The 41,705-nt window shown below is 40.7% G+C and carries 35 protein-coding genes, 1 rRNA gene and 4 pseudogenes; 23 read left to right on the top strand and 17 right to left on the bottom strand.

Going from position 1 to position 41,705, the window contains the following annotated elements:
- Positions 1-92 (bottom strand): 16S ribosomal RNA (locus tag F8R90_RS21235); the annotation flags it as partial.
- A 590-nt stretch (positions 93-682) separates the two neighbouring features.
- Here F8R90_RS21235 and F8R90_RS21230 point away from each other — a divergent pair.
- The 3 genes and pseudogenes from F8R90_RS21230 to F8R90_RS21225 all read left to right on the top strand — a co-directional run.
- Positions 683-973, top strand: a pseudogene (locus tag F8R90_RS21230) (transposase); the annotation flags it as partial.
- Between the two features lie 171 nt (positions 974-1,144).
- Positions 1,145-1,387, top strand: a complete 243-nt coding sequence (locus tag F8R90_RS33020) for a hypothetical protein (protein ID WP_230966584.1) — start codon at positions 1,145-1,147, stop codon at positions 1,385-1,387.
- A gap of 10 nt (positions 1,388-1,397) precedes the next feature.
- Positions 1,398-2,930, top strand: a complete 1,533-nt coding sequence (locus tag F8R90_RS21225; RefSeq protein ID WP_196512327.1) for a glycosyltransferase — start codon at positions 1,398-1,400, stop codon at positions 2,928-2,930.
- A gap of 24 nt (positions 2,931-2,954) precedes the next feature.
- On the opposite strand, the gene F8R90_RS21220 is transcribed toward F8R90_RS21225, so the two are convergent.
- Complete coding sequence (locus F8R90_RS21220) at positions 2,955-4,055, bottom strand: alpha/beta fold hydrolase (RefSeq protein WP_230966582.1); 1,101 nt, start codon at positions 4,053-4,055, stop codon at positions 2,955-2,957.
- A 164-nt stretch (positions 4,056-4,219) separates the two neighbouring features.
- On the opposite strand from F8R90_RS21220, the pseudogene F8R90_RS21215 reads away from it, so the two are divergent.
- The 3 genes and pseudogenes from F8R90_RS21215 to F8R90_RS21205 all read left to right on the top strand — a co-directional run.
- A pseudogene (locus tag F8R90_RS21215) lies at positions 4,220-4,526 on the top strand (ArsR/SmtB family transcription factor); the annotation flags it as partial.
- 421 nt (positions 4,527-4,947) lie between these two features.
- Entirely contained in the window at positions 4,948-6,501 is a 1,554-nt protein-coding gene (locus tag F8R90_RS21210; RefSeq protein ID WP_196512330.1) for a DUF1565 domain-containing protein, read from the top strand.
- A gap of 129 nt (positions 6,502-6,630) precedes the next feature.
- On the top strand, positions 6,631-7,395 hold the full coding sequence (locus F8R90_RS21205; RefSeq protein ID WP_196512325.1) for a hypothetical protein: 765 nt from the start codon (positions 6,631-6,633) through the stop codon (positions 7,393-7,395).
- 17 nt (positions 7,396-7,412) lie between these two features.
- On the opposite strand, the gene F8R90_RS21200 is transcribed toward F8R90_RS21205, so the two are convergent.
- Positions 7,413-9,521: a tetratricopeptide repeat protein gene (locus F8R90_RS21200; protein WP_196512324.1), complete on the bottom strand. Its 2,109-nt coding sequence runs from the start codon at positions 9,519-9,521 to the stop codon at positions 7,413-7,415.
- A gap of 483 nt (positions 9,522-10,004) precedes the next feature.
- On the opposite strand from F8R90_RS21200, the gene F8R90_RS21195 reads away from it, so the two are divergent.
- The 3 genes from F8R90_RS21195 to F8R90_RS21185 all read left to right on the top strand — a co-directional run bounded on the left by F8R90_RS21195 (position 10,005) and on the right by F8R90_RS21185 (position 11,659).
- Positions 10,005-10,265, top strand: coding sequence for a hypothetical protein (locus tag F8R90_RS21195; protein ID WP_190730476.1), 261 nt, complete (start codon positions 10,005-10,007; stop codon positions 10,263-10,265).
- A 131-nt stretch (positions 10,266-10,396) separates the two neighbouring features.
- A complete protein-coding gene (locus F8R90_RS21190; RefSeq protein WP_196512323.1) occupies positions 10,397-10,789 on the top strand; it encodes a VanZ family protein in 393 nt (130 codons plus the stop codon).
- Between the two features lie 210 nt (positions 10,790-10,999).
- Positions 11,000-11,659, top strand: a complete 660-nt coding sequence (locus F8R90_RS21185; protein ID WP_196512322.1) for a class I SAM-dependent methyltransferase — start codon at positions 11,000-11,002, stop codon at positions 11,657-11,659.
- A gap of 111 nt (positions 11,660-11,770) precedes the next feature.
- On the opposite strand, the gene F8R90_RS21180 is transcribed toward F8R90_RS21185, so the two are convergent.
- Entirely contained in the window at positions 11,771-13,561 is a 1,791-nt protein-coding gene (locus F8R90_RS21180) for a GmrSD restriction endonuclease domain-containing protein (protein WP_196512321.1), read from the bottom strand.
- A gap of 108 nt (positions 13,562-13,669) precedes the next feature.
- Positions 13,670-14,629: a 1-aminocyclopropane-1-carboxylate deaminase/D-cysteine desulfhydrase gene (locus tag F8R90_RS21175; protein ID WP_196512320.1), complete on the bottom strand. Its 960-nt coding sequence runs from the start codon at positions 14,627-14,629 to the stop codon at positions 13,670-13,672.
- A gap of 220 nt (positions 14,630-14,849) precedes the next feature.
- On the opposite strand from F8R90_RS21175, the gene F8R90_RS21170 reads away from it, so the two are divergent.
- From F8R90_RS21170 to F8R90_RS21160, 3 genes are all read left to right on the top strand, one after another.
- Complete coding sequence (locus F8R90_RS21170; protein ID WP_196512319.1) at positions 14,850-16,580, top strand: diflavin flavoprotein; 1,731 nt, start codon at positions 14,850-14,852, stop codon at positions 16,578-16,580.
- A gap of 71 nt (positions 16,581-16,651) precedes the next feature.
- Complete coding sequence (locus F8R90_RS21165) at positions 16,652-17,173, top strand: phosphate-starvation-inducible PsiE family protein (protein WP_196512318.1); 522 nt, start codon at positions 16,652-16,654, stop codon at positions 17,171-17,173.
- Positions 17,174-17,319: 146 nt separating this feature from the next.
- A complete protein-coding gene (locus F8R90_RS21160; RefSeq protein ID WP_196512317.1) occupies positions 17,320-19,053 on the top strand; it encodes a diflavin flavoprotein in 1,734 nt (577 codons plus the stop codon).
- 314 nt (positions 19,054-19,367) lie between these two features.
- On the opposite strand, the gene F8R90_RS21155 is transcribed toward F8R90_RS21160, so the two are convergent.
- The gene (locus tag F8R90_RS21155; protein ID WP_196512329.1) at positions 19,368-19,898 is read right to left on the bottom strand and encodes a pentapeptide repeat-containing protein; all 531 of its coding nucleotides are present in this window, start codon (positions 19,896-19,898) and stop codon (positions 19,368-19,370) included.
- Between the two features lie 110 nt (positions 19,899-20,008).
- Between F8R90_RS21155 and F8R90_RS21150 the strand changes: the two genes are divergently transcribed.
- The 9 genes and pseudogenes from F8R90_RS21150 (at position 20,009) to F8R90_RS21120 (ending at position 28,194) form a co-directional block, all read left to right on the top strand.
- Complete coding sequence (locus F8R90_RS21150; RefSeq protein WP_196512316.1) at positions 20,009-21,019, top strand: ABC transporter ATP-binding protein; 1,011 nt, start codon at positions 20,009-20,011, stop codon at positions 21,017-21,019.
- A complete protein-coding gene (locus F8R90_RS21145; protein ID WP_190896376.1) occupies positions 21,020-21,832 on the top strand; it encodes an ABC transporter permease in 813 nt (270 codons plus the stop codon).
- 86 nt (positions 21,833-21,918) lie between these two features.
- A complete protein-coding gene (locus F8R90_RS21140) occupies positions 21,919-23,583 on the top strand; it encodes a GldG family protein (RefSeq protein ID WP_196512315.1) in 1,665 nt (554 codons plus the stop codon).
- A gap of 50 nt (positions 23,584-23,633) precedes the next feature.
- A complete protein-coding gene (locus F8R90_RS21135; RefSeq protein ID WP_196512314.1) occupies positions 23,634-24,257 on the top strand; it encodes a DUF4340 domain-containing protein in 624 nt (207 codons plus the stop codon).
- Between the two features lie 23 nt (positions 24,258-24,280).
- Positions 24,281-25,135 (top strand): formyltetrahydrofolate deformylase, encoded by an 855-nt coding sequence (gene purU / locus F8R90_RS21130; RefSeq protein WP_196512313.1) that lies wholly within the window; start codon positions 24,281-24,283, stop codon positions 25,133-25,135.
- A gap of 625 nt (positions 25,136-25,760) precedes the next feature.
- Positions 25,761-25,892: a hypothetical protein gene (locus F8R90_RS33505; protein WP_269141781.1), complete on the top strand. Its 132-nt coding sequence runs from the start codon at positions 25,761-25,763 to the stop codon at positions 25,890-25,892.
- A 590-nt stretch (positions 25,893-26,482) separates the two neighbouring features.
- Positions 26,483-27,199 (top strand): acyltransferase, encoded by a 717-nt coding sequence (locus F8R90_RS21125; protein ID WP_196512312.1) that lies wholly within the window; start codon positions 26,483-26,485, stop codon positions 27,197-27,199.
- A 57-nt stretch (positions 27,200-27,256) separates the two neighbouring features.
- Positions 27,257-27,391 (top strand): annotated as a pseudogene (locus F8R90_RS33015) (acyltransferase family protein); the annotation flags it as partial.
- A 122-nt stretch (positions 27,392-27,513) separates the two neighbouring features.
- Entirely contained in the window at positions 27,514-28,194 is a 681-nt protein-coding gene (locus F8R90_RS21120) for an ATP-dependent Zn protease (protein ID WP_196512311.1), read from the top strand.
- Between the two features lie 33 nt (positions 28,195-28,227).
- Here the strand turns inward: F8R90_RS21120 and F8R90_RS21115 are convergent, their stop codons facing one another.
- The gene (locus F8R90_RS21115; RefSeq protein WP_196512310.1) at positions 28,228-29,250 is read right to left on the bottom strand and encodes a GGDEF domain-containing protein; all 1,023 of its coding nucleotides are present in this window, start codon (positions 29,248-29,250) and stop codon (positions 28,228-28,230) included.
- Positions 29,251-30,194: 944 nt separating this feature from the next.
- Positions 30,195-30,396, bottom strand: a pseudogene (locus F8R90_RS21110) (heavy-metal-associated domain-containing protein).
- A 320-nt stretch (positions 30,397-30,716) separates the two neighbouring features.
- Between F8R90_RS21110 and alaS the strand changes: the two are divergent.
- A complete protein-coding gene (gene alaS / locus F8R90_RS21105; RefSeq protein WP_196512309.1) occupies positions 30,717-33,359 on the top strand; it encodes an alanine--tRNA ligase in 2,643 nt (880 codons plus the stop codon).
- 195 nt (positions 33,360-33,554) lie between these two features.
- Here alaS and F8R90_RS21100 read toward each other — a convergent pair whose 3' ends face one another.
- The 5 genes from F8R90_RS21100 to F8R90_RS21075 all read right to left on the bottom strand — a co-directional run bounded on the left by F8R90_RS21100 (position 33,555) and on the right by F8R90_RS21075 (position 38,007).
- Positions 33,555-34,049 carry an ureidoglycolate lyase gene (locus tag F8R90_RS21100; protein ID WP_196512308.1) on the bottom strand — a complete coding sequence of 165 codons (495 nt, stop codon included), beginning with the start codon at positions 34,047-34,049 and terminating at the stop codon, positions 33,555-33,557.
- Between the two features lie 117 nt (positions 34,050-34,166).
- Positions 34,167-35,186: an RpoD/SigA family RNA polymerase sigma factor gene (locus F8R90_RS21095; protein ID WP_230966560.1), complete on the bottom strand. Its 1,020-nt coding sequence runs from the start codon at positions 35,184-35,186 to the stop codon at positions 34,167-34,169.
- Between the two features lie 759 nt (positions 35,187-35,945).
- The gene (locus F8R90_RS33895; protein WP_442946753.1) at positions 35,946-36,134 is read right to left on the bottom strand and encodes a DUF3172 domain-containing protein; all 189 of its coding nucleotides are present in this window, start codon (positions 36,132-36,134) and stop codon (positions 35,946-35,948) included.
- A gap of 803 nt (positions 36,135-36,937) precedes the next feature.
- A complete protein-coding gene (locus tag F8R90_RS21080) occupies positions 36,938-37,321 on the bottom strand; it encodes a hypothetical protein (protein ID WP_190896398.1) in 384 nt (127 codons plus the stop codon).
- Between the two features lie 467 nt (positions 37,322-37,788).
- Positions 37,789-38,007, bottom strand: a complete 219-nt coding sequence (locus tag F8R90_RS21075; protein ID WP_196512306.1) for an Hfq-related RNA-binding protein — start codon at positions 38,005-38,007, stop codon at positions 37,789-37,791.
- A 69-nt stretch (positions 38,008-38,076) separates the two neighbouring features.
- Here F8R90_RS21075 and dapF point away from each other — a divergent pair, with 69 nt between their 5' ends.
- Entirely contained in the window at positions 38,077-38,916 is an 840-nt protein-coding gene (gene dapF, locus F8R90_RS21070; RefSeq protein ID WP_196512305.1) for a diaminopimelate epimerase, read from the top strand.
- Positions 38,917-39,023: 107 nt separating this feature from the next.
- On the opposite strand, the gene F8R90_RS21065 is transcribed toward dapF, so the two are convergent.
- From F8R90_RS21065 to F8R90_RS33010, 4 genes are all read right to left on the bottom strand, one after another.
- The gene (locus F8R90_RS21065; RefSeq protein ID WP_196512304.1) at positions 39,024-39,365 is read right to left on the bottom strand and encodes a hypothetical protein; all 342 of its coding nucleotides are present in this window, start codon (positions 39,363-39,365) and stop codon (positions 39,024-39,026) included.
- Positions 39,366-39,445: 80 nt separating this feature from the next.
- Positions 39,446-40,444: a DMT family transporter gene (locus tag F8R90_RS21060; RefSeq protein WP_196512303.1), complete on the bottom strand. Its 999-nt coding sequence runs from the start codon at positions 40,442-40,444 to the stop codon at positions 39,446-39,448.
- A 58-nt stretch (positions 40,445-40,502) separates the two neighbouring features.
- The gene (locus tag F8R90_RS21055) at positions 40,503-41,147 is read right to left on the bottom strand and encodes a DNA-3-methyladenine glycosylase family protein (RefSeq protein ID WP_196512302.1); all 645 of its coding nucleotides are present in this window, start codon (positions 41,145-41,147) and stop codon (positions 40,503-40,505) included.
- Entirely contained in the window at positions 41,131-41,502 is a 372-nt protein-coding gene (locus F8R90_RS33010) for a methylated-DNA--[protein]-cysteine S-methyltransferase (RefSeq protein WP_331000689.1), read from the bottom strand. The genes F8R90_RS21055 and F8R90_RS33010 overlap by 17 nt, the downstream gene beginning before the upstream one ends.
- Positions 41,503-41,705 lie beyond the last annotated feature (203 nt).

Raw genomic sequence — 41,705 nt, 5'->3', positions numbered from 1 at the left:
GTCCGCCACTGTGTCCGAAGACACCGTTCGACTTGCATGTGTTAAGCATACCGCCAGCGTTCATCCTGAGCCAGGATCAAACTCTCCGTTTTGAAGTGTTTGCTTTATTAGCTCAATTAGCTGCTCTTTTTTAACTTCAGCTTAGTTATCTTTATTTTCTTGACGCAGACCACTTGCTGTATAGTGGCTTTCAAACTATAATATTTTCAAGGTTCGGTTCCCTGAATGCGTCGCGTTTTCGCTCTCCGCTTCAGGCACTTATTCAATATAGCGAACCCAACTCTTTGTGTCAACTATTTTTTCCAATATTATTTTGGACGGCTTTTCTGTCCCCTGAAACTCCCCATAGTGCCGGATTGTTGCCAATGTAGCATCTCCTGTGGCTTGTTGCTTTTAGGCTGGATAGTAAAGCTTCATTCTGAAGAAGCGGTCTAAGTTTGGGCAGAGGAGGAGTATCTTTGGCAAGCGCGACGCCAGCATAAAACGCATTTTTTAAAGCCCAACTGAAGTTTTCTAGGGACTTCCAGAGAATAAGATATACAGCCAATAATAATGATATGCAAGATAAATCTCTACACTCAAGAACAACGAATGAGGGGAGACGTAATATTACTATATATATATATATATATTTTCGCAGCTTTTGATCCCCTTTTTTCAGATTTTGTGAGAAATCCGCGATGAGGCGGTTGAAGAATTGTCCAAATTGGAAGTTGTTTGGGTAGATCAAGGCTATTCAGGAGAAAACTTTGCTCAAGCAGTCAAGCAAGTTTGTGGAGAACAGGTTCGAGTTGAGGTGATTCAAGTTGAGGTGATTCAAAGAAACTCAAAAACATTTGAGCGATTACCGAAACGATGGATCGTAGAACGCACATTCGGATGGCTCTATCGATTTCGGCGTTTGAGTAAGGATTCTGAGTTGTACACAGAGTTAAGTGAAGTCATGATTTATGGCTCATTGATTCGTCTGTGACACAATCATTCTTTTTTCTCGCTATCTTTGTACCAGTTCCTGATGATTTAGCCTAGCTTATTCCCTTAAGCCCTCGTTATTAAGTCGATTTAGGGTTTGCGATCGCACTTGGGTCATAATCGCTAAAACCATTTTACAGTAAGCATTTCACATTTGCTGATAAGTCTATTTATGTCATCCGGTATATATGCACGAGCCGCAGTAGCGATTAACTTAAACATTAGGAAAATACGCGAATTGGCTGGGTTTAAGTTAAAGGGAATCAATAAAAGCCCTTTGACTCACTTTTTGATGGTATTTATCTACAGCCTCACTGCCTGCGTTTTTCAGCCTTGGGAGTTTTTAACAACCTCACTAAGCTGTTATGCCGCCGTCTTTAGGCAAAAATCTTTAGTAGAAATCAACCTGTATTAGGAAGTGGGCGATGCACATTGGATTTCTCAACCCTCAAGGCAATTTTGATTCAGGCAATAGCCACATCACGAAACACCCAGATTTTGGGGGTCAGCTGATCTACGTTAAGCAAGTCGCCATAGCCATAGCTCAAATGGGTCATAAAGTTGATATTCTGACCCGTCAAATTATTGACCCTGAGTGGCCAGAGTTTGCTGAAACATTTGAGGCATATCCAGGAGTCGATAACGTCCGCATTATCCGCTTACCAGCTGGGCCAAAAGAATTTCTCCCTAAAGAGTTATTGTGGCCTCATCTGGTTGCTGATTGGGTACCCAACATCTTGAAATTTTATCAACAGCAAGGTGGCTTACCCGATGCTATGACTGCTCACTATGGCGATGGAGGACTGTGTGGCGCTCTAATTGAAGAGCAGACAGGCATACCTTTTACCTTTACTGCTCATTCTCTTGGTGCCCAAAAGATGGACAAACTGGAAGCCACCCCAGAAAATCTCACAGAAATAGACGAGCAATTTAATTTTAGATATCGTATCTTAGCCGAACGCCTGAGCATGAATCGCTCGGCCATTAATATCACTAGTACACGACAAGAACGCTTTGAACAGTATTCTCATCGAGTCTATCGTGGTGTAGTGGATGTAGACGACGACAATCGCTTTGCAGTAATTCCACCGGGAGCAGATTTCTCGATTTTCGGTGCAAAGGCACGTTCCGAAAATGAGGAAGCTACCAAAGAGTTGATTCAGGAGCGATTGGCACGGGACATTGCAGAAGCCCGTCGAGATTTGCCCATTATTGTAGCATCCAGTCGATTAGAGCTTAAAAAAAATATATCAGGGCTAGTACAAGCCTTCGCAATGAGTCCAACACTCCAGGAACGAGCTAACTTGATGCTAATTACAGGAGGGTTGGACGATCCTTTACGAGGGGAGGCTAGTGACGGCATAGCTGAAGAGGTATTAGCCCCCATTCGGGAGGTGGTCAAAGAAAAAGACTTGTGGGGCAAGATCAGTGCCTTTGGCTTGTCAGATCAGTCTCAAGAGTCACTGGCAGCAGCCTATCGGTTTATAGTTAAACGCCGCTCAGTATTTGCACTGACCGCACTCTACGAACCCTTTGGGCTTGCTCCCTTAGAAGCAGCAGTTGCAGGTTTGCCAGTCGTAGCAACCAAGAACGGTGGTCCTAGCGAGAGCTTCCGACAGGGAAATAAGGAATATGGCGTACTCGTTGACCCAGAAGATCCTGCTGATATTGCACGGGGTTTGGAACGGTTGCTATGTGATGCTCAGGAGTGGGAGTATTTTGCCCAAGCTGGTCAACAACGAGTTTTGAAGACGTACACTTGGGAATCTACTGCTGAAAACTATCTGACTTTGCTTGAGCAGGTTTTGTCTTCACCGGAAACCCGCCCTCGTGCTGAACTCCTTCCCATCCATCCCTACTTCCGTAATCCAGAATCGCAGACCGATGTTTTTTTGGAAGAATTGAGCGAACTCTACTTTGGAAGTAATCAAAAGGTGCTAAGTACATCTAGCCTTTAAATAAGCTTCAGGTAGTGATCCCAGCTATGAGCAGCCAGCGCAAAACGTGCTGACTGCTTCGGCAAATTGTTCGTTTTGTTCCATCAATACCATGTGTCCACCTGGTTTTAGGGTGACTCGTTCAGAATAAGGCAATTCTGCTTTCATGCGATCGCTCGCCACAGGTTTTGTTGCTATATCTGAAGCCCCACACATTACCAATACAGGAACGTTAATAGTTGCTAGTGTGTCTGTTTCGTCGAATTTCAACATTCCCAGTGTGCCACGAGCCAGAACACTAGGTGAACCCAATGCTGATAATAGACCTGCAAAACTTAGTTGACCGCGTGTTTCAGTACCCGTAAATCCAGATAGTTCGACGGTGATATACAGCGAACCATTGAAATACGAGAGCCAAGTCATCAACCAAAAAACCGGCCACAGCACGATAGTCAGGTACAACACAGGTTCGAGTAGCGGTTTCTGCAATTTTCGTACCAGATTGCTAAAGATGCAAGTTTTAACCGGATTGGTGTAAGTAGTATCCACAAGAATTAAGCCAGACACCCGACTCACTAATAGCTCTGGAAACAGGCGACAGAATGTCAGGTTAATCATCCCACCCATACTGTGTCCCAACAAGATAACAGGTTTATCCCCTGCTATGGCAATTACAGCTTCCAAGTCACGGGCATACTTTTCTATAGAGTGATCATTGTTTTTCGGTTTAGAGGATTTTCCTAACCCTGGTAGATCCCAAACAATTACTCGGAAGCGATCGCTTAGTTGTCGCTTGGCATAATACCATAGAGTACTGTTTGGTCCCCAACCGTGTGACAAGATAATTGGTTGACCATCTTCAGGTCCAAAAAACTCTACTTGCAACACGCTCCCATCCGGTCGTGGTAAGCGCTGCACAGTTTTGCTACGCATAAACTTGGGTTCTTGGTTTCCAGGACGGCGCAGCAGTGGCAAACTGATAAAACGGCCGCCAAAAGTCCACAGAATCATTACTAGTCCAGCTACTAAGTAGGACGTTCCTACAAGTTCTCCTTCGTACCACTCATAGAGAATGTAGATTCCCCCGCCAAGTACCCCAACAGTCAGCAGTTGAACCAGCCAAACAAGTAGAAAATTATGAGGCATGAATATCATGAGCCTAAACCTTGTGATACCTTGTTAACTGCTTTTAGCTTCATACCATAGTTAGAATCATCCAACTTTCACTCCCAAGAATGATTTATACAGTGTTGTAAGTGTGATAAAAATGCTGGGTTAGTTGATAAATACTGTAGAGTTGCAAAAATCACTATTTCAAGGTTTTATTCAGAGGCAAGTAGGTTACAGATTTTGACCTGTCTGAAGTCAGTCCCAATGAATGTGATGGAAATTGCCTAGGCTACTGGTTTAGGTCAGGCAAATCTATCTAAGCATTTGAAAGTGTTAACTGAGGCAGGGGTTTTATCTCGTCAGCCCAAAGGCACTAATGCTTATTACGAGATTGCCGATCCAATGATTTTTGAACTTTGTGAGTTAGCTTGCGATCGCATTAGTGAGCGCGTGCAACAGCAGACTGAAAGCCTGAAAGCCCTTCGGAGTAAAACAGCAGTTTTTTGAACAAAAATATTTACTACCCTCAATAGCGATCGCACTTTTGACAGGGTGTAATGAATTTGGAGGCTGATCGCATTCCAAATCTAACGCACGGTTTCTCGCAAAGCCTTTGAGAACTTGGATTTAGATAATTTATTAAGTATTAAAACTTCTCTTACTTGAAATTACTTGATAACTGTAAATTTTTTAACTCATCAAAACGTGAGATTAGAACTCGAAACTTGAGCTTTAGAACTTGGAACGCCAAGATGAGAACTCGGAATGTTGCATGAGAGTCTATAACTTGTGTGTACAGATTATCCGCTTTCAAGAAAAAGTAACGTGGATGTATTTTTTACACACAAGGATACTACTTTGAAAAAGTTTGCTACAAGTAGTGTTATTTATGATTGTCATAATTAAAACAACCGACTCTCAACTATCAATGGTGAACTCTACCCTCGTTGTCACACTCTATATCAACCCTATGACAGGGAATGATACCAATACTGGTTCACGGTTGAGTCCGTTTAAAAGTCTCACCCGTGCCTTAAAAGTAACCAAAATCCCCACAATAATTCATCTGGAGTCGGGGATTTACAGCGCTGCTAGTGGTGAGGTGTTCCCACTGGTTATCCCTGAAGGAGCGACAGTGGTGGGTAACGAAGGGAACAAAGGTTCAGGGATTGTAATTTCCGGCAGTGGTGAGTATCAAAGTCCCAGCTTTGGTATACAAAATATTACGCTTCTCTTACTAGATAATGCCAGTCTTTTAGGTGTAACTGTCACCAATCCCTCAACCAAAGGTACTGGTATCTGGATTGAAGCAGCTGCACCTACTTTAGCTAACAATACTTTGAGGGACTGTGGGCGGGAAGGCGTGTTTACCACCGGTACTGCCAAACCCGCAATTTTAGATAATATATTTGTGCAAAATTCTGCTAGTGGGTTACTGATAGCAGGTCATAGCCAGGGAGAAGTACTGAGGAATGTATTTGAAAGAAACCCTTTAGGTATAGTAATTAGTGACTTTGCCGCTCCTGCGATCGCAAATAACAAATTATCAGAAAATCGTACCGCGATCGCACTTTCTCGCAACGCCCAACCTGTGCTGCGCCAAAATCTCATTGTTAAAAATACCCAAGGTGGTTTATTAGTCAATGGTAATGCCATCCCTGACTTAGGTAATACCGAAGATCCCGGTGATAATATTTTTCGTGATAATAGTGAATTTGATTTACACAATGCTACTGCGCAAAAGCTGATTTCCGTAAGTAATCAATTAAATCCTACTCTAGTTAAGGGCTTGGTTGAATTGATCCCAGCCAATGGAGTAGCCGTTAGCACTACTTCCTCAGATACCCCGACAGAATCCCTATCTCAAAAACTCCCCTTGCCCTCCCCTCCCCGCCCCGCGTCTCTTCAGCTAGATGGACATTGGGCAAAACCATTTATTCAGGCATTAGTGAGCATGGATTTAACTCATGCTTTTGCCGATGGTAGCTACCAGCCAGATCAACCCATGACTCGCGCCCAGTATGCATCTTTGGTGGCGATCGCTTTTAACCCATTTCCCAAAATCTCAGCACCTGATTTTACTGATGTACCCAAGGATTTTTGGGCTTATAGCGCTATCCAAATCGCGGCTAGCGGTGGCTTTGTTGGCGGATTTAGCGATCGCACTTTTCGCCCCGATCAAAATGTCCAACGGCTACAGGTGATTGTCTCCCTAGTAAACGGACTGGGACTACCAGCTGTTGATAGCGATATTTTAGGAATATATGGCGATCGTCATACCATTCCCGACTATGCCCGAAAAGCTGTTGCCACTGCTACACAACAACAAATCATCGTCAATTACCCAGATCCTAAACTGCTTTCACCTTCACGTCCGGCAACACGCGCCGAAGTTGCAGCAATGGTTTATCAGGCATTAGTTGCCATTGGGCGAACATCTGCGATTAAATCAGTCTATGTAGGGTTGCATTCCAGAAGTTGACAAGTAGAATAGGAAACACTGCCTATTGGCTTGGTAACTCTTGGAAAAAAAACCATGTAGTTAAAAGCACGTTAGGCTAATATGCGATGGGTGACAATCTTAGACCTATTGCCTAAAGCTAATAGCCCCATGTTAACAACACTTTCAGATACTTCTGCCAACTTAGCGATCGCGTTATTAATTAACTATAGTTTTGATCTCAGTGGGTATAGTGCCAATGAGCTAGTTGAGCGTTGGCAAACGCAATACCCACTCAATTGGCTACACCTGGCAGTGATTGAGGCATTATATCAAGGTCGTTATAAAGCTGTTTCCGTACAGCAAATTTTAGTATTTTGGCAGCGCCGGGATCAGGCTACATATCATTTCAACATGGAATTTGAACGGATGATTTGTAGCAAATTTCCCCAAAGTTTAACCTCAGCGCCTGCTCCAACCCTACCGCTAATCAAGAAAAACCCTACTGTAGAGAAAGTCACCAGTCCTCAATTACCACCTGCTAAGATTCGCAACGGCTATCAAAAAAGCAATACTGCAACTCTACAACTGAAAAGTTACGAACATAAAACATCTTTAGGTGAAGAAGAAGGCAAAGAGGAAGCTAGGGAGAATAAAACTGTCCTGAGGTCTCCCCTTTCTGGAAAATTTGCTGCTTCGGCAACGCTTCAGTTATCGTCTGCTGTCAGCCAAAGGCAAACTTCACAAGAAAGTCCACCGCCCTCTCCACCACCAAATCATCATCAACGACAGCCAAAACTGCTCCCGCCTGCTGCTATTCATGCACCAATCGGGCAATTTACTCCAGAAACAAGCGATCGCTCTGAGTCTTTCACATCTAAACTCAAAGCGATGTCTGGCGAACAGAATCCGCCAATTGGGGGGAGTGGGGAGTAATTAATGTTTTTAGGTTTTTACTCTGCAACTAACTGCTTAAAGCGCTCATCATCGGCAATATCATCAAAATCTAGGTCAGTTGCTGCGTCTTCTTTATACCTGGGATTAAGTTCAATTGCTTGTTGTAGAGTTAGCAGAGATAGTTCAACTTGTCTTTGCAGTGCGTAACAGGCTGCTTTGTTGTAATAGGCACTGGCATAATCTGGCTTAATTTCTAAGGCTTTGTTAAAACTAGCGATCGCTTCATCATCGCGTCCCAATATTACCAAGGTATAACCGCGTTTATCCCAAATTTTGGGAGAATCGGGTTGGAATTCCAGCGCTTTATCAAAAGACGCTATTGCCTCTTCATATTGTTCTAATGTTACTAGAGAAAGACCGCGATTCAACCAAGCAACGGCATCATCAGGCTTGATTTGTGTAGCTTTATCAAATGATGCAAAAGCTTGCTGATGCTGTTGTAAGTTACCAAAAGCAACGCCGCGATCGCACCAAGCTTGATGATAATCTGGCTGAATCTGAATAGCTCTATCATAGGATGCGATCGCATCTTTGTAGCGTTTCAACCTTCCTAGAGTTAGACCACGTTTTAACCAAGCTACAGGTTCATCAGATTGAATTTTAACCGCTTGGTTGTAAGCTGCGATCGCATCCTCATAACGCCTTTGAGAAAACAGCCCATCTCCCTGTTGTACATAGTCATCAGCAGTTAATTCTGGTTGTTGTAGCTGTTCCTGTATTTCTTCCTCAACTTTAGAATCCACAACCTCTGGGATGGATGCAGGTGTCATTTCAACCTCAACTTTAGAATTTACTGCCTCTGGCATGGATGCAGATGTCATCTCAACCAGTTCTTGAAGGATGAGATCCTTTCTTTGTTGGGCATCCAATTGCAACTCAGAGAGTTGAGAGACAAACTCAGTTTCTAATTTTTCTAACTTCTCCAAAATGAGAATCTTTTGTTGTTGAGCATTCCATTGTAATTCTGAAAATTGTGAACTAAACTCAGAACCAGATTTCTCTAAATTTCCAATTATTAGCTCTTTGCACTTTTGAGCATCTACTTGTAATTCAGATAGTTTAGCAGCAAATTCTGACTGCAATGCTGCTAAACTCTCAACAATTTTATGTTTTTGTTCTTGGGCATCTACCTGTAATTCAGATAATTGAAATTTCAATTCTTTATCTAGTATTCCTAAATTTTCAAATATGATATCCTTTTGGTTTTGAGCATCTACCTGTAATTTCGATAATTGTTCGGCAAATTCTGAATGCAATTTTGTTAAGCTTTGAATAGCTATATATTTTTCATTTTGAGCATCAGACTGCCATACAGAAAGTTGAGATGTGAACTCAGACCTTGAAACTTCTAAATCAGCAACGGCTAGTTCTTGCTGTTCTTGCACACCTAACTTTAAATTAGACAGTTCGTCTGCCATGACAGATGCTAATTTTCCTAGATTTTCCAGTGCTATATCTCTTTGTTGTTGAGCATCAAACTCTAACTTAGATAGCCCAGAAGCAAATTTTGACTCTAAAGTTTGTATATTTTCTTGAGATTTTTTCAGTTCAGTTTCTAATCTACTTAAAACCTGTGCTTTAGCTAAATCTAGTTCAGATGTAAGATTAGATAAATTTTCTTGACCGTTGTAAATTTTTTGTTGTAAAGCAGCCGTTTCCTGCTCTAATTCAGAATTTATTCTTTTAGCCTCTTGAAGAGTATTTTCAGCCTCTTGCTTAACAGTGGTTAGCTGATTTTGTAATTTTTCTATTCCCTGTAGTTGTTGCATTGCTCTCTCAACAATTTCACGGATTATTACCCGTCGTAATAGCCAAAGTAAAGCAATGACTGCCACTGGAAATAGACTTAATATAACTAGCCAGATATTGATTAGAATAGTTGTACGGCTAAAAGCCCTCTTTAAATCAGATTGAACTTGCTTTTCGGCTCGTAGTCGCGCTAATTCTTCCCGTTCCTGATTCAATAAGACTGGAGCAGGAGTTAGTACTGGGGAAGTTAATGGTGCAGATTGTCCACTGGCAATACCAGTGCATAGCATTAAGGGTAAAAATACAATAGTGCTTTTTACAATTAAAGCGAAAACAGCTTGATTTTTGCTCTTCATAACAACCATCTCAGTCTGTTGGTCAGTATTTGAAGCGGCGTGCTTCTCTCCAATCTATAACAGAATTAAGTAGTTAAATGTTGTAGAGACAGTGGGAAATGGTGAACAATCCTTAACTCATCCGTTCCCTCATCCGCTACTGTACGTAAAAGTTCCGGGTGGAGTGCGGTCAAGTTTTTAACAATTTTTTGTGAAGTACTATTATAACATTACTAAGTTGTAGCTACTGCCAAAGACGGCAAAAACCAAGCAGCACAAATAAGATTTATCAACTTGTGGAATACAAATTGCAAGAGCATCGATGCTTTCTTAGACTATCCACCGAACTAGGTTCGGACTTTGTTCCTACAGATGCTATGACGCTGAAACTGGAATTTACACCTGTACGCGAAGTGCCAAGTGTAGGTACTTCGCACTAACATTAGATTATCTATGGTAAGCAGATTACTTGTCGTAAAACTAATTTAACAAAGGCGGTAGAAAATGGGTCGCATAAATCCTTATACACTGCAATTGCAGATTACCCGAATGTTTGAGCAAGGGCAATCATTTTTTGCCACAACCAAGGTACAGGAATGGTTGAAAGAACGCAAACACAATCCAGAAGATTATGAGATTATTTTCCATAAAAAACCCGCGCCTCCTGGTTCAAAAGAAGTGATGGTAGTGGAAATTGAATTACGCCGCAAAGATGGACAACCTGTAGACCCTTGGTTGCAAGAACAAGCAAATCTCCATGCCTGATTTTTAGAACTAGCAATTTTCAATTTAAATTCATATTGTCTTAAGAGAATTTACCAAAATATAGCGTTCCCAATTGCGGAACGCTCTTTGTTATCTTTGTATTGCTCATAAATACTTTTAAATGTATCAAAATGAAATCTAATCAGCGCTGGGTTTTTGCATTTTGGGTTTACTTTGGTATTTTGATATCCATCTCTATGTCAGCCTACCTAAGAATTATCCCCACTGAAATATCACAAATCCCGTATTCCGATACAATTTTGCATTTCTTATTGTTAGGAATTGCTGCTTACTTGGGCCATCTGGCATTAAACAAACGTAAGATTCAAATATTGAATATTTATCTGCCTCTAGCACCATTAATTGTGATATTTTTTTGTATAGTTGATGAGATAATTCAACTATTTACACCCTATCGTAGCTTCGATTTAGTTGACTTAGGTGCTGACCTGTGCGGTATTGTCTTATTTACCTGGTTGGCAGAAAGACAAAACTTGAACAAATCTGAAAAAACTCAACCTTGAAAAGACTATACTGATAAATTCTATTTCTGTGTCTGTCCTTTTGCTCTTACTGTGGTAGCTTGCGGTAAGTTGCTATGTGTGTATGTTAATCAATATCACCCAATCAGGTGAGTCAAATGGGTGAGGTACAAGAAACGCAAATTATCGTACCTTAAGGCTATAAATGGTTGCTTGACACACCAATTTATAGCCTCAAAATTTAGGAAGTGGATGATGACCGTAAACCAAATTATTGGAGATTCACAAAATCAAATTTTTGCCAACTTTGGGAAACGTTTTTTCGCCTGGATGATGGCTCAAAGTAGCAGCACGTACGATAAATTTGTACGTGAGCGCAAACTTTCTCTTTTTGCTAATCTCCAAGGGAAGGTCTTAGAAATCGGCCCAGGAACAGGCCCTAACTTACCCTACTACCCTAAAGATATCTACTGGATAGGAATTGAGCCAAACCCACACATGCATTCCTATCTCCGAAAACAAGCTGAAAAACTGGGCTTAAGTATCGACCTTAGAATTGGTAATGCTGAATGGTTAGATGCTGAAGATAACAGCATAGATACTGTTGTTAGTACCTTAGTTTTGTGTTCAGTGCCAAATATAGATTATACTTTACAAGCAATTTTAAGAGTACTTAAACCAGGTGGACGCTTCTTATTTATTGAACACGTTGCTGCACCCCAAGGAAGTTTATTACGACAGATGCAAAGCAAAATGAGTCCGATTTGGAAAGTGATAGGTGATGGTTGTCATCCAGATAGAGAAACTTGGAAATCTTTAGAGAATGCTGGTTTTGCTAGTGTGAATTATGAGCGATTTGATGCACAATTGCCGATTATTAGTCCTCATATTATCGGCGTAGCAACAAAGTAAAATAAGTTTTTGGAGTTGCTGAATAAAAGTATGAATATCTCACATATAAGAGCGAGTCCGTGGGGTGAATACATGTTTTTATTTAGCAATGCTTTTTTCTTAGACAATCGCTTATTTAGTAATAATATTATCTGTGCGATCGCCCATATCAAAAACATTAAATTCAATCCCGTCTAACTTCAGCCTCAAAGCCTCTAATAAGAGGTTTATCCTTTCTTCAATAAAAATTGTCAGGGCGTTTTCAGGAAGTGCATCGGCTCTTGACCATTCAAGAATAATTATAGGGATAAGATGAGAGTGTAGCACTTCTTCTAAATCAGGATCGTCATATTCTTTGAGATAATCTAATGGATTTTTATCGCTAATTTTCAAATTAGTTATTTGAGACAGGTAGGCAATATTCATCAAGCTGTCACATTCTATTTGACTAGCAATGCCACTCTGCTTAATAAAGTTAACTGGAAATATATGGTGTAAGTTAGGCTTATCTGTTAGTAAATAATAAACATTAGACAAAACATCTCTATGAGGTTTTGCCCAATCTTGCGGCTTGTGGTTTGCATAAAGTGATAGTATTGCTCTGGATAAGCGACCTCTATAACTGTAGAAAGATTTTCTTATCGAATTTTTATCAATATCAAATTTATTGAATGAGTAAGTATTATTAGCTTTTTGTTGATTAACAAAGTATATATGTTCCCAGAGGTGAGTAGTGTTTGTTAGTAAATCTGCATGATGAAAACTATAATACCAAAAATATTTATTTAAAAAACTATAATCTGGTTTATCATTCCGATAAAAGTATGCTGTAATAGTTAGGTATAAATATCGGTAAGGGATTAATCTTCCACCTTTAATATGCAAAATATTATCAAAGAAATCAAAAGTTTTAGCAACGGCTATTTTAAAATTAGACCATACAGCTTCAATATGTTCTGTTTTTAGCTTATTAAGATACATATCAGTAATATTTTGTATCCCAGCTTCGGGAAATTCAAGTTTTACTACTACAGCTAGCATCTGGAGCAATGTCCAATTATCAATATTGGCGTATTGACTACTAAAAATACTTTTTTTAAATTGATCAAATAATTCACGAAGATAGAACCCAGAGATATTATTTGTCTGATTTTCAGAACGGAAGGTCTTAGCAACCACAATATCAAAGATATCCAAAGGTTTGCCAGCTTGATTAATACGCTCAAAAATTTGGCATACTTCCGCAACTTCAATACCTCTCAACTCAATGAAAGAAATTTTATAACTATATAAGACTTCTCTAATCCTTCTCAATTGTTGCATATAGGGATTTTCAAAGTCACCGTATCCATTTTTATGAAGATTTCTTTCTATTTCCCCAGGATTTTTAATAATATCTATTAAACTGACAATTAGTTTATCTTGATAACGGTTTTTTCTCCCAGTATTTGCTGTAAGCTTGCCATCTCTATCATCGATTTCGTCCCAAAACAAAAACCTTTTTGCATAGCTTGTGTCATCAGTCGCATCAGTAAGTTTAATAGTCAAGTCTATATATAGTGTTGGATCAAAGTTTTCGTTATTAGCAATTTTACCCTTACTCCCATGTATTGATGTTAGTAGAGAAGTTGTTCTTTGTTGTCCATCTAAAATGTATTGGTATTCATTCGAGTGAAAATTATCAGCAAACTTTATACCACCTATTTCTCTATGACTTTCTAGCTTGGTATTAGTTTTCCAAATTAAAATACTTCCTAAAGGGTAAAACTTATAGATACTATCCCAAAGCTTTTTAACATTCTCTTTCTCCCAGACAACATCTCTTTGAAAGGTTGGAATTTGATATTTATTTGATAGAAGATTTTCCAAATAGAGAGCAATACTCTGATCATCCGCCTTAATGCGTTCAGTAGATGTAAACATTGAATTAACCTTATCTAAGTTTTAGTAAATATCAAGATTGACGTTTGAATTTCACTGATTCTAGTAAAATTCCATACAAAGCTAACTGATATTTAATTAAGTGGCAACTCAGATTTTAGAAACTCTCTGCAATCTTTCTTCCATGCCAACATTGCCCTGCAAGCCTCCTGTGTGTACCAGCAGCAACGAATCGCCTCTACGAAAAAATCCCTGCTTTAGTAAATCCATCACTCCGTAAAACATTTTGGCGGTATATACGTAATCGAGGGGTACGCTATGTTCCTGTGTGAACTGTTGGCTGAAAATTAGTAACTCATCGTTCACCTTTGCATAGCCACCAAAGTGGTAATCACATAGCAATTCCCAGGAAGCAGGAGAACTATATAGTGTGGGTAAATCAGAGGCGAGGTAATTTGTCAATAAATTTTCGATTTCTTGGGCGAGAAATGCGCCATTTTTTAGAACGGGAAAAGCGATCGCTCTTTGTCCTTGATGCAACGAAAGCGCAATACCTGCCAGTGTGGTGACTGTACCACAGGCTACGCATATATGATCAAATGCGTAGGCGTAGCCAGCCGTAGGCATCGCATCAGCAATTATCTCTGTGCAGCCGCGCACACCATTTAAATTACTCCCACCTTCGGGAATGATAAAAACCTCACCAAAACGTTGTCGCAGATATTCTTCTAACGCTGGTGTGTTGCGCTGTCGATACATCTCGCGGTTCAGATACACAAGCTGCATACCCTGTTGTACAGCAAAACTCAGCGTAGGGTTTAATGGTAGCCTCTCCTCGCTACGAATTACACCAATGGTGCGAAAACCGAAAAGATTACCAGCCGCCGCAGTTGCATAGATGTGATTGGAATAAGCGCCGCCAAAGGTTAGGAGCGTTGTGAAATTTTTCTCTTTAGCCTCCAAAAGATTGTATTTCAGCTTGAACCACTTGTTGCCGTTAACCCACGGGTGCATGAGATCGAGACGCAACACATACAAATCAACACCAGCGTGGCGGGCAATTTCGCTGTTGATTTGTTGTAGAGGAGGAGCAATAAAGGTTAACGACATCTGTCAAGATTATAACTTAGAATTTGCATTTTCTCACGTTCATTATTGAACATAAAAGTAATGATAAACATTGAGTAATTCAATGGTAAATCAAGCTAAATGATAAATAAATCTTTCTAATGATTAGCTTTAGAAATTAGCATTTTACTAATTGAGTGTTTCAGGTAAATATAAAAAACATAACACTCGCTCCAGATAATATTCTTTTTGGAGAAAAGAAATGGTTGCACTCACACAGCTTACTCAAGTTATTTCCAATCCAGGACGTTTGACGATTGAAACTGTTGAAATTGCTCTTCAAACGACAGCTATCCGTTGTCTCGACTGGGATAGAGAACGTTTTGATATCGAGTTTGGTTTACGGAATGGTACAACCTATAATTCTTTCTTAATTCAAGGAGAAAAAGTTGCCTTAGTTGACACATCCCACCGCAAGTTTGAGGACTTATATCTTGAGGTAGTGGCGGGATTAATTGATCCAGCTAAAATAGATTACTTAATTATCAGCCACACGGAACCAGACCACAGTGGATTAGTAAAAAATATTTTGCAATTAGCTCCCTCAATTACTGTTGTGGGTGCAAAGGTGGCTATTCAATTTTTAGAAAATATGGTTCACCAGCCTTTTAAATCAATGCAGGTGAAAAGTGGAGAGCGATTAGATTTAGGCAACGGACACGAATTAGAATTTATCTCTGCACCTAATTTACACTGGCCTGACACAATATTGACTTATGATCACAAAACTTACACTCTTTACACTTGCGATGTGTTTGGGATGCACTACTGCGATGACCACACCTATGATGAAAATATTACTTTAATAGAGGAAGATTTTCACTATTACTATGATTGTCTCATGGGCCCAAATGCCCGATCTGTCTTGGCAGCTTTAAAGCGGATTGAAAAGTTAGATATAAAAACAGTTGCTACGGGACATGGCCCTTTATTACAACACTATATCTCCGAATGGCTCGGACGCTATCAAAACTGGAGTTTAGAAGAAGCAAAAACAGAGACATTAGTGGCTCTATTTTATGTTGAAGATTACGGGTATAGCGAGCATTTAGTCCGTTCCATAGCACATGGATGCGCGAAAACAGGCGTGGCAGTAGAATTAGTAGACCTCAATAGTGCGGAGCCTCAAGAAGTTCGAGAATTAGTTGCACAAGCTTCTGGTTTAGTAATTGCAATGCCACCGCAATCTTCGGTGATGATTCAAGCTGCTTTAAGTACAATTTTAGCTGCTGTTCATAAGAAGCAGGCGATTGGTTTATTAGAGTCGGGAGGTGGAGAAGATGAACCTGTTTATCCTTTACGTAATAAGTTTCAAGAACTAGGATTAACTGAAGCTTTTCCTCCTATCTTAGTTAAAGAAATTCCTACCCAAGCAACGGAACAGCTTTGTGATGAAGCGGGGACAGATATGGGTCAATGGTTGACCCGCGATCGCACCATAAAACAAATCAAATCTATCAATACCGAGCTAGAAAAAGCTTTAGGGCGGATTAGCACAGGATTGTATATTATCACCGCCAAAAAAGGAGAAGTTCAGAGCGCAATGTTTGCTTCTTGGGTGACACAAGCGAGTCTTGAACCTTTAGGAGTAGCGATCGCAGTATCCAAAGATCGGGCAATTGAATCCTTGATGCACGTTGGCGATCGCTTTGTTTTAAATGTTTTAGAAGAAGGCAAATATCAAGGATTAATGAAACATTTCCTCAAGCGTTTTGCTCCTGGTGCGGATAGATTTGCGGGAGTGAAAACATATCCAGCTAAAAATGAATCGCCCGTTTTAGCTGAAGCTTTAGCTTACATGGAATGTGAAATTACTAGCCGCATGGATTGTGGAGATCATTGGGTAATTTATAGCACAGTCCAAACTGGAAGAGTTGGCAATCTACATGCACTTACTGCCGCTCATCACCGCAAAATTGGCAATCATTACTAATTGGCCATTAGTCATTCTCGTTGTCTCCTCACAGACGCGATGAATCGCGTCTCTACAACTCCCAAAAAACTATGTATAAATCTGTTGAAAACACCCCGATTACGATGTACGAAATCAATCGTGGGCGCGTTGTGCGAACCTTGGAATTTATCCAAGATGTGATTGTAATTTCTTTGTGTATCGGTTTATTTAGCTTCATGGTGCTTCAGGTGAGAGATATGTTTCTCTCTTTACTTCCACCTCTAGATTTTCATGCTGTTACTGCCGATATTCTCTTTTTACTTATCTTAGTTGAGCTATTCCGACTGCTGATTATTTACCTACAGGAACATCGAGTATCTATTGGGGTAGCTGTTGAAGTTTCCATCGTTTCCGCCTTGCGAGAAGTCATTGTTAAAGGTGTTTTAGAAACAAGTTGGAGTCAAGTTTTAGCAACTTGTGCCTTTTTATTAGTGCTGGGGGTACTATTGTTCCTCCGAGTTTGGCTACCCCCTACCTTTGAAGGTATCGATCCCGAACAAGAAGTATCTAAACGCTATAGAAGCCGAGCCAAGTCTGAATTAATACAAAACAATGGCCAACATAATTCCTAATTTATAATTCGTAATGCGTAATTGAAGGATACAAACACACAATATTCCTCAATGAAGATATAAAGGTGCGTAGCATTATTATTTCAAATTACGAATTACGAATTACGAATTATTTAGTCAATGCCCTATCCTTAACAGAGGTTATTATGTCTGCTGCCACATTAACGCCCAACCATAGCAGAGATGTACAAGTTGTTGAAATTGGTAAAAATACTCTGATTCTACGATCGCGGACTTGGGACAGATTAAAATTTGAGGTGGAGTATTCTCGCCAACGGGGAACTACAGCGAATTCTTATCTGATTCAAGCTGATAAAAAAGCTTTAATTGACCCTCCTGGCGAATCTTTTACCGAAATTTACCTTCAGCAACTTGCACAACATTTAGACTTCACCACTCTAGATTACATTGTTCTCGGTCATGTCAACCCCAACCGCAGCGCAACTCTGCAAGTATTGCTCTCTCAAGTTCCTCAAGCCACTATAATTTGTTCTCGCCCCGCCGCTAATGCTCTTAAAACTGCCTTTCCCGAATGGGAATCACGCATCCAAGCGGTGCGGGGGGATACTTTAGATTTAGGACAAGGACATCATCTATCATTTATCACCGTACCAACTCCCCGGTGGGCAGATGGACTTTGTACTTATGATTCCGCCACAAAAATTCTCTACACAGATAAACTTTTCGGCGCTCATATTTGCGAAGATACCTTGTTTGATGAAGATTGGAAGGGATTAGATGCGGAACGTCGTTACTATTTTGAATGTCTCCATGCTCCCCAAGCCAAACAAGTTGAAGTAGCCTTAGATAAATTGTCAGCTTTGGGAGCCAGATGTTATGCCCCAGCACACGGCCCGGTTGTCCGTTACAGCCTCAGCCGTTTTACTTATGATTACCGTCAATGGTGCCAAGGACAAAAATCTCAAGAGTTGAGCGTTGCCTTGCTTTATGCTTCTGCTTATGGAAATACAGCAATTATGGCGAATGCGATCGCTCAAGGTTTGATCCAAAATGGAATTAATGTAGAATCGATTAACTGCGAACTTGCCGATTCTGCGGAGATTAACCGCATTGTAGAAACTTGCGATGGTTTGATTATCGGTTCACCCACTTTAGGCGGCCATGCACCTACTCAAATTCAAACTGCTTTAGGAATAGTTCTCTCAGTCGCGGCTAAAACTAAGTTAGCAGGGGTGTTTGGTTCCTACGGTTGGAGTGGCGAAGCAATAGATTTAATCGAAAGCAAGCTCAAAGATGCAAATTATCAACTAGGGTTTGAAACACTTCGGGTGCGTTTCAGTCCTACTCCTGAGATTCTTCAGCAGTGTCAAGAAGCAGGTGCTTTCTTTGCCCAAAACTTGAAGAAAACTAAAAAACTCCGTACTTCCCGCCAGATTGTGACAGAAACCCATGTAGATCGTACTGAACAAGCGGTGGGGCGGATCATTGGTTCTCTGTGTGTTGTGACAACTCGTGATGAAGAAACTCACAAAGGGGTTTTAACTTCTTGGGTATCGCAGGCAACTTTTAACCCGCCAGGAATTATGATTGCGATCGCTAACGAGCAAAATGCAGAGTTAATGCATCATCCTGGTGATAAATTTGTGTTGAATATCCTTAAAGAAGGAAGAAATGTGCGACGGTATTTTTCTCGTCACAGCACTTTAGGCGATAATCCTTTTGCAAATCTTGACACAAAAACTGCTCTTAATGGTTGTTTGATTTTGAATGAGGCATTAGCCTATTTAGAATGTACGGTGCAAAATCAGCTTGAATGTGGTGATCGATGGTTAATTTATGCTGTCATCGATCACGGTGAAGTGTTGGAAAATGATGGTGTCACTGCTTTGGAGCATCGTAAATCTGGCAGCTATTATTAATCTGACTTTTTACGGTATCTGGAAAACCTCTCTTTAAATCTCTCTCCTAAGAGGCTACGGTGTACACACAAGTGCTTTTGTTCAGAACACAAGTGCTTTCGTTCAGAACACAAGTGCTTTCGTTCAGAACACAAGTGCTTTCGTTCAGAACACAAGTGCTTTCGTTCAGAACACAAGTGCTTTTGTTCAGAACGCGAGGGCTTTCGTTCAGAACGCGAGGGCTTTCGTTCAGAACACAAGTACTTTCGTTTAGAACACAAGTCTTTTTTGAGCTTTTGAGGGAATGAAACAGCCCTGCCCTTTTTAAGGGGGATTTAGGGGGATCTAAAACTTTTGATACCGACAATAGGACTTTTCAAACATCCTTTCTTAATTTTACTAAAAATAAAAGGTCTCTCAAAATATTCTCCTAACCTAGCCTTGCAAGCAGGTAGTCCTAATTTTGTGCGAAATTCTTCGTCATATACTGCTTCTTGCCAATTTTCTGCCGATTTAATCTGCTCGATCGTTAGATTTTTAGCATGACGAAAATCTGCTCTATCTACATTACTTTGAGTCAAGTCAACATCACGGAGGTTAGAACCTCTTAAATCTACTCCATTTAATTTTGCGACATTTAATCTAACACCACTTAAATTTATATCTCTTAAGTCTGAGGAAGTTAATTCACTATAGGTTAAATCAGCATTTTGCAAGTTTGCTGATTGAAGATTGACATCATGAAAGCTGACATAAGATAAATTAGCATTATTTAGATTTGCTCCCGCTAAATCTACATCTGCAAGGTAGATACTTTTTAAGTTAGCACTACTTAAATTTGCAGCACGGAGATTACTATCAGAAATAAATCAGGAACTTTACCCATTATCTGCGAATCTTAGTGCCAGTCCCCCATACTCAATATCGTGATCTAAGATTATTGGGTATTCTATAAATTGCGATCGCCACTATACCGATGATCGAAGTTGAACATCTGAGTAAAATATACGGTTCCACCCCAGCGATTACTGATGTCACTTTTAGCGTCGAACCTGGGGAGATTTTAGGGTTGTTGGGCCCCAATGGCGCTGGTAAAACCACAACCATGCGGATTCTGGCCGGTTATTTACCGGCAACTAATGGAAATGCCCGAATTGCTGGTTATGATGTCCATGAAAATTCCCTAGCTGTACGCCAACGCATTGGTTATTTACCAGAAACACCGCCGTTATATCCAGACATGACAGTGGAGGGATTTTTGCATTTTGTCGCCCGAATTAAGGGAGTTCCAGCAGGCGATCGCCCCAACAAGGTAACAGCCGCTATCGAACGCTGCAACTTAGAAGATAAGCGACGGGTGATTATTCGCAAACTCTCGAAAGGATACCGCCAAAGGGTAGGAATTGCTCAAGCGATCGTCCACGATCCACCAGCGATCATTTTAGATGAACCCACCGTTGGACTCGATCCCCGACAAATAATTGAGGTGCGGAATTTAATTAAAAGTCTGGCTGGTACTCACACAATTATTCTTTCCACGCACATTCTGCCAGAAGTAAGCATGACTTGTAGCCGCGTCGCCATCATCAATCGCGGTAAAGTTGTGGCAACTAATACACCAGAAAACTTGATGACTCAGTTGACAGGTGGCTCAGGATATGAATTGGAAATAGAAGGAGAAGCTGCCCTAGCGAAACAGGTATTGCAAAATTTAGCGGGTGTGAGTTTGGTAGAATCAATTCCGACAGCCGGAATGCACGGTCATCAACCCCAGGCAAATCGCGCTTACCTGCGGGTGATATCGCAACCGGGAAAAGAACCAGGAAAAGATATTGTCACAACATTAGTGCGTGCAGGATTTGGTTTACATGAACTGCGGCGGGTTAACGCCACCTTAGAAGATGTGTTTTTGCAACTGACCACAGAAGAGAAAAATTTCGATCCTGAGGTAGACTTAGCAGCAGACAACGAAGGAGAGGCAGCGTAAATGGGTGTAGTACTGAGTAATATTATTGCCATTTATCGCCGAGAGTTACAGAGTTATTTTGTATCACCTTTGGCTTATGCGATCGCAGGCATATTTTGGTTCATGGCGGGGTTATTTTTAGTGATGATTTTGCTAGGGCCAGATGGCATATTGCCAGGGGTCGCGGCAATAGATTTACAAGGGCAACAACTGGGAATGCCAATACCGCCGATAGATGTCCCCTACGAATTTATTCGGGCATTTTTAGATCGCATGGGGTGGCTATTGTTGTTTATCCTGCCAATTCTCTCGATGGGACTCTATGCCGAAGAACGTAAGCGGGGCACTTTAGAATTATTAGCCACATCACCAATCACCAATTGGGCGGTAGCTGTAGGTAAGTTATTAGGTGTGCTAACATTTTTTACCTCAATGGTCGTACCCATGCTAGTGTTGGAAGCGATCGCAATCAGTGGATCAAATCCACCAATGGCGCTGTCAATACCCTTGCTGGGTCATTTTGGATTAATCTTGCTAGCAGCAGCAATTTTATCTTTAGGAATGTTTATTTCCTCTTTAACAGACAGCACAATTTTGTCTGCTGTTATCACATTTGCAGTAATTTTATTATTGTTATTGATTGATTTAATCGGAAAAATTGTCCCTGGCCCCATAGGCGAAGCCTTAGGTTATCTGTCGTTGCTGAAACATTACAACACTCTCATCCAAGGCATTTTTGATACCAGCGCTTTGATTTTATTCGCCAGTTACATTTTTTTGGGTATCTTTCTCACAGCTCAGTCAATTGATGCACTGCGCTTTCAAAGGCAGTAGTTATATAAGGTATGAGTTAAAAGTTAGGAGTGGGGAGTTAAAACTCATAACTCCTAACTCCTAACTCCTCACTTCAGTCTAATAATATGAAGATAGTTGCAAAAAATAAACTGTGGAAATATCTGTTTTGGTTGGGCCCGTTTTTAATTGCTGTTGGCTTAACAGTTGGGTTAGTCTCTGAACAGTGGGGATTAATTCCATTAGCATTTCTGATTACAGGAATTGTCATCAGTGGGTTGGGGATAATATGGCAAAGCTACCAAACAAACTGGTGGAAGCGTCGTTCTACCCAAGCTGGTACTAATGCCCTAGTGGCAACTCTGGCAGTGTTAGCAATTTTGGGATTGATTAACTTTTTGGGAACTCGCTACCACTTGCGGGCAGATTTAACAGAAAGTCAATTGTTTACCCTTGCACCCCAGTCACGGGAACTAGTGAGGACTTTACCACAGCCAGTTAAAGTGTGGGTGTTTGATATTAACCAGAATCCCCAAGACCGAGAACTGCTAGAAAATTATCAGCGCCAAAGCTCAAAATTTAAATATGAGTACATCGACCCCCAAGCTAGACCAGGACTTGCAGAAAAGTTTGGTGTTAAAGATTACGGGGAAGTTTATTTAGAATCTGGCGATAAACGGCAATTAGTGCAAACAGTAAATGAAAATGAGCGTTTGTCAGAAATCAGATTAACTAGTCGCCTGCAACAACTAACAAATTCAACCACAGCCAAAGTTTACTTACTCCAAGGTCATGGCGAACGCCAACTTTCGGCTGGGAAAGGTGCAATATCACAAGCAGTTCAGGGATTAGGCGATAAAAATTTCACAACATCACCGCTGAATTTAGGAGAAACTTCCAAAGTTCCTGAAGATGCCGCTGTAGTGATAGTGGCTGGCCCCAAGCGAGGGCTGTTTGAAGGCGAAGTCAAAGCTTTGCAAGAGTATCTTAATCGCGGTGGTAACTTACTGCTGATGATTGATCCCAATACTGATCCCAAAGTTGACAGCTTGCTACAAGAGTGGGGTGTCCGTTTAGATAATCGTTTAGCAGTCGATGTCTCTAGCGGAAGTGTTGTGGGACTTGGCCCTGCTGCACCTTTAGTCACAGAATACGGGCAACATCCGATTACCAAAGATTTCGGTAACGGCAATTCTTTTTATCCGATTGCCCGACCACTGGAAATTACCTCTGTGCCTGGTGTTCAAACTACTCCACTGCTACGAACTAAACCCTATCCCAACAGCTGGGCAGAAAGCGACCTCCAAAGCGAAAGTTTGGAGTTTAATGCAGATAAAGACCTCAAAGGGCCTCTAACCTTGGGCGTTGCTTTAACAAGAAAACAAGCAGCTAAATCTGCTTCCACTCCCCAAGCTTCACCCACACCATCACCCCTACCATCACCAACCACCCAAAGCAAGGCTTCCCCCACTCTCCCTGCTCCCTCTCCCTCCCCGACTCCCACTACCTCATCTCAAACAGCCACCGAGTCCCGGTTAGTGGTTTTAGGAAATTCCGATTTCGCCACCGATGGTTTGTTTCAACAGCAACTAAATGGAGATGTATTCCTCAACTCAGTTACTTGGCTGAGTCAACAGGATCAGCAACCCCTTTCCATTCGCCCCAAAGAACCGAAAAACCGTCGGATAACTTTGACAACCGCACAAGGCAATCTTTTAATATTGTCATCTCTGGTGATTTTACCCTTAATTGGGTTTGCGATCGCAGTTATTATTTGGTGGAAACGACGGTAGAGTTAGGAGTTAGGAATTCTCTTTAAGTGCCAATGACTAATGACTAAAAAATGAAATTGCCGCGAACGACTTTAATTTTAATACTGCTAACGCTGGGTTTAGGCGCTTTTGTTTACTTCTATGAAATTCGAGGTGCAACTGTGCGAGAAGAAATCAAGGAGCAAAAGCAGCAAATTTTTTCTTTTGCCGAAGATGATGTGCAGTCTTTAACAGTCACGACAAAAAAAATCAACCTGGATCTGGAACGCAACCCTGAATCTAGTAACCCCAAGTGGTTAATCAAATCTCCGATATCGGGGCCAGCAAATGATGCCATTGTTTCTTATTTGATGGATTTGTTAGTCAAGGGTAATAGCGATCGCACTCTCTCAACTCCAGCAAGAGAGCTTGGAGAATTTTCCTTAGATAAACCCCAAGCAACTATCAATATCACTCTGAAAAACCGGCAAAGCCATCAGTTGATTTTGGGTAAATCTAACTTTAATGGTCGTTTCTTGTATGCTCAAACTGACCCTGCTACAAAACCTGATGGGAATATAAATGTGCTGTTGGTATCTACAGATTTTGCAAATGCTGTAAATCGGGAATTATCAGAGTGGAAACAACCTGTAGACAATAGTCAGAAACTACCTCCGCTCATCATTCCTAAGCCGACTCCGACAAACAGCAAATAATTAATTCAAAATCTGGCGATATTATGACAAATCCGACAGCAACATTGCTGATTTCCTGCCCCGATCAACGGGGACTGGTGGCGAAATTTGCCAATTTCATCTATTCTAATGGTGGTAATATTATCCATGCAGACCAGCATACAGATTTTGCTGCTGGGTTATTCCTTACCCGCATTGAATGGCAGTTAGATGGGTTCAATTTACCGCGAGAGTTTATTGCCCCTGCATTTAATGCGATTGCTCAACCTTTAGGCGCTAAGTGGGAAATACGTTTTTCTGATACTGTACCACGCATTGCTATTTGGGTAAGTCGGCAAGACCATTGTCTATTTGACTTAATTTGGCGACAACGTGCTAAAGAATTTATTGCTGAAATTCCTTTAATTATTAGTAACCATACTAATTTAAAGGTAGTGGCAGAGCAGTTTAATATCAACTTCCAGCACATTCCCATTACTAAAGATAATAAATCAGAACAAGAAGCCCAACAACTAGAATTACTACGCCAGCACAAAATAGATTTAGTTGTATTGGCGAAATATATGCAGATTGTTAGTGCAGATTTTATTAGTCAATTTCCGCAAATTATTAATATTCATCATTCATTTTTACCAGCTTTTATCGGAGCAAACCCTTATCACCGAGCTTTTGAACGTGGGGTAAAAATTATTGGTGCAACTGCTCATTATGCCACTGCTGATTTAGATGCAGGCCCAATTATTGAACAGGATGTGGTGCGAGTTAGCCACCGTGATGAAGTTGATGATTTAGTGAGAAAAGGCAAAGATTTGGAGAGAGTGGTATTAGCAAGAGCAGTGCGATCGCATTTACAAAATCGTGTATTAGTCTATGGTAATAGAACAGTGGTATTTGAGTAAATGATGCTCAAGTGACTGGAAGGCGGAAGAAGAGAGGTTTTCCAGATACCATGAAAATTCAAATTATTGGATATCTGCGATCGGTAGGGTTTCAGGTAATTAGTTGGCAGGGTACACTAAAGAATTAATTAAACTACCCCATCACTACACTTGGGAAGAACTGACTCAATATGGTTCGGATAAGATCCCCCCGCCTGCGGCAACCTCCTTGGAAAGGGGGTTTCCACACCATTTACTTTATGCGGGGGAATCCGTTCCCTTCTCGATTCTTGAGGTTTGCTTGAGCTGCGGCTATTCCAAGTTCTTTACCAATTAACGGTAAAACTAACAGTCTAATGAAGCACCAAAACTAAAATAAATAGTCACTTTTTGATATCTGTATTTACCCTGATTTCTATTTGTTATCTATTTAATTAATAACAGCTTTTGACTAGTATCATTCATGCCTTAGACTATAAAAACACGTATATTAAAACTACGTTTATTTTCAAAACTTTATATTTTTATTTTAAACTTTACTTGTTGTTTACAATAAATTCGTAAGTCTCTTTTAGGATAGTGGAAGCACACTATTTGTGTCACTATAAAGGCACTTTAGTGAATATGTAAATTCTCTTTGTACGTAATGATGACAACAGCAGCAGACTCTAAAAACTGGCTGCAAGTAAGCCGTTATAGTAATCGGGGAAGTGTTTATTTGTTTGCTCCGATGATTAACTTTAATGTGATGGCTGAAGTAGGAGATACTCCCCCCTAATTTAACCTGCTTGTACTTGCTTGGAAATTTTATGAGGAATTCAACAATTACATTTTGATGGCAGCGAGGAAATTTTATGCCGACTTTGGAACAGCATAAACAGATGTAATTGAATTGAAATAACTACTTTGATGTTTGATAACTGAATATCTGAATTATAGTAGCTTGTCAAATTGCTAACTAATACACATCGAGAGTTAGGTGTTTGATGTTGTGGTAAAGCATTAAGCTTCAGTATTAATCAGGGACAAATATAAAAAAGTATTTTCTCTAATTTCTAAATAAGTACATATAGTAAATATTAGTTAAAGAATTTGCTTGTAAATAAATACAGCATTTCTTGTATAGCCTTCTAACAATTAAATAACCCTTGTATTTAATAGTCTCTAACCTTAGAGGTTACCTTGGGTTTTTCAAATATTTGAAAAACTTGATATTAGCCATCTTATTTTTTTATTAATCTGTAATCTAAAGAATGCAGATTTAGATGGTAAATAGCAAAAATTAAACACAGGATGTTTGTTGCTACTTAGGTATTACACAAATCTACAAATCTCCAAGTCCACAATTTATTTGAGAAGAATAGATCTATGAATAACTTGAAACATTTTTCAAAAATGAAGCGGTTTCAACAACTTTTGTTAACTACTTTTATAGGCGATATTCCAACTATTTTTGGCGGTGTAAAGTTACGTGATTTGCTATACCGCACTATTTTTGCCCAGATAGGTAGTTCCGTTTATATTCAAGATGGCGTTGAATTTATCAGTACTGATTCTATCGAAATTGGCAATGGAGTTTATATTTTCAAAGGTGTTCGTATAGATGGAAGAGGCCACGAAAACAATAGAATTCATCTAAAAAATGGAGTTGTAATTGAACGTAACACTGTAATTGGGGCACTAAATAACACTTGTATCGACATTGGTCAAGATACTTTTATTGGCCCTAGCGTTTGTATTTCTGGCCCTGGAGACATCAAAATTGGCAAGCACTGTTTGATTGCAGCCCATACTGGAGTATATGCCAATAATCACAACTTTACAGATCCAACGGAGCCAATCAAATACCAAGGCATTACTTGTAAGGGGATCGTGATTGAGGATGACTGTTGGCTAGGTCATGGGGTAAAAGTATTAGATGGTGTCACCATTGGTAGAAGCAGCGTTATTGGTGCTGGCGCTGTTGTGACTAAAGATATTCCCCCATTTTCGGTAGCTGTAGGCATCCCTGCACGAGTAATTAAAAGCCGTGACGGTAAAGAAATTGCCAAGTCTACAGAATTACCTTTGTCATCTTCAAACTGATTTTTTAGCAGGTTTGCCCGTGTGGGTTTATCTGAACACAGGCAACCATTTAACAGTATGTTTGCGGCAGCATCCTACTTACTAGGCACGGCAATGTCACTGATCATTGCTTATTGGTTTTACTTATTCTTTGAACGACCATTCATGTCCAGTTTCTTAAAAAAGCGGAAAGTCAAAGATGCTTTAAGTTGACAAAAATATCAGGCAGACTAACTGTACAATCAGCTTGATACAAAAACTGTGCATAGGCATAGCCCTTCGTAGATATCGCCTCATAATGAAGAAAGATTAAGTAGATCCTCAGAAAACCTTCAATGAGCCAAACTACCCTAAATTTAGTTGCAATATCTATCTTTCTCATGACCATATCGGTACTGCTGGGGCCATTCTTAAATTTGTCGCCGGCAGTGCCAGCGCTTGCTACCTTCACTATTTTGGGAATAGCCACTTTTGATAGTTTTAGCTTGCAAGGCAAGGGTGGTACTATCTTTTTAGATTGGATTGCTGGTTTTTCAAGTGAACACCGCGATCGCATCCTCCACCATGAAGCGGGGCATTTTTTGGTTGCTTACCTGTTAGGTATACCCGTTACTGGCTACACACTCAGCGCTTGGGAAGCTTGGAAACAGAAGCAACCTGGACAAGGCGGCGTTAGCTTTGATGATGGCGAATTAGCATCTCAACTAGAAGTGGGTAAAATCAGTGCCCAAATGCTAGACCGCTACTGCACTGTTTGGATGGCAGGTATTGCTGCTGAAACCCTAGTTTTTAATAACGCCGAGGGTGGAGGTGATGATAAAAGCAAGCTGATAGGAGTATTAACAATTTTGGGCTTTTCTGAATCAGCTTATCAGCAGAAACTACGGTTTCATGCCCTCCAGGCAAAAACCCTACTGCAAGAAAATTGGTCTAGCTATGAGGCTTTAGTGAATGCCATGCGAGAACGCACTTCGGTAGAAGATTGTCAGGCTGAGTTAGGAGTAGGGAAAGAATAATAATCCTCAATGCCCAATATTTCATGCTCACTTTTAAGAAGAAACAGCTTTCAAGTGTGAGACATGAGATAAGTTCGAGTTAATAACCCGATTACGCCCAGCAGTTTTAGCCTGTAACAGACATTGATCGGCACGATGCAACAGACTCTCTCCTCGATCATCATCCTCATCTTGCAGAGAGGCTGTGCCCAGACTAATAGTGATATTAATTGTCAATTTATTGCTGAGTGCAAATGGTTCATCGCTGACTACACGATTCAGACGACGGGCCACTAATAGTGCTTCTTCATCGGTGGTGTTAGCCAGAAGAATCACAAATTCTTCGCCACCATAGCGAAATGCTGTGTCTTGACAGCGCAGATTGTGTCGCAGACGCTGACATAACACCTGCAAGATGCGATCGCCTACTAAATGCCCGTGAGTATCATTAACTTTCTTGAAATGGTCTACATCCAGAATAATCAAACTCAGGGGGATTTTTTGAGTCCTAGCTCTTTTAATTTGTCTGGGTAAGTCCCATTCTAAAGCACGACGATTATTTAATTCTGTCAGCGAATCGGCTAAGGCGATCGCTGATAACATATCATTTGTCCGAATCAAATCTCGGTATTTTTGCGCTTTCCGCAAGCCAACACTTAATTGAGCAAGTATTAGTCCATGATTGGCGGTCAACTCTGCCAAGCTATGGTCTGTTTTTTCTTCAATAAGATGCCAAATATAAGCATCGGCTCCTTGCTTTAATGCCGCAGCACTCATCTCCAATTCTCTTTGCCAACCATACTTATTTCTATCAGTAAGCTGCTGGGAACGATCCTCGAATAGAATACAGTATATCCAAGATAGTTTTGTCTGGTCTTTCAACCAACTGCAAAGTTCCATGCTGCCATGTAGGCTAGCCTGCACAAATATGATATCGGGGGGTGTCATTTGAATTTGTGATACTGCCTGATTAAGATTGTTTATAATTTCTACACTAAAAGCAGTCGCATAACGAATCTGATCTGGAAGTGTGGCGATAAAGTTATTTTTTCCAAAGACCAGAATAGAAATATTCATTGCTTTATTTTTTATCCTATTTAAATTTTAAAAAGATTAACTTGAGTTACTTGCTACTATTGCCGCCTAATACTAAATATGATGTTTTAGGCAACGTTATATTTCTTGTTATATATTTTTTTTGAACACCGAATCTACTGTAATTTTCCAACTTTAATCTCCTTTTAAGGCTTTATATTTACTACTCCAGTTTTTGAAACTTCCACTTATGACAACTAATGTCTTCTTTAGAGTCTTTTTTTTAAACAGTAATAATACTGAATATTATTTGAATGTATAAAAACTATTGCTGTAGTCTCTTAGGTATTATTTTTCTGATGAAATTACAAAAATAAATAGTTTGTAATAACAGCCAAATTAGGCAGTAAAATTTCTTCCCAAGTAGAAAAATGAAGAAATCATTAAAAATTTTAATTCAATGATGAAGTCTGAAATTTCATCATTGAATTAAAAAAGTTTTTTCCCATAGATTACCTCAGCCTTTTTCTTTAGAAACTAGGCTTTTACCAAGTATCAAGGTAGGAGCTGAATTGCAAAAAAAAATGCGAATCAAATAGACAGCAAAACTCTTTCCTACTACAGGTAGTAGCTTGCTGGTAACATATCCTACAATTACAGATCGAAATTATTTGGTAAAAAAATTTACACTTTAAATCAGATGTAAACTAAAGTTGTAAAATCTGTTAAAAGGATAAACAAAATGTTTCTATCTATGCTTGATCTGTGTTTGCTTGTTTACTTAATCCACATCTTTTTTTAATTGGTCGCAACATCATAACAATCCAGAAAAAAAGCCAAATAAAAAACTCGATGTTAAAACCTGCCCCTAATATAGGGATATTGCTTCGATTCCGCCCTTTCTATAGGCAGAATAAATATAAAAAATTTTGTTAGCCTAGCCTGAGAGATTAAAATCTAAACTTCTGTGAAAAGCTAGAATCTGCTCAATAACCTTCAATAGCATAACCAGCAGCAACAATTACCTGTTTGATTGACTCCTCAGAAGCTGCGGATTCTACCGTGACAGTTTTAGCATTAATATCAACATCCACACTTAGCCTCAGGTTCCATAATGTGAATAGATTCAGTAATTGTTTCTGCACATCCCTCACAAGCAATATTTGATACTTTCAGTTTTAGTGCCATTTGTTACCTCACTATGGGAATTTTAAACTATTTCTTAAGGATTAATCTTAACGACTAAAAGGCGATGTCTACGACGGGTGGTTCCTGAGCGCAGCCGTTCGCGCAGCGTCTCCGACAGGAGAAGGGCTACGCCTACGCACATCCTGCCCAAGTAAGTAGTAGCGTAATAGCATTCTAGTAGCTGCATGTATATCATCGACTGGTACAATTCGCTGGCAGTAATATGAAACAAAATGCAAGAATATATAAAGCTATTTATGAAAATACACCTACTTAGTGCCGCTACGCCCAAGTCTTAAAGTCTAAAGTTAAAAACACCCATGTCTTCAAATCCCCAGTACCTAAGCGGTAACGAAATTCGCAACATATTCCTCAACTTCTTTGCCCAACGAGGTCACCAAATTCTCCCAAGTGCCTCCCTCGTGCCAGAAGATCCAACCGTGCTGCTGACGATCGCGGGGATGCTACCATTTAAGCCGATATTCTTGGGGCAGCGCACACCAGAATTTAAGCGGGCTACAACTTCGCAAAAGTGTATTCGCACCAACGACATCGAAAATGTCGGACGCACCAAACGGCATCACACGTTTTTTGAGATGCTGGGTAATTTCAGCTTTGGTGATTATTTTAAAGAACAAGCGATCGCTTGGGGTTGGGAAATCTCCACACAAGTCTTTGGCTTCTCCCCTCAAAATCTTGTCGTCAGCGTTTTTGAAGATGATGATGAAGCCTTTGGAATTTGGCGCGATCAGATCGGTGTGCCGGTAGCAAGAATTAAACGCTTGGGCGAAGACGATAATTTTTGGGTATCTGGCCCGACTGGCCCTTGTGGCCCTTGTTCAGAAATTTATTACGACTTCCACCCAGAACGCGGTGACGAAAATATAGATTTAGAAGACGATTCCCGGTTCATCGAGTTTTACAACCTCGTCTTCATGCAATATAACCGGGATGCGTCGGGGAATTTAACGCCACTACAAAACAAGAACATTGACACTGGCATGGGTTTGGAGAGAATGGCGCAAATCCTCCAAAAAGTACCCAATAACTACGAAACTGACCTGATTTTCCCAATTATCCAAACAGCCGCGAAAATTGCTGGCATTGATTACCACAGCAGCGATGAGAAAACCAAAGTCTCTCTAAAAGTGATTGGTGATCACATTCGTTCTGTTGTCCACATGATCGCTGATGAAATTCGCGCTTCCAACGTGGGACGGGGTTATGTGCTGCGGCGGTTAATTCGGCGTGTAGTGCGTCATGGGCGATTAATTGGGATTTCTGGCGAATTTACTAACCAAGTTGCCGAAACTGCGATCGCTCTTTCGGAATCAGCTTACCCCAATGTGCGCCAACGGGAAGCAGCAATTAAAGCTGAGTTGCAACGGGAAGAATCCAATTTTCTTAGAACTCTGGATAGAGGTGAAAAACTCCTAGAAGAAATCATCCAAGAGGTAAAACAGCGAGGGGAAACTCAAATTAGCGGTGAAAGCGCATTTACCCTCTATGACACCTACGGATTTCCCCTCGAACTTACTCAAGAAGTTGCCGAAGAAAATCATCTGACAGTCGATGAAGCGGGATTCAATGCCGAAATGCAAAAACAGGTGGAACGTGCCAAAGCCGCACACGAAACCATCGATTTAACTGTGCAAGGTTCCCTCGACAAATTGGCAGAACACATTCAAGTCACCGAGTTTTTAGGCTATACTCAATCGGCGGCGACGGCAAAAGTTGAAGCGATTTTGGTAGAAGGTGTTTCCCAAGAGGAAGCAGAAGCGGGGACACAGGTGCAAATTGTCCTTGACAAAACGCCATTTTATGCTGAATCTGGGGGACAAATCGGCGATCGCGGTTATATTTCTGGTGATGGTATCGTAGTTCGAGTGGAAGATGTGAAGAAAGAATCTGATTTCTTTGTTCACTTCGGACGCATCGAACGCGGTACACTGCGCGTATGCGATCGCGTCACCGCCCAAATTGATCCTGCTTGTCGCCGTCGCGCCCAAGCTAACCATACCGCAACGCACCTGTTGCAAGCGGCGTTGAAAAAAATTGTTGATGATGGCATATCTCAAGCAGGTTCCCTAGTTTCCTTTGACAGATTACGCTTTGACTTCAACTGTCCCCGCGCTTTGACAGCAGAAGAAGTCCAACAAATTGAAGAACAAGTGAACACTTGGATTGCGCAAGCACATGCTGCAAAGGTGGAAGTATTACCTTTAGCAGAGGCGAAAGCTAGGGGTGCTGTTGCCATGTTTGGTGAAAAATACGGCGACGAAGTGCGCGTGATTGACTTCCCCAACGTATCAATGGAACTATGCGGTGGAACTCATGTGAGTAACACGGCTGAAATTGGCGTATTTAAAATTATCTCAGAAGCTGGTGTGGCTTCTGGCGTGCGGCGTATTGAAGCTGTTTCGGGGCCAGCAATACTGGATTATCTCAATCTTCGGGATAAAGTTGTTAAGGATTTGAGCGATCGCTTTAAAGTTAAACCCGAAGAATTACCAGACAGAATCACAAGTCTGCAAAGCGAACTTAGAACTAGTCAGAAAGAATTGGAAACCTTGAAGGTACAGTTAGCGATCGCAAAATCTGACAGCTTGCTACAAACAGCAGAAACTGTAGGCGATTTTAAAATTATCGTTTCCCAATTAGAAGATGTTGATCCAGAATCATTGAAAACCGCAGCCGAACGCTTGTTGCAAAAAATCGGTAATGGTGCAGTGGTGCTGGGTTCTGTTCCTGAAGAAGGGAAAGTCAGCATAGTTGCAGCTTTTAGTTCTGAAGTGAACAAAAAAGGTTTGCAAGCTGGTAAATTTGTAGGTGCGATCGCTAAAATCTGCGGTGGCGGTGGCGGTGGAAGACCAAACTTAGCCCAAGCCGGCGGACGCGATGCGAGTAAATTACCAGAAGCGTTGGAACAAGCAGAAAGTGAGTTAAAATCCGCGTTGGGTTAACCCTCTTTTTCACAGGCTTTACTCCCCTTCCTTTGCAGGAAGGGGCTAGTTTTGTTAAGTGCGTATTGAACTCAATCCAGAAGCACTATATAAATGAAATGAATATAGCGATCGCAAATCTAGGATAAGCATCGCTATCTATAGCTGGTTTATGCCCATAAGGGACTTCCAAATAAAAATATATCCCAATCTCACCTATACCATTTCAAACTCTAATTGATGGCTCTTAAAAAAATCATGAGTGAAATGATCCACCACATTTGTATCAGCTAGTTCCAAATTATAAAAATCCACAGCTTCATGATCAAAATAGGGCCCAGCGTGCCAAGTGCCCTCATGTAGCTTGATAAAACAATTCCCCGGAATGCGGAAAGCAGCAATCTCATCTAATGCTGGTTCATTTACATCATTATCAGGAGGACAAACTGCAATTAACCAATCCTTCCCTTCCAAAGAACCCAAACATTGAGTGCATTGCACATGGCGAGTAATTTTGTGAAACTTTCGCCCTCTCTTCTCCAACCGCATAACATAAAATCGTGGAATCCCGTTTTGCAGGTTTAACTGGGCATCTTCGCCATCATAAGCTTTGCCATCAAGACTCGCAAAAATTACCTGTCCATAACGCCGAAAGTTTTCAGAACTCACCCATTCTGCCTGCAATTGTTGCACTGTCTTTGATGTGCTCATATCAAATCTTTGAGAGAGATTACTTAGGTTCATTTTCCTCCAAAATGACTGAATAAAATACAGCCATTAAGGTGAATGCCTGAGTTTAAATGCCCTATTTTATTATAAAAATTAATCTCAGCTAGCTAAATAACTACGTACTTGTTCCTTTTGGCGTCGTAGGAGACTCAAGGCTTTTTGCTCGATCTGACGCACTCTTTCTCGACTAATACCCATGCGATCGCCAATCTGTGCTAAAGAAAGTTCATATCCATCAGTCAGACCAAAGCGCAGGGTTAATATTTCTCGCTGCTGGGGAGAAAGCTTTGCCAACAAGTCTTGTAAGTCTTGGTGGAGAGATTCTTCAACGGCATAGTCTTCTGGAGAAGGGCCATCATCTTCCAGTATGTCCTGCAATTCTGTATCTTGTTGTTCACCAACTCGCGCCTCTAAGGAGAAGGGTTGACGCGCCAAGTACAAACACTCTCGAACTTGGCTAGGTGTCAAAGATAACGCGCTGGCAATTTCAGCAGTAGTGGGAACACGACCCAACTGTTGAGATAATTCACGCTGCACCCGCTTAATTTTGTTCAGTTTCTCAAAGACGTGGATAGGTAAACGAATTGTACGTCCTTGTTGAGCGATCGCTCGTGTGATTCCTTGACGAATCCACCAATAAGCGTAGGTAGAAAACTTATAACCAAGAGCAGGATCAAATTTATCCACCCCTCGCTCTAAACCCAAAGTACCTTCTTGAATTAAATCCATAAATTCCAGGTTGCGGTGCTGGTATTTCTTCGCCACAGCTACCACTAACCGGAGATTAGCCTGAATCATTTTCTGCTTGGCTTGGTGTCCTTGACTTAGCTGTTGCTCTAGCAACTCAACACTTGACTCCACCTGATCTGCCCATTCTTGCAGCGTGGGTTCGTGCTTTAATTTCACAGCCAATTCTTCCTTAGCAGCTAGTAAATTCATCATCTGCTGCACTTGTTGGGCAAAAATAACCTCTTGTTCACGAGTCAACAAATCTACACGCCCGATCTCTTGCAGATAACTACGCACAATATCATCTGTAGCTCGAGGTTTTTTATCTGCGGCTAAACTTTTTTTCTTCGTTTTTTGAACTTCGGTATGTGGAGATGTTAAGTTGCTCATGGTTATTTGCTCCTCTGTAACCTCATCAATTTATTGGTATCAAGTCTAGATATTCAGACCCATAGCCATTCACACTGCTAATCAATCAATTGGCAATACTGATGAATTCTAGTCTATGATACATTACAAGTTAATTCTTGGAGATAATAAACCCAAAATCAACCTACCCTTTAATAATAACATCATCAGTAGTGACAAATCAATTACCTAAAGTATCATCACCATATCTTTCAAACCAATTACACTGCTTTATTATTGATCATTGCATATCTGGAAACATAATTATTACTTTATTTATCCAATGCAGTTTCTAAAAAATGTAAATTTCTCCAAAAACGATTTTATTACAGGAAGAATTTATTAAAACTAAAACATTATATACTTTATAATTTAAGTTTTGAAAACATAATAATATTATTGATCTTTGTTGATCTACAGTGATGATGCTCTGGTTATTTTTAAATTTTATTTTCATTAAATGACAAGTTATTAAACATAGAATATCTATTCTTTACCTCTAATTTTTGCTACATGTTCCAATCAGATCAAGCCGGGTATGTAAGGTTTTAAGTAAGCATGGAAGAAAGAACTTTACCCAGCCTCCTCTGCTTAATAACAGCTTTTTTAGGAGCAGTTCAACTGGCGTACACCGCGCCTTATAAAAAGCAAACAATTCAAATCTTCTTTTCTTCTACCTCCTGCAAGACAGCATAGCTACCTTGTTTATTGAAAGTCTGGTTAAATACTTGTAATTAGTAATTAGGGATTTAGGACGACAAAGACGCAAGTATCTGTGAAAATTGCACTTGTGTCGTAATGCACGCAGACATCTGTATCGAATGCGGTATTATCAATGTAATTACTCCTGGAAACATTTTTTGGACTAAAAGTAGTAACAGTGGTCACATTAACACCAAGAATAATACTTATCAAGACAGCAAGACCCACGATCACCACTAATATCCGACTGAAGCGAAAAGATTTTTGGGAAAACAATACTATATTGAAACTTTAACCTAACTCTTCAGCCATCCCTTTATTAGATATTAGTTCAAAAAAGCATCTACTTTATTGGCGCATAACCCAAAATGAACTGTCTTTCCTGCTTTTGTGAGAATGTCTAATCCCTGACTATTATTGCGGGGGTCTGGATCAACTATAGATACATATATATATCATCTATACGATGATTTTGAGCGATCGCTAAAGCAGATGTAGGTGTGCGTCCATGAAAAGAACAAGGTTCAAGAGTTACGTACATTTTCAAAAAGTCGAAAGCTTTGCCTTGAATCTGGTTAAGTGCGTCAGCCTCAGGATGGAGTTTTCCTGGTGCCTGTGTCTACTCTTGAGCTATTATCTCTCAATACAGTTCAGTTAAGCATTTCTTTCTTCCCTTTTTTCTCTTCCTTTGCGCCCTACCCTTCTCCTTCGGAGACGCTACGCGAACGTTTCTATGCGTCCTTCTCTAACGAGACGCTCTTGCTAGCTTGCTTCGACCTAGGAGTATGCGGTTCGTTAAAAAATTGACTTTGTTTGACAAAGAGTTAAGCCTTAACCTAAGCGTATTGTATTATCTCTTGGGCATCTATGATTACACAGGCGACTGCTAGGTTCGGCAAACATTCCGGCCAAACTTTTCTGCTTTGAGCTAAAGCAGCCAGCATAAATATTTGCTCCATGTTTTAGCGTAAATTATCTAGATAGATTAAACTACCAACAATTAGCTATTTATTGTTATAAAATTGCCTATATCAAAATTGAGTGACTGTCACACTAATACCAGAGTCAAGTTTAGGAACCTTGAGATACTCAATTGGTTCAGTACTTTGAGAACTTTGGGTATTTGTTGGCTTTTGACATTGCTTAAAAAAAGCCTCTGGGTTATTGATGAACTCAAGCGGGTTAATCTTTTGGCAACCTCGATCCTGCACTAGCGAAATTGATTCAGCAGTTTGTTTAGGATTATTAGTCTCTCCGATAAAATTACTCCATGTAGCGTTAATCGTGGCTGGCTCTGTCAATAGAACTTCAGCCTGATTGCGATCGATAGGAACATTTTCTTCGTTAGCATAAGCACTCTGGGGAAGAGCAAGTGCACTAATCACAAAGACTAAGGTGATAGAAGAGGATTTCATAATTCAATCTCTCAATATTTAATGTCAGTTTAATAATTACAATTGGCTAGATACAGCAACCAAAAATAGCGGCGCGGCTTGGGTACTTAAGATTAACACAGGTAGTGAGAACTATAGCTAAACTTCATTAAAAATATAGTAAAGTCTAGCCAGATGTAGACTTTTTATCTTCCCCGTTAGTAACTTTTGCAGCCGAATGCTGCGCCAACGCTAACTAAGAACTACAAGAATTTATCGATTTTCACTCAGATATACGGAGTTTGAGTTGTTTTGCAGTATAGCCAAGGGCGATCGCGGCTAGAATATTATAATTTATGTCGCTGATGGCTAATTTTTCAACTAAAGTTTACCTTTGGCGTTCCCGCAGGGTAGCTATCACAGGTTTTTGGAAGATTGCTACCCTTCTCTACGAGACGCACTTGCGTTCGGTCGCAATGACGGTTATTTAAGCGGAAATAATACTACTTCTAACTTGTTTTCGGCTTGATATATGCGATCGCTTGTTTCCAAACAGTGGTTTGCTGACTGTTTTCATCAGCAATACAGATACACTGTGGATCTTGCCATAAAACCTTTCCTGTGATCACATCACCAGTCAGCAGCTTGAATTCTACTGGTATTGTTTGTTTAATCAGGTTTTGGACTTGTCTAATACTAGGCAAAGTGGTGTCAAATTCGGTAAGCATTTTTAGTAAAGATGAACCTACAAGGCAAAATAAAGAGTAACTAATCCTTGATAATTCATCCTTGAAGAAATGGCAATCGAATTTACTAAGTATCATGGTCTAGGCAACGACTTTATTTTGATTGACAATCGCTCGTCATCTGAGCCTGTAGTGACACCAGAGCAAGCCATCAAGTTGTGCGATCGCCACTTTGGTATCGGTGCTGATGGTGTAATTTTTGCCCTACCGGGAGAAAACGGCACTGACTACACCATGCGGATTTTTAATTCCGATGGTTCAGAACCGGAAATGTGTGGTAATGGCATTCGCTGTTTAGCTGGCTTTTTAGCAGACTTAGAAGGCGAATCCCGGAATAAAGACTCATATCGCATTCATACTTTGGGTGGTGTAATGACTCCCCAACTCTTATCTGATGGTCAAGTTAAAGTAGACATGGGTTTACCTAGGTTACTCGCTAGCGAAATTCCTACCACTCTTGCACCCGCTCAAGAAAAAGTAATTTCTCAGCTGTTAGAGGTGGCGGGACAAACTTGGGATGTCACCTGTGTAAATATGGGAAATCCCCACTGCATTACCTTTGTGGAAGATGTAGCAGCAATTGAGCTAGAAATCATAGGCCCGAAATTTGAGCATCACCCAGTTTTTCCCCAACGCATAAATACCGAATTTATTCAAGTGGTACGCCGTGACTATTTGAAAATGCGGGTGTGGGAACGGGGTGCTGGGATTACATTGGCTTGTGGGACTGGTGCTTGTGCTTCCTTGGTAGCTGGAGTGTTAACAGGGAAATGCGATCGCACTGCAACTATAGAATTACCAGGTGGCCCTCTGCAAATTGAATGGTCAGAAATCGACCAACGGGTTTATATGACAGGCCCGGCTGAGAGGGTCTTTACGGGTAAACTGTAACCGACTTCCCATTGGCATTACTCAAGTAGTAGCAATACTTTTCGGTTAAGGGGGAAAAGGTTTAAACAAGAGGCAGGGGGGCAGGGAGCAGGGAGCAAGGGGGATAGTTAAGATGGGGATTCGACCCCACCTGAACGAGAACCACTTAATAGAAGTGGGGGACGTAAGAACATGTTCCGCTCTGCTCCACGGCAGGAGTCAGGGGTCATTTCTCCCTGCTCCCTGCCCCCTTCCCCCTGCCTCTTCGTTGAATTTACCTTTACCCCAAGCCGAGTAACCTTTCCCCAGACCAAAAGAGAGATTGTTGGGTTTATCCGAAAAGCATTGCAGCTAGTAGTGCCATAAAAGTCTTGCAGCGATCGCGGTGGTGGCTTCCGAATGAGTGCAAGCTGCTCTGAATTGTGCCCGCGATCGCGCCAAGCAGGAACCAGCCCGCTATCAAAAATCAATTGTCTATGAAGTTTTAAGGGTTGCTAGTAAGTAGTTTAGTGCTTAGAAAATCAGGACTAAAGTCTTGACTACGAACTTGTTAAGATTTACTTTCCGCTGGGGACTGCATGGGGATATTAACTGTAGATTTAATAGATTCTTTAGTAGAAATAGCTAGATAGATACCACCTAAAATTAGACCCAAACCTAGGAAGTTAAAAACACTCAAGTTTTCAGAAAAAAGTATCCAAGCAAGAATAGCAACAATCACTGGATTGAGTAGCAAGAGTAAAGAGAGGAATCCTGAAGAAAAAGTTTTCAGGCTGTATACAATTAGCCCATGACCCAAGGCTTCACAAATAGCACCTAGTGCAAATACTACTAACCAACCTGACAAAGAAACTGGGAAAACTTGTTTTTCAAAGATTAGCACTACTGGGAGCATTAATGAAGTTGCGATGACACAGCGCCACATAAGGATGGTAATAATTGAAAACTTATTGCGGATTTGCTCGATAAGTAAAAAGTTTGCTGCATAAAATATCGATGAGATGAGGGCAACAGCATCACCTGTAAAATTATTATTAGAGCGTAATAAATCTTCAAATCCAACTGCGATCGCGCCGATTATGGCTAATATTAAACCCATGATAAATTTGCGCCCAAAAATTTGATTAAAAAACAGCCAACCTCCTAATGTAGTAAATAGCGGATTGAGACTACCTAACGCATTAGCATTAGCAGCACCAGTCTGGGTTAGCGACCAAGTCCAAGATAATCGGCCTAATACATGAACTAGACCCACTACTATTAAAAACGCTATATCTTTGATTGGATAAGATTGCTGTCGTAATACAGGTTCATCATCCGTAATCTGAGTCCGTGCTTGGTTAATTCCACTCCATAATCCAAAGATAATAGTGGCTATCCATAAGCGATTAAAAAATGTAGCGGCGGCGCTCATTTCCCTAACAGCAATTTTAATAAGTATTGCTGTCGCCGATAAAGCTAATAATGCGGTTATAACTGTTATTATCGGCAGGATTTTTGAAGCTTTATCTGCTTTTTCTGGTGTTAGGCTTAATTGATTTTCTACCATTTAATTATATTTATTAAACAAACTGCCAAGTACCAAGGAGCAATGATTATGTGCAAGTTTATGAAGATTTGGCATTACTCAAGTAGTAGTGCCATAGAAGTCTTGCAGCAACTGCTCGCCACGGTCGCCAGTGCTGTGTCATTGCTTCTAGTTGAACTGGTGTTGGACGCGTCGCCAAGTTTTTGAGTTTTTGTAAAGCGATCGCGATCGCTAAATCGCCTTTAGGAAAGACATCAGGACGTTGCAGCGCCATGAGCAAATAAATATCAACCGTCCAGTCTCCTATACCTTTGAGGCGCTTTAACTCAGTTCTGATAGTAGTTTCGTCCATTCTTTCCAGCTTGCTGAGGTCAAGCTGACCAGTTGCGATCGCATTCGCCAACCCACGACAGTATAGAATCTTTTGCCGACTGAATCCAATTCCTCTCAATTGAACATCATCTAATATCAGAAAATTTTCTGCTGTCAAAGTTACAACAACCCCACATAGTCGGGTAAATACAGCCTTTGCAGCCGCTACGGAAACTTGTTGTTCCAGAATTATGCACAACAGCGTTGCAAAACCTGGTTCTCTTTGCCACATCGGTGGAGGCCCCAGTGTTTCTAAAATCCGAGCCAAATCGCTATCAAGATTGGCAAGCACCATTAAACCACGGGTCAGGCTTTCTTGAGTCAACGATTCTAGTTCAGGTGTTTGAGTCATCTTTAAAAAATTTCGATTCTTGTATAAGCAGTTTTTGTTTACGCTCAATCCCCCAGTGATAACCACCAAGACTGCCATCACTCCGCAGCACCCGATGACACGGTACAATCAGCGCTATCGGATTAGCTCCACAAGCATTACCCACCGCACGAACTGCCTGAGGTTTGGCAATATCACGAGCAATATCTGTGTAAGTGCGGGTTTCGCCATAGGGAATTTTTTGCAATGCTTGCCACACTTGTTTTTGAAATGCTGTCCCACGGACATCAAGCGGTAAATCAACATGTGCCTCGCCTCCGGCAATAAAGTCGAGGATTGCTTGTATCCATTCTTTGTGTGTGTGGTCATCACGCATGATGTGCGCTTGGTGAAATTCCTGGTTCAAGGTATGTTCAAGCTTGTCTGCTTCATCACCTAGTGGTCTGTCTCATTAAATATGATCGGTAAACTCATTCTTAATTTTTCTTCCTTTGCGCCCTTTGCGTCCTTTGCGGTTCGTTTCTCAACCCCCTCAAAATTAATGGGACAGACCACTAGTGGTCTGTCCCATTAATTTTG

The sequence above is a fragment of the Nostoc sp. NZL genome (assembly GCF_015714705.1).
GTDB classification, from domain to species: Bacteria; Cyanobacteriota; Cyanobacteriia; order Cyanobacteriales; family Nostocaceae; genus Nostoc; species Nostoc foliaceum_A.
The sequence above is the reverse complement of the archived record's forward strand: the minus strand, read 5'-3'. Positions and strand labels throughout refer to the sequence as shown.

What these genes read in the sequence shown, in the direction of transcription:
- F8R90_RS21095 (WP_230966560.1), bottom strand. Translation starts at nt 35,186, where the DNA reads ATGAGCAACTTAACATCTCCACATACCGAAGTTCAAAAAACGAAGAAA.
- F8R90_RS21170 (WP_196512319.1), top strand. Translation starts at nt 14,850, where the DNA reads ATGGTTGCACTCACACAGCTTACTCAAGTTATTTCCAATCCAGGACGT.
- F8R90_RS21115 (WP_196512310.1), bottom strand. Translation starts at nt 29,250, where the DNA reads ATGAATATTTCTATTCTGGTCTTTGGAAAAAATAACTTTATCGCCACA.
- F8R90_RS21210 (WP_196512330.1), top strand. Translation starts at nt 4,948, where the DNA reads ATGGTGAACTCTACCCTCGTTGTCACACTCTATATCAACCCTATGACA.
- F8R90_RS21055 (WP_196512302.1), bottom strand. Translation starts at nt 41,147, where the DNA reads ATGACTCAAACACCTGAACTAGAATCGTTGACTCAAGAAAGCCTGACC.
- F8R90_RS33505 (WP_269141781.1), top strand. Translation starts at nt 25,761, where the DNA reads ATGATGACAACAGCAGCAGACTCTAAAAACTGGCTGCAAGTAAGCCGT.
- F8R90_RS21150 (WP_196512316.1), top strand. Translation starts at nt 20,009, where the DNA reads ATGATCGAAGTTGAACATCTGAGTAAAATATACGGTTCCACCCCAGCG.
- F8R90_RS21185 (WP_196512322.1), top strand. Translation starts at nt 11,000, where the DNA reads ATGATGACCGTAAACCAAATTATTGGAGATTCACAAAATCAAATTTTT.
- F8R90_RS21100 (WP_196512308.1), bottom strand. Translation starts at nt 34,049, where the DNA reads ATGAGCACATCAAAGACAGTGCAACAATTGCAGGCAGAATGGGTGAGT.
- F8R90_RS21195 (WP_190730476.1), top strand. Translation starts at nt 10,005, where the DNA reads ATGGGTCGCATAAATCCTTATACACTGCAATTGCAGATTACCCGAATG.
- F8R90_RS21160 (WP_196512317.1), top strand. Translation starts at nt 17,320, where the DNA reads ATGTCTGCTGCCACATTAACGCCCAACCATAGCAGAGATGTACAAGTT.
- F8R90_RS33010 (WP_331000689.1), bottom strand. Translation starts at nt 41,502, where the DNA reads ATGCGTGATGACCACACACACAAAGAATGGATACAAGCAATCCTCGAC.
- F8R90_RS21200 (WP_196512324.1), bottom strand. Translation starts at nt 9,521, where the DNA reads ATGAAGAGCAAAAATCAAGCTGTTTTCGCTTTAATTGTAAAAAGCACT.
- F8R90_RS21120 (WP_196512311.1), top strand. Translation starts at nt 27,514, where the DNA reads ATGAGCCAAACTACCCTAAATTTAGTTGCAATATCTATCTTTCTCATG.
- F8R90_RS21125 (WP_196512312.1), top strand. Translation starts at nt 26,483, where the DNA reads ATGAATAACTTGAAACATTTTTCAAAAATGAAGCGGTTTCAACAACTT.
- purU (WP_196512313.1), top strand. Translation starts at nt 24,281, where the DNA reads ATGACAAATCCGACAGCAACATTGCTGATTTCCTGCCCCGATCAACGG.
- F8R90_RS21175 (WP_196512320.1), bottom strand. Translation starts at nt 14,629, where the DNA reads ATGTCGTTAACCTTTATTGCTCCTCCTCTACAACAAATCAACAGCGAA.
- F8R90_RS21140 (WP_196512315.1), top strand. Translation starts at nt 21,919, where the DNA reads ATGAAGATAGTTGCAAAAAATAAACTGTGGAAATATCTGTTTTGGTTG.
- F8R90_RS21220 (WP_230966582.1), bottom strand. Translation starts at nt 4,055, where the DNA reads ATGCCTCATAATTTTCTACTTGTTTGGCTGGTTCAACTGCTGACTGTT.
- F8R90_RS21190 (WP_196512323.1), top strand. Translation starts at nt 10,397, where the DNA reads ATGAAATCTAATCAGCGCTGGGTTTTTGCATTTTGGGTTTACTTTGGT.
- F8R90_RS21060 (WP_196512303.1), bottom strand. Translation starts at nt 40,444, where the DNA reads ATGGTAGAAAATCAATTAAGCCTAACACCAGAAAAAGCAGATAAAGCT.
- F8R90_RS21180 (WP_196512321.1), bottom strand. Translation starts at nt 13,561, where the DNA reads ATGTTTACATCTACTGAACGCATTAAGGCGGATGATCAGAGTATTGCT.
- F8R90_RS21165 (WP_196512318.1), top strand. Translation starts at nt 16,652, where the DNA reads ATGTATAAATCTGTTGAAAACACCCCGATTACGATGTACGAAATCAAT.
- F8R90_RS21145 (WP_190896376.1), top strand. Translation starts at nt 21,020, where the DNA reads ATGGGTGTAGTACTGAGTAATATTATTGCCATTTATCGCCGAGAGTTA.
- F8R90_RS21225 (WP_196512327.1), top strand. Translation starts at nt 1,398, where the DNA reads ATGCACATTGGATTTCTCAACCCTCAAGGCAATTTTGATTCAGGCAAT.
- F8R90_RS21080 (WP_190896398.1), bottom strand. Translation starts at nt 37,321, where the DNA reads ATGAAATCCTCTTCTATCACCTTAGTCTTTGTGATTAGTGCACTTGCT.
- F8R90_RS33020 (WP_230966584.1), top strand. Translation starts at nt 1,145, where the DNA reads ATGTCATCCGGTATATATGCACGAGCCGCAGTAGCGATTAACTTAAAC.
- F8R90_RS21075 (WP_196512306.1), bottom strand. Translation starts at nt 38,007, where the DNA reads ATGCTTACCGAATTTGACACCACTTTGCCTAGTATTAGACAAGTCCAA.
- F8R90_RS21205 (WP_196512325.1), top strand. Translation starts at nt 6,631, where the DNA reads ATGTTAACAACACTTTCAGATACTTCTGCCAACTTAGCGATCGCGTTA.
- dapF (WP_196512305.1), top strand. Translation starts at nt 38,077, where the DNA reads ATGGCAATCGAATTTACTAAGTATCATGGTCTAGGCAACGACTTTATT.
- alaS (WP_196512309.1), top strand. Translation starts at nt 30,717, where the DNA reads ATGTCTTCAAATCCCCAGTACCTAAGCGGTAACGAAATTCGCAACATA.
- F8R90_RS21135 (WP_196512314.1), top strand. Translation starts at nt 23,634, where the DNA reads ATGAAATTGCCGCGAACGACTTTAATTTTAATACTGCTAACGCTGGGT.